Below are 56,516 nucleotides of genomic sequence, written 5' to 3'. Positions count from 1 at the left end.
CAGGAGTCGTGAAAGCTGGCACCGGCCAGTCGTTCTGCGATGCGGCTGCCGGGCGGAACGTCGGATTCAACGGGAAGATGGTTCATGGGGTCTGAGCAGGGGGGAGCGGGTTGCGGGGCGCAATGGTTGCAGGGGTGCGCTGTCAGCATAGCGAAGAATCCTCCGTCTGGCTCGCACAGGCAGGGCGCGCAGGTCAAGGCAGTCTGAAGGCGTGGCGCGAGCGCGAGGTCCCGAGAGCCGCAGGCAGGAGCGGCTTTGGCCTTCAGGTGTGACCCGCTTCTCGTCCGCGCAAGAAGGTCTGGCTCATCAGCGCCCGCAGCGCCGGCGGTCTGACCGGTTTGGCGAGAAAGCCCCAGCCGCGTTCGGCCGCCTGGCGGCGCAGGGTGCTGTCGCCTTCGGCGGTCAGCAGGATGACCGGAGGCTGCCGGCCCCAGCGCTCGCAGAGCTGGGCATAGACATCGGGGCCGTAGAGCGGGCCCAGATGCACATCGAGCAGCACCAGTTGCGGGGCGTTGCCGGGCGCGGCGTGGGCCAGGGCGTCGGGGGCACCGGCGGCCAGAGGCACATCGCAGCCCCAGCGCTCGAGCAGGGCGCAGGTGGCATCGCGGGTGGCGGGATCGTCCTCCACATACCAGACGGTGCCGCCCTGCAGCGGGCTGTCCACGCGAGCGCTGGGAGACGGCTGCAGGGAGACTGGAGTCAATGCCGCGGCCTGGCCCAGAGGGACCTTGACCCAGAAGACGCTGCCCTTGCCCAGGGTGGAGCGCAGGCCGATCTCATGGTCCAGCAATCTGCCCAGGCGCTCCACGATGGCCAGGCCCAGGCCCGTTCCCCGGTCGTCGGCATGGCCTTCGTCGAGACGGCGGAACTCCTCGAAAATTTCCTTCTGAAGGCTCTGGGGAATGCCCGGTCCCTGGTCGTGCACCTCGATACGCACCTGATCGCCCTGGCGGCGGCAGCCCACGACGATACGGCCCTTGCGCGTATAGCGGATGGCGTTGGAGACAAAGTTCTGCAGTATGCGGCGCAGCAAGGCCTCGTCGCTGCGCACGATCAGCCGGCTGGGCATGCAGTGCAGGCTCAGACCCTCGTTCTCGGCCTGCAATGCAAAATTGTTGTGCACCACTTCCAGCAGGGAACTGAGCGCGAAGTCGCGCACGCGGACTTCGAGCTGGCCCGATTCCATGCGCGAGATATCGAGCAGACTGGTGAGGATGGCGTCCTGCGAGGCCAGGGCCTTGTCCACCCTCTGGGCCAGCTGTCGGCCCGCATCATCGTGAAGATAGGTGGGCAGCAGGCTGGTGAAGATGCGTGCCGCGTTCAGCGGCTGCAGCAGGTCGTGCACGGCCGAGGCGACGAAGCGGGTCTTGTAGCGGTTGGCGCGCTCGGCTTCCTGCTTGGCCTGGGCCAGGTCACGGGTGCGATCTGCAATGCGCTTTTCCAGCGTGTCGGCCAGATTGCGCAGCTCGCGCGCCGTGTTCTTGTAGCTGGTGATGTCGGCATAGCTGGTGACAAAGCCGCCGTCGGGCAGGGGGTTGCCGCGGATTTCCAGCACCGTGCCGTCGCCCTTGGCGCTCTCGTGCAGGTGGGGGCTGCCACTGCGCAGGTGCTGGAGCCGGCGCTGGATCGCGGACTCCACATCGCCCTTGCCCAGCAGGCCGCGCCTGGCATTGTGGCGCATCAAGGCCTCGATGGGCTGGCCCACATGCATCAGCTCGGGCGGATAGCGGAACAGCTCTACATAGCGCGAGTTCCAGGCCACCAGCCGCAACTGCGGGTCCACCACCACCACGCCTTGCGGCAGATGCTGCAGGCTGCGCGAAAGCCCGGTGTCGGCCTGCTTGGCGGCCTGGACAATACCGTCCTGCGCAGTGCGCAGCTCCTGGGCATGCTGGTGCAGCACGGTCTCCAGTTCCTTGCGGCTGCGCTGGCGCAGGGCGGCCAGGCGCTGGCGCTGGCGAATGTAGAGCACCAGCAGCGATGCAGCCAGCCACAGGCCGCCGGCGGCCACTGCCGCCCAGTGGCTGGCCGTCTGGCTATGGGCGATGTCGTGCAGCAGGTGCAACTGCCATTGGCTCTCGGGAAGCTCCATGCGCAGCCAGAGCATGGGATCGACCAGCGGAGGCTGGCTGAAATGGGCCAGCATGCCGAGGCCCGCGGGCTGCCGGCTGGTGCGGTAGCCGAGCGGCACCAGGGCCTGGCCCGCGTATTGGTGGGTGTCCCGCACTTCCTGCTCGTCGCGGGCGGACAGCGGCTCCAGCAGGCGGTAGCGCCATTCGTCGCGGTTGGAGAGGAAGACCACGCCATGCTCGTCCGAGGCGAAGACGATGTCGGGCGACTGACTCCATTCGCCTTCGAGCTCCTGAAAAAGGATCTTGATGGCGATGAGTCCAAGCACCGAGCCGTCATCATCATGGATGGCCTGGGAGAGAAAGTAGCCAGGCAGCCCGGTGGTCAGGCCTATGCCGTAGAAGCGGCCGCTACCCCGGCTCAGCGCCTGGGTCACATAGGGGCGGAAGCTATAGTCCTCGCCCACGTTGCTGTGCGAGTCGCGCCAGTTGCTGGCGGCCAGGGCCTTGCCGCTTTTGTCGAGGAGGGTCAGCGTGGAGGCCTGGCTGGCACCGTTGGCCTGCTCCAGCTTGCGGTTGAGCCGGTCCACCTCGGCGGCACCGAGCGGGTGGCTGAGTGCCCTCTTGAGTTCGGCGTCGAGCGCCAGCACTTCGGGAAGGGTGCGGTAGCGGTCCACGCGTTGCACCATGGCCTGGGCATAAAGCGTGAGCTGGCGCTGCACGCTCTCGCTTTCATCGTGCAAAGAGGTTTGCAGTGCGACGCGACTGGCGGCCCACATACTCAGCATCATGCCGCTGAGCACGATGACAAGGGTCAAAAACAGTCGGTTTCGGGCAAGGTTTCGCGCTAGACGCATGGCGGGGGCGGATGATCAAGTGGCCCAGTGTGGCTCTGGTGCAGGTTCAGTGCGGATTCTGAGGCCTAGGGATTTCCCTAAGTTGGTGCATGCTCTCCCAGGGAGCGCGTCCCGACCTAATACCAATGGGTTATCGGCACAAAAAGGGCGCAGGAGTACAAACGGCTGCAATTCGGCGCACCACGGTGGTGCGCCCGCAATCTTGGAGACGCAGCGTGCACACTCTGCCCACAGAATCCGCTCCGCGCGAGCACTTGCCGTTTTACCGACAGCTCTACTTCCAGGTGGTGTTCGCCATCATCGTGGGCGTGCTGCTGGGGCACTTCGAGCCCGCGTACGGCGAGGCCATGAAGCCCTTTGGCGATGCCTTCATCAAGCTCATCAAGATGATCATCGCGCCGGTGATCTTCCTGACCATCGTCACCGGCATCGCCAGCATGACGCACCTGAGCGCCGTGGGCCGAGTGTTCGGCAAGGCCATGGCGTACTTCCTGACCTTCTCCACACTGGCACTGGTCGTGGGCCTGATCGTGGCCAATGTCATGCAGCCCGGTGCCGGCATGCACATCAACCCCGCCGATCTGGATCAGACGGCCGTCAAGGGTTATGTTGCCAAGTCGCACGAGATGACGCTGACCGGCTTCGTGATGGACATCATCCCCAAGACGCTGATCAGTCCGTTCGTGGGTGACAACATCCTGCAGGTGCTGCTGGTGGCCGTGCTGTTCGGCGTATCCCTGGCCATGGTCGGCGAGGCCGGCAAGCCCGTGCTGAACTTCTTTGAAAGCCTGACCAAGCCCGTGTTCAAGCTGGTCAACATCGTGATGAAGTTCGCCCCCATCGGCGCGTTTGGTGCCATGGCCTTCACCATCGGCAAGTTCGGCCTGGGCTCGCTGGTCAACCTGGCCGAGCTGGTGCTGACCTTCTACATCACCTCGGCCCTGTTCGTGCTGGTGATCCTGGGTGCAGTGGCGCGCTTTTGCGGCTTCTCCGTGCTCAAGCTGATCAAGTACCTCAAGGACGAGCTGCTGCTGGTGCTGGGTACATCGTCTTCCGAGTCGGCCCTGCCTTCGCTGATGCACAAGATGGAAAAAGCCGGCTGCAGCAAGTCCGTCGTCGGTCTGGTCGTGCCTACCGGTTACTCCTTCAACCTGGACGGCACCAATATCTACATGACGCTGGCTGCGCTGTTCATTGCCCAGGCGACCGACACGCACCTGACCCTGGGCCACCAGATCGCATTGCTGCTGGTCGCCATGTTGTCCTCCAAGGGCGCGGCGGGTGTGACGGGCGCTGGTTTCATCACCCTGGCTGCAACCCTGGCCGTGGTGCCCGAGGTGCCGGTGGCCGGTATGGCGCTGATTCTGGGCGTGGACCGCTTCATGTCCGAATGCCGTTCCCTGACCAATTTCATCGGTAACGCCGTCGCCACCGTGGTGGTCTCCAAGTGGGAAAACGCGCTCGACCACGGCAAGCTGGAAGCTGCTCTGGCAGGCAAGGATGAAGACGAGGCCTTGTCTGTCCACGCCTGACCGAGCCCAGGTCTCGGCCCCCAAAGCCCCGGCCTGATGGTCGGGGCTTTTTTGTGGGCTTCAGGTTTCCCCCCGATCAGGGCAAGGAATGGTCGCGACTGCTCTCATCGATTCACGCGGAGAGTGGGCTCGCCGTCAGCAAGTCATGGGCCGCCAGCACGCGAAGGGTGTCGCGGCCCAGGCTCTTGCTGCGGGGCAGGTAGCGCACCCAGGCCAGCTTGTCGACGGTGTTCTCCAGTACCTGCCGGGCCTCGGCGGGGAGCTGCTGCACAAACTGCTGCCAGACCGCACGGGCCGGCTCCAGTGCACCGGCCTGCTGCAGAAACAGCGCCGTGGACTGGGCGTAGTTGAGCGCATCTCGCGCCCTGCAGACGGCCTGCGGCAAATGGGCGGCCGGGTCATCCTCAAAGTCGATGAAGCCTATGACCCCGTCGGCGCAGACCACCATGTTGCGCGCCACGGCCTGACTCAGCACCTCGCCGCTGGCATGTGCCTGCCGGATGGCCTCCAGGCCTTTTTTCCAGAGCTCCAGAGTGGGCTGAGCGCCCCGGACAATCGCATCTTCGATGGCATTGCTCAGGGACGGCGCCTCCTCGCCCGGACGGCCCAGGTGTCGCATCACAAAGGCCTCATCGGTCGTGGCCAGCACCTGCGGCACGCGCAGGCCCTTGGCCTTGAAGCTGCGCAGGCGGCGTACTTCGGTTTGCAGGGATTCGGTTCCGCCGGGATTGGGCACGGGCTGCAGCACGGCGGCCCTGAACAGCCTGGCCAACGCGCGCAGCAGCCAGTAGTTGAGGGCCGGGTTGCCCTTGTTGGCTCGCTTGACCCAAAGGGTTTCATGCGCAAGTTCATAGCGCATGATGCTGTGGGGCTGGTTCAGATGTCCCAGCAGGAATGCCTGGTAATCGGTGGCGGCGGTCTGTGCAGAGGGCGTCTGCTCTGGGGCGGAAATATCCTGGGATGGCACGGCTTGGGCTCTGTCGGGGGCGAGGCTCCGGCTTCTCAGGTCCAGATGCCGGTGCGCTGGGGAAAAGCCTGCGATTGTGCCGCGTTGTCGGCACTGCCCGCAGCAGAGGGACGCAGCACGGGTTCGCGCAGGGGCTGAAAGCTCTGGGCCGTCGCCAGCGGCCAGTAGTTCTGGAAGACCTTGTGCTGGTCTTTCAGGCTCTTGAGCAGGCAGCCCGGCTCCACGCGCAAGATCAGGTTGGACAGCAGGCTGACCTGGGTGTCGTCCAGCCGCCGCACGATATGGTGGGCCGTGATCTCGTTGGGATGCCTGAGACCTGCGGCCTGAACCAGCTCCTGCAGCGCATGCAGGGTGTTCTTGTGGAAGTTGGCGACGCGCGTGGCCTTGTCGGGTACGACCAGGGCTTGCTGGCGCACGGCGTCCTGTGTGGTCACGCCCGTGGGGCAGGTGCCGGTGTGGCAGCTCTGGGCCTGGATGCAGCCCAGCGCCATCATGAAGCCGCGCCCCGAATTGCACCAGTCGGCCCCCAGTGCCATCATGCGCGCGATGTCGAAGGCCGTGATGACCTTGCCTGCCGCACCGATCTTGATGCGCTGGCGCAGGTTCACGCCCAGCAGGGTGTTGTGCACCAGCAGCAGGCCTTCCTGCAGCGGCACGCCCACATGGTCGACAAACTCCACAGGCGCAGCGCCCGTACCGCCCTCGGCCCCGTCGACGACAATGAAGTCGGGCGTGATATCGGTTTCCAGCATGGCCTTGACCATGGCAAACCATTCCCAGGGGTGGCCGACGCAGAACTTGAAGCCCGTGGGCTTGCCTCCGGACAGACGGCGCAGCCTGGCGATGAACTGCATCAGCTCCACAGGAGTGGAGAAAGCGCTGTGGCTGGACGGCGAGATGCAGTCCACGCCAATCGGTATGCCGCGTGCAGCGGCAATTTCGGGAGTGACCTTGGCACCGGGCAGCATGCCGCCATGGCCGGGCTTTGCGCCCTGGCTGAGCTTGATCTCGATCATCTTGACCTGCGGGTCGGTGGCGTTGGCGATGAATTTCTCTTCGCTGAACGTGCCGTCCGCATTGCGGCAGCCGAAGTAGCCCGAAGCCACCTCCCAGATCAGATCGCCGCCATGCATGCGGTGGTACTGGCTGATCGAGCCTTCGCCCGTGTCGTGGATGAAACCGCCAATCTTCGCGCCCTGGTTCAGCGCCTGGACGGCATTGCCCGATAGCGCGCCAAAGCTCATGGCAGAGATGTTGAAGACGCTGGCGTGATAGGGACGGGTACAGGGCTCCACCCCTTCGGCCGGTTGCTCCTGCGTGCCGCCAATCCAGAGGCGAAAGTCGTGCGAGCTGAGCTTGGTGGGCTGCAGGGAGTGGTTGACCCACTCATAGCCCTGCTGACTCACGTCGAGCTGGGTGCCGAACGGCCGGTTGTCGACCTGTCCCTTGGCACGCTGATAGACCAGCGAGCGCTGGGCGCGCGAGAAGGGCTGGGCCTCGGTATCGCCTTCGATGAAGTACTGGCGGATCTCGGGGCGGATGAATTCGAAGATGAACCGCAAGTGACCCATGATGGGGTAGTTGCGCAGGATGGCATGCTGCTTTTGCCGCAGATCCCAGATGCCAAGCAGTACCAGCAGGGTCGACGCCATCAGCCATCCGAGTCCCTTGCCTGCCGTTGCCAGCGTGTAGAGCGAGATACCCAGAGCGAGTGCGGAAACGAAGAGGGCGCCATAGCGCAGGGGCAGACTGTTGAAGAAGCGATGCACTGCAGATACTCCCATGGCAGGGGGTGTTGATGGCGGCCCGCTAAAATTCAGCCTGTACGGGGGCATCCGTCCCGGATGTTTTGTCCCCCTCGATCCATCGCCCGGCCCTGCACTTCGATAGTGATGAAATGGTTCGGGCCATCATAAAAGCCTTTCCCTATGCAAGAACAAGCACCTAACTCCGCTGCAGAAGATGCGGCCCTCGACGACATGCCCCAGGGCGCACTGAGCAACGATCAGCTCGAGGAGCTGGATGCTCTGCTCGACGAGCTGCGCACCCGTGGCGACGAGATTCCCCAGTGGGAATTCTGCGACGGTTTCCTGACCGCTCTGGTCTGCACGCGCCGTCCCATCTCCGCTGCCGAATACATGCCCATGCTGCTGGGTGATGGCGAAGCCCTGGAAGTGACCGAAGGCCAGCCTCTGCCCAAGCTGGAAGTCTTCAAGGACAAGGCCCAGCAGGCGCGTTTCATGGAGCTGTTCGAGCTGCGCATGGCCGAAGTGCGCGAGCAGCTGGATGCCGACATCAAGTCCCTGGCCGACGACGCGGCCTTCCAGCCCGAAGCGCTGGATACGCGTGGCGCCATCGCCATCCTGCCCGAAGCCGAAAAGGCCGAGCTGGCAGGCGAAGAAGTGCCGTCGTTCTCTCAGGTCTGGGCACTGGGCTTCATGTTCGTGGTGGAAAACTGGGCCGACGAATGGGCGGCACCCCGCGACAAGGAAGCGGCCCAGTTGCTGGACGCGGCCATGGAGTTCATCGTCAACCTGACTGAAGACGACACGGACGAGCCGGCCCTGAACCTGTATGACGAAGCAGGCCCAGCATCGACCAGCCAGGAGCGTGTGGATGCCTTTGGCGAAGCCATCTGGGCCGTGTACGACCTGTACCGCCTGTGGAAGAGCATGGGCCCTCGCCAGGAAACCATCGTCAAGGGCGAGCAGCCCGGCCGCAACGATCCTTGCCCCTGCGGTAGCGGCAAGAAGTTCAAGAAGTGCCACGGGGCCTGACAAGCGCCCTCCCCTGAGGCGCTTGTGCACGACGCTGCACCGCTGCGGGCCGGTCGGTGCTGCGGCGTTGCAAGCCCCTGCATCAGGTGTTTCGTATGCAGGGGCGCTCGGACCGCAAGCCGGGCGAAGCTGGCCCAGGCATTGGCGTGTAGTGTGAGTAGGTGGCATCGATGACGCATTTAGGTGAGCGCATACGCGCCCGGCGACAGGCGCTGGGCTTGAGCCAGGGGCGCCTGGCGCAGATGGCGGATGTCACGGCATCCGCTATCTCACAGATCGAGTCCGGAGCCATTCGCACGCTCAAGAACGACACCCTGGCAAGACTGGCTGTCGCCCTGCAGACCACGGCACTGGAATTGATGGCAGGTCTGCATTCCGAAACCCTGTCGCTTCCCAGCGATGAACAGCGTTTGCTCGACAGCTATCGCAAACTGCAGCCACCGCTGCAGGACATCGCTCTCAAACTGATAAAAGCACTGCAGTGAGTCCCGAGTCGCTGTATTGAGCGATCTCTTTTGTTTCAAAAAGGCCTGTTAACTACAGGCCTTTTTGTTTTTTCATTTGAGAGCAAGGGTTAACCCGATTATCAAATGTAGGATGAAATCCAATAGCCTGTAGGAAATGAATGAAGATTGCGTAGATTGAACCGGAAGCCACACGTGGGGGATTAGTCGGAAAAATTACAGATGATCTCTTTCTGGCTTTGAAGTGATTGTTTTTATTGGATTTTTTGGTGCGGGAGTGCTTGCTTACCCGAGGGTTGAAATTGCTGAGGGCTATGCTGCATATTTGTTGATAGCTATTTCAAATATTTCAAGATGTTTCTTGCTTCGTAAGATGGACTCCGCGGTGGTCGAAAACAGCCACAGCGATCTACAAACCTGATTGTTGAAGGAGCTAGTCATGAAAGACCAAATCATCAAATTCTGGCGTGATGAAGAAGGTGCAACGGCGATTGAGTACGGCCTGATCGCGGGATTGATTGCCGCTGTCATTGTGGGTGCTGTTACCGGCCTTGGAACTCAGATTAGAACGCTCTTGAATAATATTCTTACTGCGATTGGAGGAACAGCCGCAACATGAGCATGATATTTCTGGCATGGCTGTGCATTTCGGCAGTCTGTGATGCCAGATATAGAAAATGTTTCAATTATTTATCTGTTTCAGGATTAGGGTTGGCATTTATTACTGCTTTCCTTTTTCCTGAAGCAAGCCCTGTTAGGATTTCTGTTGAAGGTGCTTTTCTTGGTTGTTTTTTGGCATTTTCAGTTCTTTTAGTGTTTTATTTCTTTGGAATGATGGCTGCCGGAGATGTGAAGTTCGCGGTTGCACTTGGTGCCTGGCTGGGTTGGGAGTTGTTATTGCTTGTCTGGGCGTTGAGTTGCGGTTTTGCGGTGGCTCATGGATTCATTGTTCGAAGTCATTTGAAGTATTTTTTCTCTCCAGCTATAGATTGGGACGACGGTACTCAAAAAAACAAGAGAAGGTTCATTCCATATGTGACCTATCTCTCCATGGCAACGGTGATTGTTCTGATGCTGAATAAATAGCAAGAGGAAAGGAGGGGATCATGCAATTCAAAAGACAGCAAGGTGCAGCAGCCATTGAATTTGCCATTCTCTTTCCCATCTTCTTTCTGATCTTCTACGCCATCATCACCTATGGCCTGATTTTTGCTGCACAGCAGACCTTGACCTTGGCCGCCGCCGAAGGGGCAAGAGCCGCAGTGCGATATCCCTCCGTTCCAACGGGCTCCACGATGACCAAGCCCGCCCAGTTGCAGGCACGTTTGACTGCAGCCTGTGCCACTGCGGCCTTGGCAACAGATTGGCTTTCCAGAATGGGTGCAGGCTTGGGCTCTGCGGGCTGCAGCGCAGGTGTCAGCGATGCTGCGGGCTTGCATGCCACGCCTGGTCTCTGTGGTACAGGTTCAGCATCTTTCACTGCCTCCAACGATGCCAGCCTGGTGAACTGCGTGACCATGCAGGTGAACTACAACTATGCCTCTGCACCGCTGATCCCAAGGTTGCTGGGGCCTGTGTTGAGCTTGCCCACTCCCAATCTCTTGCGGGGGAGAGCAGTCGCACAAATAAGCTTGATTGACTGAAAACGATAAAGCCTTGCTCTTTGAGGCCCAGTAAAAAGAGGGAATTTATGGTGAATGTCGCAAAGATCGCGGTCGGGGTTTTGCTGGCAGTGGCATTGGCTCTGGGTGTTTATGGGTGGATGCTTGCCAGGGCTCCTCAGGCACCGGACCCTCAGGCTCAAGCTTCCGTCAGCAACAGCCAACCCAATGCCGGCCCGAGTGTGGTGGTGGCCGCACAGGCCATTCCCGCGGGCCAGGCACTCAAGGCCGAGGATCTGCAGCTCATGCAGTTGCCCGCCAAGCCCGATGGTGCTTTGGGCGAGATTCAGGCTGCCATTGGCTCCGTTCCTGCGGTGGACATTCCAAAGGGCGCACCCGTACTCCAAGGGCAAATGGTGACCGGCCTGGCGCTCAAGTTGTCGGAGGGTGAGCGTGCGGTGGCGGTCAAGGTCGATGAAAGCATTGGCGCTGGCAATCGCATCAGACCCGGTGACTTTGTCGATGTATTCTTTGCATTGCGCCGCGACGGCAATGAAATTGACCAGAGCCAGGCGCGTTTGCTGCTTTCGCGCAAGCGCGTGCTGGCCTATGGATCGGCATCGGTGGACGCTGTGACTGCGGCGGAGAAAACAGAGGGCAAGCAGGCCAATGGCCCCGACAACGCTAGAACTGCAGTGCTTGCGGTACCGGTGGCCGAGGTCAATCAGTTGCTGCTGGGAGGCTCCAATGGCAGTCTGCTGCTGGCATTGCGCAATCCCACGGACATGACCGAACCGGATCGCGAGAAGTTTTCTCCGCTGCCTGGTGTATTGACCGTCGCCATGACCAAGGGATCTGCCGCCGCTGCGCTGGAAGGTGCAGACGCAGCGCGGGCCGGTGTGGCCATGAGCAGCTTGGCCGGTTCCGCAGGCACCTCGGCAGCGCGCATGAGTGCGGCCAAGCCCATCACTGCGGGGATGAGCAAGCCTGCAGTGCCGCGCACGCGTACCGCGTCCGCGGACTCGTCCCTGCCCGTTGAATTCGTGCGTGGCGCCAACTCCCAAACCGTGCGGTACTGAGCTATGAATCACAAGACTATTTGGATCTCGCCCCGCACCCCGTCAATGAAGCCGCTGTATCTGCTCTGCGGCCTGTCCTTCAGTGCCGTCACTGTCCCGGCCCTTGCGCAGCAAGTGCCCAATGCGGGCGAAAGCAGAGCGCAGCAAGCAACAGCAGCCAGGGAAATCAAGCTGGTCATGGGGGCGCAGCATGAGATGGATCTGCCCGGCGGGGTGGACCGCATTGCCATCGGCGACGACACGATTGCCGCCGTGCATATCAAGCGCGCGGGCAAGGGGGCCGCCGCCAAGATCCTGCTGAGCCCGCTCAAGCCCGGCAGCACCTCGTTCATGGTCTGGCCGCGCGGTGAAGCGCAGGCGCAGACCCATATGCTCAATGTGCAGCAACGCGTGGAACTGCGCACGGCCAAGGCCTCCAGCCTGATAGAGCAGCAGTTTGCCGGCGAGCTGGCGAACGCGCAGTCCGCCGACAAGGCCAAGACCGTCGATCTCTCCAGCGTTCAGCTCAAAAGCAATGTGGTGCAGGTCGATGTCAAGGTGGTCGAGTTCAACAAGACCCAGATGAAAAAGGTCGGCCTCAATCTGTTCAGCACGTCCCCCAACAGCTCGGGCTTCAGCTTTGGCATTTTTGGACGTGGTTCTTATGGCATCAGCGGAGGGAGCTCCACGACGGGGGCAACCGCCAATCCCTTGACTCAGGCCTTCAACCTGCTGATGCAGTTCGACAAGGCGGGCATCGGTGTCAATATCGGCATGCTCGAAGGCAATAACCTGGCGCGGGTGCTGGCGGCACCGACCCTGGTGGCCTTGTCCGGTCAGAGCGCCAACTTTCTGTCGGGCGGCGAAGTGCCGGTTCCCGTGCCCGCCGGCACGGGCATGGTGGCAATTCAGTACAAGCCGTATGGCATCGGCTTGACGGTGTCTCCCACGGTGCTGTCCAACGATCGCATCGTGCTCAAGGTGGCGCCCGAAGCCAGCGAACTGGACTATGCCAACACCATTGTTCTGAACAGCGCGACCATTCCGTCCATCACCACACGGCGTGCCGACACGACGGTGGAACTGGGCGACGGCGAAAGCTTTGTGATTGGCGGCCTGGTCAGCCGCAACACCACATCGGGCTCCGACAAGGTTCCTTTGCTGGGCGATATCCCGATTCTGGGCGTGTTGTTCAAGCGTCAGGAGTTTCAGCAAAAGGAGAGCGAGCTTGCGATTGTGGTGACGCCACGTCTCGTCAAGCCGCTGGCCCGCGATGTGAATGTGGAGCCGCTGCTGCCCGGGCGCACCGAGCAGCGTGATCCTGCGGTGTGGGGGCCGTGGATGGCGGGTGGGGTGTCGTCCAGCGTGGCGCCGGGCTTCTCGCGCTGAGTGCCTGAGTCGAGACATGAATATGCGCATGGACTCATCCCAGCTCAATACCGCGCAGCCAGGGTCGGTGAGCGGCAATGCACGCGTGGTGCTGGTGACGCAGTCCTCATCGCACGCTTTCTGGCTGGCGAGTGCTCTGGGCAGCGATGCGGAAGTGATACCGGTGGCGGGCGATCTGGCAACGCTTCACACTGCGATTTCGGCGTCGGGGCTTGGCGTGGTGGTGGTGGATTTCTCGGCTCCCGTGACGGAGGCCGCCATCGCCCTGGTCGGCGATCTGCGCGCCAGTTTCCCCGGGGTGGTGATCATGGGATCCGGCTCGGCTTCCGAGCCTGCCTCCATGCGAGCGGCCCTGCGCTGTGGCGTGGCTGAATTCATTGACTGGGATGCGTCCGAAGCCGAGGCCAACGCGGCCATCCGGCATCAGATGCACGCTCGCAGCCAGCTGCCTGCGGCGGTGGCGCTAGAGCCGCAAGCCCAAGGTTTCTCCCTGCCTTTGCTGGGTGCCCGTGCAGGGATGGGGGTGACTACGCTGGCAACGCATCTGGCCGTGATGTTCCAGGAAATGCATGCCTATGACGTGCGAGGCAGCAAGAACAGAAAGCAGGTTGCCAGGCCTTTTGGCGCCAGTCAGTTGCCGCTGGAAGAGTCTGCACATGCGGCGTTGCTGGATCTGGGTTTGCCAGCGCGCGATGGTTTGCTGTACCTGGGCATTGCGGGTGACTTCAGCTTTGTGGATGCGGTTCAGAATACGCGCCGCCTGGACGCGACATTGATCGAATCGGCCTTTGCCAAGCACTCCACGGGCACGGTGACTCTGGCCTGGCCTTCCGATCTGGGCACGCTGCGCGAAGTCAGCCCCGCAGCTGCAGCGGGCGTGGTCAGCACGCTCAAGAGCCTGCTTGGAGTGCAGGTGATCGATCTGGGCGGCATGGTGCAGGCTGATTTTCTGGCGCCCTTGCTGCGCGAAAGCGGACAGGGATGGGTGGTTTGTGACCAGTCGCTGGGAGGCATCGTGTCTACGGCTCAGATGCTCAAGGAACTCGATGCCAAGGGCGTGAATCGCGGCACGCTCAAGCTGGTGCTCAACCGCTTCAATGCCCAAGCCGGCCTGCCCGCCAAAGAGGTCGCGCAGCGCCTTGGTCTGGAATTGCTGCATGTGGTTCCGGATCGATCCACGGTTTTGCTGAGCGCCGCCAGCTGCGGCCAGCTGTTGTCGCAGTCGCTGCGCGGTGATCCCTACGTGACCTGTGTCAGAAGCATGGCCAGAGCACTGCTGAGCGGAGCGGTTGCGGCCGACAAGGTCGCGGCGCCAGCGTCGGGCGTTTTGGGTCAATGGGCCAAGCGATGGAGGAGAGGCGAATGAGCATGGACATTGTTTTCGCCGAGAAGAGCAACAGCTTTTCGGACTCCAAGCAACTGTTGCTGATCAAGAACGTCGCGCACGAGCATTTGCTCACGCGTGTGGAGGAGCTGGGGGCGGTGTTTGCCAAATGGTCGACCAGCCGCGTGCGCCAGTTCGTGCACCAGGAGCTGGAGCAGTTTGTGCGCCAGCAGCGCTTTCCCGTCAACGACGAGGAGGTGCAGTGGATTGCGCAGGCCTTGAACAAGGAGCTGTCGGGGCTGGGGCCGCTGGACGATCTGATGGCCGACCCGGAGGTTGAGGACATTCTGATCAACGGCTATCAGCGCGTCTTTGTCTCGCGAAAGGGCATCTTGCAGCAGGAGGCCCTGCACTTTACCGACAACGCTCATGTGCTGCGCATCGTGCGCCGCATCATCTCGCCGCTGGGCCGCCGCCTTGATGAATCCACGCCCATGGTCGATGCGCGCTTGCCGGACGGCGGCCGCATCAATGTGGTCATAGAGCCGCTGTCGCTGGACGGGCCGGCGGTGTCCATACGCAAGTTTCGCAATGACCCGCTGCGGGTTCAGGATCTGGTCGATTTCGGCACCATGGACGAAGGCATGGCCCGCCTGCTGGAGCTGGCGGTGCGCGAGCGCTGCAACATCATTATCAGCGGCGGCACCAGCTGCGGCAAGACCTCCATGCTCAATGCGATTGCGGGCTTCATCCCCGGCAATGAGCGGGTGGTGACGATTGAAGACACGGCCGAGCTGACGCTGCCCCATCCGCATGTGGTGCGCATGGAAAGCCGTCCTGGCGGCTTTGAGGGGGCGGGAGTGGTTTCCATTCGGGACCTGCTGCGCAACAGCCTGCGCATGCGACCCGATCGCATTGTGGTGGGCGAGGTGCGCGGCGCGGAAGTGCTGGAGATGCTGCAGGCCATGAACACGGGTCACGACGGCTCCATGGCCACCATCCATGCCAGCTCTCCGCGCGAGTGCCTGCACCGCATGGAGATGCTTGCGGGCTTTGCGGGCTTTCAGGGCAGCGAGGTCAGCCTGCGTCGCCAGATTGCCAATGCGCTTGATTTCATCGTGCAGATCAGCCGCCTGCCCAATGGCAAGCGGCGCATCACCTCGATCACCGAAGTCACGGGCATCATCGACAGCGTGATTGCCACCCAGGAGCTCTATCGTCACGAGCTGCTGCCCCAGCCCGACGGCGAGGATCTGGAGCGCTGGACCACGCTGGGCATGGTGCCGCATACGCCAAAGCTGGCGCGCTATCGTGCGGTGCTGCAGCACGCGGGCGGCAACGGTGCAAACCACGCGGGACTGCGCCATGGCTAGTCATGTGTTTCTACTCCTGAGTCTGGCGCTGCTGATCGCTGCTGCTGCGATGGTGCTGTGGATGTTCGCCAGCCGCACGCAGAAGACGCGCCTCATGACTCGGCATCTGGAGCAGAGCCTGGAAAAGAGCGCGGCCGCTGCAGCCGGGTTTGCGGCCAGGGATGCCGCGGCATCGGCTTTTGACGGCTCGGTGGCGGATGCCTTGCTGGGCCATGAGAAAAGAGCGGGCTGGCCGGTTCCCGCCATTTTGCTGGGGACGGTCAGCGCCGGGCTTTTCTATGGCGGGCTGGTCTTGATTGCCGGGGCGTTTCTGGTCATCGGCCTTGTGGTCGGCTGGCTGGCTGGTAGTGCCGCGCTGGTGGTGCTGGGGATTGGCTTCTTCTTTTGGCTTTACGCGAGGGCGCAGAAGTACCGCGCCAGGCTCACGCAGCAACTGCCCGGCTTTCTTGACAACACGGTGCGTCTGGTGACGATTGGCAACTCCGTTCAGGCGGCTTTCCAGATGGCATCGGCCAGCACCAAGGACCCCTTGCAGTCGGTCATGGAAAAAGCCGCCAGTCTGGCCCGTGCGGGCATGGATCTGGAGAACGCGGTGGCCCACGTGGCCCGGCAGACCCGGCTGGACGAGCTGCACTTGCTGGCGGCCATCTTGCGCATCAGCGTGCGCTATGGCGGCAGGGTGGACCTGTTGCTGGAGCGTGTGGCCCACTTCATGCGCGACCGTGAGCAGGCCGAGCAGGATCTCTCCGCCATGACGGCCGAAACGCGCATGTCGGCCTGGGTGCTGAGCCTGCTGCCGGTAGCGGTGTGCTGCCTGATCATTTCCTTCAATGCGAGCTATTTTCTGAATATGTGGAATGACGGCGGTGGCCGCAACATCATCTGGGCGGCGGCCGCTCTGCAGGTCTTTGGCGTGGTGCTGCTCTACCGCATGGCCAAGCTCGACGAGGGGGTTGACTGATGGAGACATCCCGTCTTTTGCTGATGCTGAGCGTGGCGCTTGCGGCCCTGGCGGCGCTGATCGGAGCAGGCGTGATTGCCTATGCGCATCAGCGGCGTGAACGCAGCAGCCAGGTGGTCCAGGATGCGCTGCGCCGCAGCGGGGCGGCTGCGGAGAAAGGGGCACCTGCCAGACCCGCAGATCTGCTGCGCTCGCTCAATGGGGATGGCGAGCTGCCTGCGCACTGGCTCAATACCTCGTTTGGCAAGGCGCTGGTTGCACAGGAAGACCGCATTTTGCTGAGCAAATGCGGCTGGGGATCGACGCGTGCGCAGCTGCAATACCTGATAGCGCGCTGCGTGGTCTCGGTATTGCTTTCGCTGCTGGCTGCCTTTGTTTTTTCGGGCAGCAAGCAGTTTCTGCTCTATCTGTTCGCTGCTTTCACCATCGGTTTTCTGCTTCCCAAATGGGTGCTGCGCAGCGTGGCTCGCCGCCGCAGGGCCAGTGTGGCCCGCGAGCTGCCCTTGCTCGTCGACCTGCTGGGCTTGCTGCAAGGCACTGGCATGAGCCTGGACCAGACCCTGCAGGTGATCGGTTCTGACTTCGGCAATGTCATGCCCGTGCTCTCGCGCGAGATACAGCTGGCCAACCAGCAGTACAGCCGGGGCAGCACGCGCGAGCGTTCCTTTGCTCGCATGAGCGAGGTATATCAGAGCGACAACCTGACCAATCTGACATCACTGATGATTCAGATCGACAGATACGGTGGAGCCGTGCAGGAGCCTCTGCGCATTTTTGGCGAACGTCTGCGCGAGCAGCGCAAGGCCAAGATGAAGGAGTTGATAGGAAAGATCTCGGTCAAGATGACTGGTGTCATGGTGGTGACGTTGCTTCCGGCCCTGATTATTATTACCGCCGGACCGGGTTTTCTGGCCGTGATTCGGGCACTGGGAGGGATGAGCAAATGAAAAAAGAAAGCCGATATCTGATGCTGCCATTGGCGGCCGCAACCATGGCCCTGCTGTCGGGCTGCTCCAGCATGGGCAATCTGCTGGGGCAGAGCCAGCCCGTGCTGTCGCCCGCGGCCAAGGCTGCGGCAGACAGGCCGCTGGAGAAGGAGACAGTGGTCGACACGCAGGACACTTACCTCGCTCTGGTCAAGCAGATGCAGTCCAAGTCGCTCTGGTATGCCTCCATCGCGCACCTGGACGCACTGGACAAGCAATGGGGCGCTTCCAGCGATTCGCGGCTGCTGCGCGCCGATGCATTGCGTCAGGTGGGGCAGCTCAGCGCGGCCATCCCCATTTACCAGGGCCTGCTGGGCAGCGCCAAGGATGGTGCTGCACGCTACGGCCTGGGCCGTGTGGCCGCAGAGCAGGGCGACTTTCGCAGTGCCGCTCAGCAGATGGAGCAGGCGCGCATGAGCAACCCTGTGGACTCGCGCCTGTTGACCGATCTGGGCTATGCCTATCTGCGTGCGCATGATCTGAACGCGGCGGGCATTCCCTTGATGCAGGCGGCGCAGCTCAACCCCGAGGATGCACAGGTCAACGTCAATCTGAGCCTGTTCATGATGGTCAGCGGCCAGAGCGCGCAGGCTGAAGAATTCATGCGCCAGCGCAAGCTGGACGCACAGACCCAGCAGCTGGTCAAGGAGCAGGCCGGGGAGTGGCTGCAGGGAGCCCGGCAGGCAGCGAATCTGGCGGCTGCAGACCCTGCCTCGCAGGCAATCGGCAAGGTCGTCAACCTTTCCCGCCCTGCTGTGAAGACCGCGCCTGAGCCTGTTGCAAGATCCGGGAAATCCGCCGAAACGCCAGAGCCTGCTGCAGCGCAGGAGGTGCCCGTCGCAAAAAAGCCCGTACCGGAGCCTGAAGCCGCAAAGGCTCCGGTAGTGGTAGTCAAGGCAGCGGAGTCTCTGCCATCTCGTACCGCTACGTTGCCGCTGCCCCAGGCGCAGCCCATGGTGGCGCGGAATGTGGAGCGGACGCCCAGCGGTGGTCAGTGGATGGTCTCTGGCGGCAGCTTTGATGCAGGAAGGCCGCGTCACCCCGGTCAGGGGGCGAGCCAGTTTGTGCCGGCCGCTCCGCAGACCTATGCCTATGCGCCACCTATGCCTGTGCAGGCAAGAGCTGCTCCTATCGGTGTAGCGGCTACCGCTTCATTGGAAAGGATTTCAGTACCAAAGCAGTCTGAAGTGGCTGTAGATAAAGCGCAACAAGCTCCTGTATCGATAGCTAAAGTGGCGCCGCCGTTGGAGGCGCCCGTGGCGACGGCTTCTCAGCCCGCGAAGCAGCAGGCCCCCAAACCGGCACAGCCTGTGCCGACCGAGGCGCAGCCTGCACCGGCTTTGCGCGCCGAGCCTGCTGCGCAGCCCGTGATCGCGCGTCAGCCTGTGCGCCCGACAAGATCGATGCCGGAGGCTGCGGTGGTGATGGCTGCGGCACATCCTGTCGCCGTTCGCCAGGCCGGTGAAACCGGTGGCAAACAGGCGGTGCAAGCCATGCTGCCCCAGCGCGCGGCGGCGGGCGGCTTGTTCTTCGAGACGCCCGATGAAGATGCCGGCAGCAAGCCTGCGGCCTCTGCCAAGAAGAGCGCACCCGAGCGTGCCTGGCCCTGAACCTTCAAGGAGTCCCCATGAATACGCAGACAGCATTCACCCGACGGGCACGCGCATTCACCCTGGCGTTGATGGCGCTGGGCACGGCCTCGGTCGCCATGGCGCAGGCCGGCAGCAGTACCGGCTCCAGCACGGGCGTGACCAATATGAATGCGCCCCGAAGTGCGGCGGCGATGCCCGCAGCAACAGCTCAGGCAGCAGTGACGCAGAGTCCGGCTCCCGGCAATGCTTCCCTGACACCGCCCGCAAGCAATCGGGTGGGCGACGCCACCAGCTATCTGCTGGCATTGCAGGCCAGCGGCCAGTACGCATCGCGCAATGCCTATCCCGTGACAAGCGATGTGGCGCAGCGCAGCTATCAGCGCTATCTGGAGAGCTTTACCCACAAGATTCCGGAAAGCACGGAAACACAGGTGAGCAGTAAAACGGGCGGCAGCCGTTAGGCGGCCACAGAGGTTTTTTGCATGCAGTCATTTGCAACAGGCCTTGGCCGTGCTCGCATGCGTTGCCAATCGGGTTCAGTGGCGATGCTTGGGGCACTGTGGTTGATGATTGCCTTGATCTGCCTGGCAACCATCGATATCGGCAATGTGCTCTGGCAAAGGCGCGAGTTGCAGAAGATCGCGGATTTGGCAGCGCTGGCGGGGGCCAGTGGTGCTCTGGATCAGACCTCTTGTCGCACCAATGCAGAGAGAAATTTGCTGCTCAACGGTAGCGTGGTCTCCGAGCTTGTGACTGCGCAGGCTGGGCGTTGGGACAAAAGCACCAACCCCTTCTTTAGCAGCGTCAGCAAGGCCAGCGACATCAATGCATGCAGGGTGACTTTCCGCAGGACTGTGCCGTACTTGTTTGTCTTTGCGGCCGGAGCCGAAAGAGGACGCCAGATATCGGCCCAGGCAACAGCAATGCAGTCGGCCAGGATCGCCAGACTATCCGTGCGTTCGACCCTGTTGGCACTGGATACGGAAAAGTCTGCCCTCCTGGACGCCGTGGTGGGCGGATTGCTTGGAGGCAAGATCAATCTTGGCGTTGCCGGATGGCAGGGCATTGCCAATTCGAATATCAGCTTGTTGAGTTTTTTTGATGCCCTGGCAATCAGGGCTGGTTTGAATGTCGGTGATTACGACCAGGTGGTAAAGACCAAGGTCACGCTGGACAAGGTCATGCTGGCAATGCTGGATGCCTTGCCACAGCAAGGCAGTCTGGCGGCTGTCAATGCGCTCAATGCATTGGCGCTGGGGGTCGGCAATATACAGATTGCGCTGCAGGATATTCTCAAGCTGGGCACGGGCCTCGGATCGGATGCGCTGAGAACGGACGTGAATGTTCTGGACTTGGTGACCACGGTTGCGCAACTCGCCAACAGCCAGAATGCGGCCAAGGTGGGCGTCAATCTCAACCTTGGTCTGGTGGAGGTGGGTTTGAATCTGAAGGTGATCGAACCACCGCAAAGCGCAATAGGTGATCCGGTAAGAGACAGGATCGAAGCCAAGACATCCCAGATCGATCTGGTGACCGGGCTGAAGCTGAATCTGGCGCTGGTTGCTGCCAGTCTGTCTCTCGATGTGAAGTTGGCGCAAGGCAGTGCCTTGCTGACGGAGCATACGTGCTCGCCTCAGCAAAGCATGACCGTGAATGGTGTGACGGGAGTCGGAACGGTTGCGTTGAAAGGCGCGGTCGACATTCTTCCGCTGCCTCTGGTTCCCAAATTGACGATACCTGTAGAGATAAAAATACCGCTGGTTTCCAAGGCCCAGAGGTTGGACTATCAGAACCCTCCGAATCTGAGTGAGCCTCCCAAATGGGCAACCATATATCAGAGCAACTTGGTTGAGAGCTTGATCAAGTCCCTGACCGATCAGCTGGGCTTGCTTGGCGCTTTGTTGGCCGTGGTTCTTACCCCTCTGACTTTGGTGCTGGATGCAGTGTTGAATCTGGTGTTGAATCTGCTGGGATTGAATCTGGCCCAGACAGATATCGGTGCTCAGCTCAATTGCATTGGGCGCCATGTGGTGCTGGTGGAATGATGGCAGACAACAGGTGCTGAAGGCTGTGGCTGGTAGTCGCCAGGCGGATACTGGTGCGGCTGCCGCTCAGCTCCAGCAACTGGCAATGGATGGTGTTGTGAACGCCCCAACCCACCCACACCGTCCCCACAGGCTTTTCGACAGAGCCTCCGCTCGGGCCGGCAACCCCCGTCACGGCAATGCTGACCTGGGCGCGTGAGTGACGGAGGGCGCCCTCGGCCATGGCGCGCACGACTTCCTCGCTGACGGCACCGTGCTTTGCGATCAGCTCGGCAGGCACGCCCAGCATCTCTGTCTTGGCCTCGTTGGAGTAGGTCACGAAACCACGCTCGAACCACTGGCTGGAGCCCGCGAGATCGGTGCAGGCAGCGGCAATCATGCCGCCGGTGCAGCTTTCGGCGGTGGCCAGCATCCAGCCTTTTTCGGTCAGTCTGGCCGCCAGCTGCTGAACCAGTTCTTCGATATTGGCTTCTTGTTTGCTCATCGTCTCCTCCATGGCTTGCGCAGTCAGAAGAAATGCCGCCAGAGGGCCACGACCAGCAGGGTGCAGAAAGCGGCAACCAGGTCATCCCACATGATTCCCCAGCCGCCGCGCGGGCCGAAGCCTTTGAACAGGCGGTCGGCCCATTTGACGGGCTGGGGCTTGACGGCATCAAAAAATCGGAACAGCGCAAAGCAGATGAGCTGGCCCCAGAAGCCCATGGGCATGCACAGCCACAGAACAATCCACATGGCGACCACTTCGTCCCAGACGATATGGCCGGGGTCGGCCACGCGCATATGCTTTGCGGTGACGGTGCAGGCCCACCAGCCTACGGGAATGCTGGCGGCAATCAGCCAGCCGATCTGTGCCGGGCTCAGCCACAGTGCCAGCACCAGATAGGCCAGCCAGGCCCACAGGCTGCCCACCGTGCCGGGGGCGACGCGTGGGAGGCCGGAGCCAAAGCCCAGCGCAATCAGATGGGCCGGATGCTGCAGCATGAACTTCACGCTGGGGTGGGCGATTCCCGCCGCACTCATGCCGGGGCGTGCTTTGTTATTGATAGCTGCTTGCGCACTATCCACATGCGCTGCAGCGCTATCTGGTAGATCATCCGTCATGGCGTGATGATACGCGCTGCCTTATTGCAGACCGGTGATGGGCTGGTTTTCGGGGAAGCGGATCTGGTGCGTGGCCTGGAACTGTGCCGTGCTGCGGGCGGCCAGATTCTGCTCCCAGGCAACCATGCCGTTTTGCGCATTCCAGCTGGTGGTGGCGGGCTGCGGGCTGTACTGTGACTGCACCTTGATCTGCTCATTGCGCGAAACAGGGGCCGAGTCCAGCACCTGCAGCGCAATGGGCTGGTTGTGGCGGTTTTCCACGGCATAGTTGCGCACGATGCTGCGCTCGGTCTTGCTGCTGGCCCAACCACCGCTGCCGGTGTGGCTTTGCGCAGGCAGGCGGCGTATCACCACGTTGTCATCGCGACCAAAAGACAGTCCCTGTGCCAGCGCCTGGGCATTGCCGAAGTCCAGCCTGCCATTGCCAACCAGCGCGTCGTCGCGCAGCAGCGCCACCGGGCCTGCCGGCCAGATGCCTGGCGGAGCCTGCAGCGTGGCAATCAGATAGGCAGCCTCTTCCATGGCCGGCGCGGTGCGGGTCAGCAAGCTGGTCGCCAGATTTTCCTGACCTAGCGTCAGCGTGATCCGCTCGGCGCTGGAGGGCACGCTGATCTTGTACGGCACGATGAATTGCGTGCTGTAGGCCGTGTTGATGCTGGAGACATCGAGCACCGGCAAGTCCGGGGCTGCGGCCACTTCGCGCATGGTGCCGGCACTGCTGCGCGCCATCATGGCGACAGGGGCTGGTGCCGGAGCGGCGGGGGGCATCGGCTGGGCGATATCCACCGTCCAGGGGCGTGGCATGACACCCTGGGTGCTGCGGCCGGGCTGGCCGGTGGACAGGCGCAGGCGCACATTGCTCCAGTCCTCGCCACTGGCCTGCACGACCAGGGCCTGGCGCTCCAGCTGCACCTGCTGCTTGGTGGTGTTCAACTGCGCGCGGTAGCTGGGCTGCCAGCTGGGGCCACGCACCTGATAGCTCAGGCGCACATTGGCCGCGCGTGCGCTGGCCAGCTGCACGCTGACTTTCATGACCTGAGACTGCTCGGAGCCCGTGCGGTCGCGCTCCTGGCGCAGGGGCTGCAGCTGTGCCAGCAGGTCCTGCTTCTGACGCTGAATCTGGTGGGCACGCAGGCTGTTGTCGCGGCTGGTCTGGCGCAGGACCTGGCTGGTGCCGGCGATCTGAGCGGGGCTGATCCTGGCTTCGTCGCCAGGCTTGCTCATGCCCTGCAGAAAGTCGCCCACCAGCCTGGCGGCTCCTTCTTCGGCCTCGATGCTCGCAAGCTGATCCTCAAGGCTGCGAATCTGCTGATCCAGCGGGCTGTTGCATTCCTTGGCAGCCATCTGCCTGGACTGCATCAGGGTCTTGATCTCACCCACGCGCACGCCTTCGTCGCTGCTGATCTGCAGGCTTTGCGTATCCACACTGGCGGGCAGGCATTCAAAGCTGAGCAGGCGGGTCTGGGCTTCGATGCGTGCCTCGCGCTGTACGGCGGCGATGCCGGGATAGAGCGTGACTTCGGTGATAGGCGCGCGATTGCCCGAGACACTGAGGCTGCTGGCGTCGGCCAGGGCGAGCCCGGGCAGAGCAGCTGCGACACAGACCATGGACACAGGCAGAAGACGGCTTGAACGCATTGGCAGCTCTTGTGGGCAGTGAACAGAGCTTGAGCTTACCCCAGGCGGTTTCCTATCCCTTTCCTGGCGCCTCTTGCGTCCGGACCGCGTTTCTTGCGTTCATCCGCCGAAGTGGTCGAAGGACTTCCAGCGGTTTTGCAGCAGGGCGCCGTCCGCACCGATCACGCGCAGACCCGGCTCGGCATCGATGCGGCCTATGCGATGCACCGGCGTGCCGCTGGCAGCGCCTGCTGCCAGCACGTCGGCATGCCGGGCTGCGGTGGCAGTAAAGCACAGCTCGTAGTCATCGCCGCCGGCCAGCGTGCATTGCTGCTGCAGTTTTGAATCTAGTTGCCATATGGCGCTTTGAGGATAAGTGCTTGCAGCTATCAAAGGAGTAGTGCGTCGGCTGTCTACCGTGGCGCCAACCTGGGACAGTTCCAGGATATGGCCGAGATCGCCGAGCAGACCGTCGCTGACATCCAGCGCACTGCTGGCAAGGCCGCGCAGCGCAAGGCCCAGCGCCACGCGCGGCGTCGGTGCTTCCAGCCGCTGGCGGGCCTGCTGCAGCAGCTCGGCAGGCAAGGACACATGGCCCAGCATGGCCTCCAGTGCCAGGCGCGCGTCGCCCAGAGTGCCGCTGACCCAGATCTCATCGCCGGCCCTGGCGCCGCTGCGCAGCAAGGCCTGGCCGGCAGGGACTTCGCCGAACACGGTAATGCAGATATTGAGCGGGCCGCCCGTGGTGTCCCCGCCGATGAGTTCGCAGTCATGGGCATCGGCCAGGGTCAGCAGCCCGGCTGCAAACTCGCTGATCCAGGCTTCGTCGGCGCGGGGCAGGGAGAGGGCCAGCGTGAACGCCAGAGGCCGGGCGCCGCTGGCGGCCAGATCGCTGAGGTTGACGGCCAGAGCCTTGTGACCGAGCAGGCGCGGGTTCACATCGGCAAAGAAGTGGCGGCCCTCGACCAGCATGTCGCTGGAGATGGCCAGCTGCATGCCAGGGGCCGGGGCCAGCAGCGCGCAATCGTCGCCCACGCCCAGGGCTGCGCGACGCACGGGGCGCTGGAAATAGCGGCGGATCAGATCGAATTCACCCATGAGGTCTCCGGCCGCCCGCAATGCTGCGGCCTGGTGGGCCGCCGGACGGCGGCGGTTAAAGGTCAAGGCCAGAAAAAGCTCAGCGGCCTGCGCCAGAAGCGCTGGCGTATGGCCTTGTAGATGCGCGAGCGGTCCACACCGCTGACGTTGTGGGCACGCAGGGCGACACGGAAAGCCAGATAAAAGCTCACTCCCACATTCAGCGCCGCGTTGAAGGGCAGCATGGCCACGGCCCACCACAGCAGGTTGTCATGCAGCACCTCCCGGCCCAGCGATGCCACGGCCACGCCGATCTGCCCGGTGGACAAGGTGACGTGGCGCACTTCCAGGCCCAGACCGAAGAAGGCTGCAAATGCGGGCACCAGGCCCAGCATGAAGCCCAGCGAGATATTCGAGGCCAGGCTGGAGACGTTCTTGCGCAAGAAGCGCGCCCAGCGATCGGCGCGAGCCGTGCCCAGAAAGCGGGTGATGCCCGGGTTGTAGCGAATCACCGAATCGATATTGCGCAGCACGAACCAGTTTTCCGCACCGCCCGCAATCAGGCTGCTGACAAACAGCAGCACGCCGGTGAAGGCGGCGAAAAGCACGGATGGCCCCAGCAGACTCAGCGAATCCAGCACCTGGCGCGCATGCGGGGTGCTGAGTGCCTGGTGACCGACAAGGTAGGCATAGCCCAGCGACAGCAGCAGCGCCCCCGGGAAGACGATGAGCACGTTGCCCAGGATGGCGGCCACCTGGGAGCGCACCAGATGGGCGACTTCATCGACGAATTCCTGGATGGAGCCATCGCTTTGAATGTCCTTGAGCTTGGCCGCCATGGCCGGTGCCGTCATGGCCGGCTGCTTGGTGGCCACCGTGAAGTGCAGCATCTGGATCAGCACAAAGCTGATGGCGTAGTTCAGGCCCGCTGCCAGTCCGGACCAGAAGACGGACAGGCCCAGTGCGTACAGCGCAAACTTGGCCAGCGTGGTGAAGGCCATCACCAGGCCGCCGCCCGCAGCCTTGGCCACCATCTTGCGGTATTCGCTGCCGTCACGCGTGATGTAGTGCTCGCCGGTTTCGGCGCTGCGCTCGGCCACCTTGGCGGCCAGCAGGGAGGAATTGGTGGACATCAGTGCGCGCACGCTGCGCCGCTCTATGCCCACGGCCACCAGGTTGGAGAGCAGCTCGGACGTCTCGTAGGCACGGTCTTCGGCCAGCAGGCAATCGAGCAGGCGGCGAATGCGCAGAATGCGCGCACGCACCTGGCGCAGTCGGAAGATCAAGCCGACGGAAATGCCTTCGGCCTCGACATAGGAGTACACCGACGACACGGCAGTGCGGCAGGCCTCGAGCCGCTCGCGCAACTGCGCTGCAGCGGCGTCGCGCCTGTCGGTGGTGCGCAGCGGCAGCATGACTTCCACGCGTAGGTTTTCCACATCGTGGATCAGCGCATGAAACGGCTTGTCCTCGCGCGCCTGCTCGCTCATGCGCAGACGCAACTCGGGAGCAAACCCGGTGGAGAGAATCTGGCCCGCGCAATAGGTGATGGCATCCAGCAGGTTGCGCTCCCAGAAGCTCACGCCTTCTTCGAGCTGTTGCGGGGTCAGCAAGGTGGTGATGCGGGCCATGAGTTGGCTGTCCAGCGCATGCAGCCAGCGGGCGTCGAAACGGTCCGGAAAGACCAGCATGAACAGCTCGGAGGCGTCCTCGGTCTCGGGCGTGCTGGGCAGCAGCTTGTAGCGCAGGCGCTCGGCGACCTCGCTGGCCATGGCCGTGCGCGGGGCGAAGCCGAAATCGGCCAGCAAAGCGGTGATATCCACGGTCTCCATCAGCGTCTGGCTCCAGCGGCGCAGGCGGGACAGAGCCTCGGGGTCGGCCTCGAAGGCCTCCACGACCTGTTTCACACGCTGCACGGCGCCCTCGACTGAGGGCTGGGCCGCGCGAATCCACTCGGCCAGATGGATCAGCCACAGATGGCGTTGTGCAAGGCCGGCATCGGGGTCCAGTGTGGCCATCAGGCCGGGCAGATCAAGAGTGCTTTTCTTCATGCAAATGTGGGGCAGGCCTCAGTGCAGAATGCGTTTTTCCGGCATGGGCATGGGGTCGCCGGACCCGTTCATCTGCAATACGAAAAGCGGAACTTCGCATTCGAAGGTCTCGCCCTCGTGATTCACGCAGAGATAGCTTCCCCGCATGGTGCCCGTGGGCGTGCGCAGCTGGCAGCCGCTGCTGTACTCGAAGGATTCACCGGGCTGCAACAGCGGCTGTCGGCCCACCACGCCCAGGCCCCTGACCTCTTCGACATGGCCCAGCTCGTTGGTGATGATCCAGTGCCGCGCAATCAGCTGCGCCGGCACCTCACCCGTGTTGGTGACGGTAATGGTGTAGGAAAACACATAGACGCCGGCGGCCGGGGCGGATTGCTCGGGCAGGTAGGCGGGCTGGACTTGGACCAGAAACTCATTCATCGGCATGAGCTAATGGTAACTGCGACAATTGGCATCCATGAGCCCCACCTACCGTATTGCCCCCTCTATCCTGTCAGCCGACTTCGCCCGTCTGGGTGAAGAAGTGCGTAATGTCATTGCGGCCGGCGCCGACTGGATCCACTTTGACGTGATGGACAATCATTACGTGCCCAACCTGACCTTCGGCCCCATGATCTGTGAGGCCTTGAAGCCCCACGCGGTCACGCCCGATGGCAAGCCCGTGCCCATCGACGTGCATCTGATGGTGCAGCCCGTGGACGATCTCGCCACGGCCTTTGCCAAGGCAGGTGCGGACTACATCAGCTTTCACCCCGACGCGTCCCAGCATGTGCACCGCAGCATCCAGAACATCAAAAGCCATGGCTGCAAGGCCGGTCTGGTGTTCAATCCCGCCGCGTCGCTGGACGTGCTGGACTGGGTGATCGAAGACATCGACCTGATTCTCTTGATGAGCGTGAACCCCGGCTTCGGCGGCCAGAGCTTCATCGACAGCACGCTGCGCAAGGTGGAAGCCGCTCGCAAGCGTATTGAAGCCAGCGGCAAGGATATCCGCCTGGAAGTGGATGGCGGCATCAAGGAAGCCAATATCCGCGCCGTGGCCGACGCCGGTGCCGACACCTTTGTGGCCGGCAGCGCCATCTTCGGAAAGCCGGATTACAAGGCTGTCATCGACACCATGCGCAAGAACCTGGCCTGACTTCCGCGGCCCCAGCCCGAAGGGCAGCGCCCTCGCAGTGGCGTGGCAATGCCGCCGGTATCCCGTTCGCAGTCCCGGCTTGTCGAGGGCAGTGTATGGATGAGCGTGGCTTTGAGGGGCTGGGCATGAGTGCTTTAGTGTTTTTGGCTGCAAGCCCAATATTGAAAATCGGGAGCAGCGATTGAATCGAGAGTTGTATGAAGCTGAATCTGCCTGCTCCTGTCACCGCCCTGGTGGGGCAACTGAATAACGTTGAATATAAAATCTCCCGGCTCAGAGTCAAGGTGGAGTGCTTTTGATATCACTCCGTTGGTGATAGCTGGAAAATTTCGCAATTCACGTCCTGCCATGTGAAGAATGGCAGGAATAAATTTGAAAAATCCAATGGCCGGGGCTGAAGCCACGCTAAAAAGTGGAACGGGTCGCTAGACTGCACTGGTTCCTAGACATCGCTCTTCAAGCCGCCTTTCGAAAAGGGAAAAGTTGCAAGTTTCCTTATTTTTCCGAGCGGCTCAAATGTTCCTCTGTCAATGGGATGGAATGCTGGTTATGTTAGCCGGACATACTTTGGAGGAGCCCTCACACCTCCGGACCTGCTGCGCCAGCACACGCATTTTTGATGCCTGCATCTCGCACAGAACAAGGCTGATAGTCTCGAAAATTGTTGATTCCCGGCAGCGCTAACGATTCCATGGTCGGGGCTGGAAGTGTTCAGAATCTTCGTTGGTGTGAGTGCTGTGCGGATGAAGAGTCAGACGCGTATGGTTTCACAAGCTGGAAAATTGTTCATCGGATTTCCCAGGTTCGTGTCTGTCATATTCATGGCGATCCTTTGCTTTCGATGTGCAGGGTCTGTGGTACGGCAATAGGGTGAGTACACCTTTTCCGTCTTCCCGGTGACGCACGTCCGGAGTCCAACAGTTCTGATTTTTGTGGTGAAGATATCGTTGTGCGAGATGCATATCGAGCGCTCATTCAGAATATCGCAACAGCGTTTGAGACACAGGGAAATAATTTTCGGCAAATTTTATGGAGCAGTCAGGCATCAATGTTTATCTCGGGATTTTCGTCTTGGATGAGTGCTCAGAAGGGTTGCTGAATTTTCTGTGCCGCGAAAGAGAGCTTTCATCATCAAAGCAGATATGAAATTGAATAGATATGCCCTTGACAGCTAGGGAAACATTTTCGGAAGCGATGATCGATATCTTTTCGTAAGAATTTCTCTGCATCACGCAATGCGAGTTCTCTACCCGGAAATCTTCGTTGGGAAAAGATCGTCCGAGGTGATGCCAGGCGGCCATTCCAGTACCTTGGATTCTGCGTCTGTTGTTAAGCAGCATGCATTTAATCTATGGCTTGGAGGTCGAATTAAAGATGTATTGATCAAACCTTTGGGTATTAAAACGGCAGCTGCTGCACAGGTCTTGCGTAATCTACAGCCCACCTGGCATGGTATCAATTTCTCAATTCTATGAAGTCGGAGTTGGGTGAGGATGCGGTGAGAGCGTTGCTTCCAAAATACCGGTGTGTGAAAATATCGTTCTTTTGCCGGTTTAAATCGTAAACTGGATAGCACCAGGATTTCCTGGAGAATTTTGAGCCGTTGGGTGGATTGCGCGCTCATCCTCATCATTGCCTTTGAGTGTTGCAACGAGCAGCCCCCCGCTGTGCACCGAACTACCGCCTTCCGCGAGAGGTTCGATGCGCCATAGAGTGGTCACCCAGGTCGTGGCCACCTCATATAGGCCCATTCATTCGTCTGCGCATTTCGCCGTGCCGCTCGTCAGCCAATGACATTTGGCAGCCTTTGGGGGGCGGCTCTACCCCCCTATTTTCCTGATCGCGATTACTGCCTCCCGGAGTCCCGTCGCGCGTAATCGTCTGGTTAGTAGGCTATTGCGGCTTCGTCTGCGACTCCGAGCGAGTAAATGACCCGATCATCGGGCATTTTTAGTCCAATTCTTATATACCTTGTCTGAGCTATTGGTAAAAATACCATCTAAATATTGCATCGCAAAGCGTTGTGTCCCGATGGTTGTCTGGATTTATGGACCCTAAAGCGTGTTTTAGCACGCGGTGCCTATATAGATCGATTAACGCATGAGCGCCGCATATTTTCATTAAAAAGTTATGCAGATCATATTTGAAGATAAATACCATATTGCAGCGGCATTGATCACTGCGATCGGAATGTTGCTTGTTTCGCCGATCGTCAGGGCGAACATGCAGGTTTATCCGATGGCGGCGTCGATCGGGGTTGACAAGAAGCAGACTGCGGAGCTGCGAATCTATTCGAAATCTGACACGACGCAATACGTGAAAGTGATCGCGAAGCGCGTGATCGACCCGGCGACGGACCACGAGCGCGAGGAGGTCGGCATGAACTCCGGCAACGACGCGATCGTGATCTCGCCGGCGAAGTTCGCATTGCCGGCCGGTGGTACGCGGCTTGTGCGAGTGATTCCGCTGGGCGCGCCGCAGAAGGAGTTGCTGTATCGCGTCTACCTGCAGCCAGCGGCAGCGCCATCCGATGACGAGTCCGCAGCGAAGGACGATGTGTCCGGCAAGGTCAACTTCAGTCTCGTGTGGGCACCGCTCATTCGTGTGTTGCCCAAGACGCCTGTGCCCGATTTCGATGTGGCTAACGGCATTCTGACCAACACCGGCAACGTCCGGATCGGGTTGATTGACGCCGATGTGTGCCAGAGCGACCGAAAAGAAGCGTCATGCCAGCAAGTGAGATTTGAACGCAGCGTCTATCCAGACCAGCAGTTCAGGATGGACGGACTGAATTCCGCACCTTATGTGCGAATCCGATATCGAGTGGAGGGAGTGGCGGGTGTACAGCAGAAGGTTGTGCGTACGCATTCCGTCGACACGATGAACGCGCCGAGCGCGAACAACGAAACCCAAACGGGTCACACCAATGTTTCAACCAACCAGAAGGATTAACCAATGCTGAAATACGCTTCGATCACTGCCGCAACAGCTGCTGCCGCCCTGATGTCGATGTCGGCCCACGCCGTTCAAAAGGACATCACCGTCACTGCCAACATCGACACGACGCTCGAAATGCTGTCGGCGGACGGCTCGGCATTGCCGGCGACCATGCAGATGCAATATCTGCCGGGTACGGGTCTCCAGGCCGCTGTAGTCAACGCGAAGATCTTCACGAACGACAAGGCGAAGGATCTGCAGATCCGTCTCGCGGCCGAGCCGTCGCTGAAGAACCAGACAAGCCCCGGCGCAAAGGAAATTCCGCTGACGGTTTCGCTGGGCGACACGGCGCTGAGCACGACGGCGGTGACGCTGAAGACTGCGGAACTTTTCCCCGGTGAACTGGCGCAGGGCTCGAATGTGCTGCCGCTGTCCATCAGCCAGAAGGCTGCCGAAGCCGTCACAGCGTCCGGCAGCTATCAGGGCCTCGTCAGCGTGATCCTCACGCAGAGCGCGGCGTCGGCACCCTAAGTCTCTTCGCAGCATCAACGGGCGCGTCTGAGCTGCGCGCCCTGTTTCTCGACGGGCGCGTCTGAGCGACGCGCCCTTTTTTTGTCTTTTGAAACAATTTCCTGCTTCCGCATGGTTCCATTCGACCTCAAGAAAACCGTTGTCGCATGCCTGAGCGCTTTATGTGCGTTGGGCCTCGCGTCCTCCGTATATGCCGTTTCAGCTGTGCCGCCGGGTTTCGAGGACATCATGACGGGGCATGACGAGCGAATCAACGTCAATTTTCTCGGCAAGCCGCTTGGCTTGTTTCACGTCTTCGTGACGCCGGACACCGTGCGGTTCGAGCAACCCGGACTCTTATTGCAGGCGCTCGGCTCGCAGATCGATCCGGCGGTGGACGTATCGCTGATCGGCGATGCGTTGTCGATGGAGATGGCGCGCAACGGCAGCCGCGCTTGCGCAGGGCAGGCGGGCGTGAACGGCTGCGGGTATGTCGACACGGATAGCGCGGCCGTGATTTACGACGAAAGCGACGGAAACATCGAGTTGTTCCTGTCGCGCGACTGGGTGAGCACTGAAGAGCGCGACCAGCGCTTTCGCGAGCCTTCGCCGATGACGGAGAACGCGCTGATCCATCAGCAGACGATCAACCTGTCGGGCGGGCGTGGCTACAACAGCCTGTCCGTGTCCGGCACGGGGGCGCTTGGCCTCACGCCGGCGAGCTTCGTCGGAGGAAACTGGAGCTTTACCCATTCGGATTATTCGAGAGGATCGGACCGCCAGATCCTGCTTCGGGATCTCTACTATCGCCACGATCTTGGAACAGAGCACTACGCGCAGGCCGGCCGCATGGACAACCGTAATCTGGCGAGTGCGCTCGGCGGCAACTTCGGGTTCACCATGCTGCCGGTCGGCACGCTCGACGGCGTGCGCGTCGGTACGACGCTGGCCTATGTGAATCCGGAGGTTGCACAGCAGGGCACGCCGGTCACGCTGCTGCTGCCGCGCGACTCGCGCATCGATGCATACCGCGGGCAGGAGCTGCTCGGGACGGTCTATATGAAGGCCGGCGTCAATGCGCTCGATACGTCGCGTTTTCCGGATGGTACGTACCCGCTGACGCTGCGCGTGTTCGAGAATGGCGTGCAGGCGCGCACGCAGACGACCCCCTTCACAAAGACAGGCGGCGGTGTCAATTCGCGCACGCGGCAATGGTTTGCACAGGCCGGCCGCACGTCCGGCCGGGATGTGTCGGACAGCATGGCCACGGCTGCCGGCGTGCGGATTCCGCTATTGCGCGGGATGGCGCTGACGAGCGGCATCGCGAGCGTCGGCCGACACGTCTACAACGAAACGGCGCTGGAGTGGCGTCATGCATTTCCCCAGGGAGTGCTCTCAGCCGGTGGTTCGTTCTTCGCCGGGAACGACGGGTCGCGTGGCAACACGCAACAGATATCGTTCGTCGACGGCGTGTCATGGAGCGTTTATCGCTACCAGATGCGCGGCGCTGCGTGCAGCGGCCAGTCGGCATCGTATCGCGACATCGGTTGCTACGACATGTTGAACGCGAACGTGTCCTTGCCCCTCGGAAATTGGTCGGCGATGCTCGGCTACACATACAACAAAAGCGCGGGGCAATCGCCTTACCGCCTGGCCGACATGTCGGATCGCCCGTGGGCGACACCTGTTGCCCATCAGGGGAACCAGGTGTCGCGTGCGCTTCAGGTCGCGCTGTCGCGATCCCTGACATGGCGCAAGATCAGCGCAAACCTGCGGATTGGCGCGTACGCGAACCGCAACGCGGGCGCCCGCAACGACTATGGCGGCTACGTCGGCGTGACGCTGTCGATGGCCGAGCCCGCGATGCAGGCGCAGCGTGCGTCCGCCTATACCTCGGCGGGCGTCGACGTTCGCACGGATCGCAACAGCACGAAGACGCATTACACGCTAGACCGGAACTGGAACTGGCAGGGCGATACCTACCGGGAGCTCGCGCTCGGCCTGTCGGGTGACGGCGTCGACAACCTGACGGGCACCGTGCAGGGCCGCTGGAAGGGGCGCTACGGCGATTTCGCCGGGGCGGTTGCGAACAGCTACAGCCGCGACAGCGGCGGCAACAATCCGTCAGTGACGGCGAGCTATTCGTCGTCGTTCGCGGTGGCGCGGCAGGGCGTATTTCTCGGCGCATCCGCGTCGCAGTCGGATCCGCTGGCGGGCTTTGCCGTACGGGTCGCCAGGCACGACGATGCGAGCGGCATGGCGGCCGAGGTGCATAGCGATTCGAGCGCGCGGATCAAAGTGGGTTTCGGGCAACGCGCGCTGCTGCCGGTGTCGGCCTTCACGCCGGTGACTACCGAAGTGAGCGACGCGGGCGCGCAGGCGGCCGCAGGCTTAACGAGCGTGACCGAGGGGCTCGGCAAGCGCACGCTGTTCATGGTACCCGGACAGCTCGCGCTGCGCGACGTCAATGCAAAGGTGACATACACCTATGTTGGCCAGGCCTTCTCGAAGGGCGGCGCGCCGCTGTCGGACGGCGTGATTCTCAATGGTGCGATGCCTCTCATCGACAGCCAGGGTGGCTTCATTGCCGAAATGGATCAGAAGCAAAGCGAACTGTTCGTCGTCGACGGTTCGACGCTGATGCGCTGCCCGCTGCAGGTCAAGCGCCAGCAGGACGTGCTGATGATGGTGGGCGAGGTGCGCTGCGAAGTGGCCGGGCCGGACGTGTTGCCCGAGTCGCTGCGCAAGCAGGCTCGCGTGCGCAAGCTGCTGGAGCGTCGTTACGTGATGGCGATGCAGGCGCGGACCACGGATGTGACCAATTCTTCGCAATGACGCGCACGACGTGCGCCAGAAGGCACAGCATGTTGTTGCGTGCGACGCCGAAAAAACAAGGAAACAGCCATTCATATGCATCAGATCAATCGAACCCGTTGCCGGGCAATCGTCCTCGCGGTCGCGATGGGCGTGCTCTCGCTCGATGCATCGGCGGTCATGGAACAGCCGGCGGGGCGCGACGATACGACGCAGGCCATTCGCGATCGTGGTACGCCAGTGGGCGATGTCGTGATCTTCGACAAGGCATCGGGCGGCTACGATACGAGCGAGTTCAACAAATGGGGACGAAATTCCTGGACTTGCCAATCGTCGACCGATACGGCGAACGGCGCATGCCCGACCGAACCGGTATGGTCGAAGTCGGGCACGTCGACCGACATCAAGCTTTCGTTCAAGGAAGAGAATACCGGGGCGACGGCCGTACTGACTCTTGAAGGCGCAAACGCTTACCAACGTCACCGGGATTGCAGCGGCGGTGTCGTTTCCGGGGTCGTGTCGATTGCCCGAAAACCGATGGAAATGGCGCAGAGCGCCACCGTCGCCGGTTGCGACTCCATCGGCTGGGACGGGCGTGTACTCTTTGTGAAGATTCCCTCCGCAGAGCTGAAGAAGCTCCCATCCGGCGGAACCTGGAAAGCGAACCTGTGGTTGAACCTGAGGAAGTGGGCTGATTCCGGCGCGAACCCGACGCTGGGCATCTTCAAGGCGGCGATCACGCTGGATACCACTGACAAGAACAACATTCAGGTCTATCTGCCGGGTTTCACGAGCGCCATACCCACCGTCGACCTCGGGCTGCGCAAGCTGCCGAACGGCAGTCGGATGTCGGGCATGTCGAACGTCGACATGTGCCTGTACGACGGCTACAACTCGCAGAGTACCTGGTTCGACGTGTCGGCGAGCGATGGTCTTACGGTCGACCGCCGCGACAAAGGCCTGTATTCCGTGTTGCTCGACAAGGACAAGAGCGGTGCCTACGAATCGCGTGTCGACTACACCGCGAGCCTGACCTACGCAGGCAAGAAGATCGCGCTGCCGAACAACGAGACGGTGCGGCTTCAGGGTGTGAACAACAGCGGCGGCCGATCAGTCACGCTGCCGGGGATTTCGGTGCCGGTCGTCTGCACGCCGACGCCGTTGACGCTGGAGACGCCCGAATTCCAGTCGGTCTGGAAGCGTCCGGGCAAGTACAGCCACAAGCTGACGATCACGTTTACGCCGTCGTCCGCCAGTCTCTAGCACATTCGGCGCTCTTGAAGCGGGTGCCGAACGCCTTTATCCCAAACGAATCGATCATGGAAGCAAGGTCCTCCGCACATCGCCCGGTGTGGCGCATGCTTCGCCACGTGTTGGCGACGATGCTGCTGACCGTCTCGGTCGGTGCGGGCGCAGCGACCGGCTGCTGGAAGCCGCCCTTCACAGACGAAGAGCTTCGGTGGATCGGTGACCACCCGGTCGTCCATATCGCGGTCGAGGCGAACTGGCATCCGATCGAATACATGCGCAACGGCGGGCATGCAGGGCTCGTCGCCGGCTACCTGAACGCGATCTCGAAGATGACCGGCCTTGAGTTCCGTACGGTGCCGGGCACTGAATGGGGGCATGCATACGAGGCACTCGCGGCCGGCAAGGTTGATCTGCTCCCAGGTGTCTGGCGCGAGCTGATTCCGGACCGCGTCGGCTCCGATGCGCTGGTCAGTGCGCCGTATCTGGTCGGGCGGCTGACCGTCGTGACGCGCAACAACTCGGCGATGATTTTCGGGCTGCAACGGCTGATGGGCCGGCGCATCGCGATCAAGGGGCGTGGTGCGGTCGAATACTTCGTTCACCACAGCGCGGTGCCGCTCCACGTACTGACCTTCGACACCGAAGAACTCGCGTTAGCCGCAGTCGCCAACGGCGAAGCCGATGCCGCGCTCGGCATTGACGTCACGATCCTGCCTATCATGCGCCGACGATACACCGGTCAGCTCTATATGTCCGGCATGCTGGCCGACCGCCCGGTGTCGCTTGCGATGCTCTCGCGCGTCGACCTGCCGATCCTCGCATCGATCATCGACAAGTCGCTCGCAGCCATTCCTGTCAGCGAGACGGCCAGAATCACGCGAGACTCGATTGAGCTGGGCGACTACGGCAAGCCGACGATTCGCTCGATCGTGCATTACCGTGCGCCGGCAGTGCTGGCGATCATCCTGACCTTGCTGACGTTTGGGGTGCTCGCCTACCTGATGTGGAGATCCCGTGCGGCTGCCATCCGCAGCAAACGCGACAAGGCGAAGTTCCTCGCGTTCGTCAGTCACGAGATCCGCACTCCGATGCAGACGGTCCTGTCTTCGCTCGAATTCCTGCAGCGTTCGCAGCTTTCCGTGCAGCAGGCAGGCCGCGTGGACGCGGCTGCATCGGCATCGGAAACGCTGCTGACACTGCTCGACGACATCTTGGACTACTCGCGCCTCGAATCGCGCAAGGTCACGCTGTCGCCGCAAACGGTCGAGCTCGACGCCTGGGCCCGCAAGACCGTCGACATGGTGCGCTGGCGTGCGGACCGAAAGGCTCTTGCGTTGAAGCTCGATGTGTCGGGGCCGTCATCGATGCTGGTGTCGATTGATCCTGTGCGCGTGCGCCAGATCGTGCTGAATCTGCTCGTCAACGCAATCAATTTCACTTCTGTCGGTGCCGTTACGCTGCAAGTGGGATATCTGCCTGCCCGTCACAGCCGCAACGGTACGTTGTACCTCGAAGTGCGCGACACCGGAACCGGCATCGCCCCTGATCGCTTGGGCCACGTTTTCGAAACCTACTGGCAGGCCAATCGCGCGCCGCAATCAGGCAACGGGGGCAGTGGACTCGGGCTCGCGATCTGTCGGGAGCTCGTCGAGTTGATGCGCGGCTCGATCTCGGTAGAAAGCACACCGCATGTCGAAACGGTATTCACGGTGCAATTGCCGGTTCCTGCAGCGGAGGGCATTCCCCCGGCGCGATCGGCCAGTGCAGTGCTGGCACAGGGCGATACAACGGCCGAGCCGTTGCATCGCGGCACAGCGTACGTCCTGATCGTCGATGATCACGAGGCAGTGCGTGTCGCGCTGCAGGATCAGTGCGAGGCGCTCGGCTGCGTTGGCATCGCGGCCGGTTCAGGAGAGGAAGCGCTGCGGCACCTTGCAGGGGGCCGGATTGACATGGTGCTGCTCGATTGCAATCTGCCCGACATCGACGGCTATGCTCTCGCGCGGATGATCCGTCAGGAGGAAGCCGCGCGAAAGGCCTTGCGCGTTCCGATCATCGCGATCTCGGCGGAATCCTGTGATACCCACAGGATGCATTGTCTGGCAAGCGGGATGGACGGTGTGCTGGGCAAGCCGCTGCGGCTCGAAACACTTCGGCAGGCGATCGCGCGGTGGTGCTCCAGCGATGTGGATAACACACTGGTGGTGTCGACCCTGCCATAAGCGCGTGACCGGCAGCCGGGTTTCCAGCCATGCGGGACGTCTACGTATCGGGGCCGCCCGACTCGCACCCGGCGGCACCCTGCCCGGCCATATCGGCGCGATGCAGGCGTAGCAGCTCGTCACCGAGCGCATGGATGCTTGATGGCATGCTGCCGGATGCGAACTGTAACCGGCGCTCGAGTTCGGCTGCCAGCTCGCTTGTCGCCGCATGGCCGGCAACGGCGGCTGCACCCTTGATGCGGTGCGACGCATGAAGTGCACGATCCGCATCGCCATTCGACAACGCACTGCCGAGCTCAGCCAGATCGGTGTCGACGCTTTGCCTATAGATCTCCCGGAAATCGGTTTTCGCCGATTGCGAGCCTTCCTCCGTCGGCACGCTCCTGTTCATGACGCCATTCGGGCACCACAGGTCGATCATCTGACGCAGTGCTTCGAGCCGCAGCGGCTTGCCCAGCACGCCGTCCATGCCACTGTCGAAGCACCGTTCGCGATGTGTATCTCCGGTCGACGCTGAAATCGCGATGATGGGCGTGCGCGTGCGCTGTTGCAGGCGTTCGTCATCGCGCATGCGTTGCACGACCGTATAGCCGTCGATGTCGGGCAGGTCGCAGTCGAGCAGTACCATATCAAACGCTGTGCGGGCAAACTGCGCGAGCGCCTGCTCGCCAGTGTCTGCAACGGCCGAGCGGCACGCGAGCGCGTCGAGCTGATGCTGGATTGCGTGTTGAACCGCCTCGTGGTCGTCGACGACCAGGATCATCGGGCCATTGCGGGTCGGTGGCGGCGTGTCGACGTCCTCTGTCGCCTCGCGCGCATCTGCTGTGCCGGCCATTGGCGCGTGCGCGCTGCGTTGCACTGGCAGGATCACTGTGAAGATGGTCCCCAGATCAGGACTGCTGCTGACAGTAATCACACCCTTCATCAGGCCGACCAGTTCGCGGCAGATCGACAGCCCCAGCCCGCTGCCGCCGACGCGACGGTTACCCGATTGCTCGACTCGTCGGTAGGGCTCGAAGATTGCTCGCTGATGCTGGGGCGGAATGCCGATTCCGGTGTCGCGGACCTCGATCACAAGCGAGCCGGTACGGTCCTGTTTGCCTTCGAGATAGTCGACGCGCAGCGCAATCGATCCGGTGGATGTGAACTTGATCGCGTTGACGAGCAGATTCAGCACGATCTGCCGGGTGCGCACAGGGTCGATCAGTATGCACAGTCCGGGAGGACACGCGAGTTCGAGCGCGAGGCCCAGCTTCTTCTCATCGACCCGCCAGCGCACCATGTCTGCGCTACGCTGCACCCAGGGTTGGACGTACGTGGGCTCCGGTACGAGCGTCACGTTCCGAGATTCGAGGCGCGAGTAGTCGAGGATGTCGTCGAGCAGTGTCAGCAGCGACTCTGACGCAGCCAGTGCCGCGTCCGCGCGACCGGCCTGCTTCGGCGGCAGCTTCGCGCGTTGCAGCAATTCCAGCGAAGACAGGATCGTGTGCATCGGCGTGCGGATCTCATGGCTGATGAACGCGAGGAACATCGCCTTGTCGCGCTCGCTGCGTACTGCCGCGACACGCGAGCGCCAGGAAACGAGTGCGATTGCCGCCAACGCGAGCAGACCGCTCCCGACCGCCGCGACCTGCCAGCGCCGGTAGTAAAGGATCGAGTGCAGTGACGGCTTACCGTAGTCGGCCGACTCGATCCATTGACGTGCAATGAGCTCGGCGTCGCGCGCCGGAATTGCCGCGAGCGACTTGTCGAGAATCGACGCGAGTACCGGCATGTCGTGGCGCGTCGCGATCGCGAGTGCATATGGACTGTCCGGCAGGCCGCCCGACACGAACAGCTTGTTGCGGAATTGCCGCTGCAGCAGCGGCAGGATCGACATGTCGGGGCCGATGGCAACGTCCGCGTCTCCGTCGGAGACGGCCGCCAGCGCGTCACGTTCGTTGTCGTAGACCAACAGGCTCATGGGGATGTCACCTTGCCGGATCGCGGCTTCGAGTGCCCCCCCACCCTTGATCGCGACACGCTGGCCAGCGAGATTGCGGAAGTCGACGAACAGATTCAGGCGTTCGGACGCAACGACGAAAACCGTTCCGACGAAATAGGGGCGGCCGACGATGATGTTGCTGCGGAGCGATGTGGTGTCGCCACGCGCCGCTGCGCCGGAGGCAGCGCCAGGCTTGGGCGTCTTCAGGGCATCGGATGAGCTGCGCCACGTCACATCGGGAATGATGTCGATCCGGCCGGCGCGCAATGCGTCCGCCGAGTCGCGCCACTGGACATCTTCGACATACTCGAAGCGCAACCCGCTGATCCGCGCGATGGCATCGAGATATGACGGCACCACGCCGACGACCTTGCCGTTTTCGCGGAATTCGAACGGACGCCAGTTCAAATCGGCGCGGGTGCGCACTACGGGGTGCGCGACGATCCAGGCCCGCTCCTCCGCCGTAAACTGCGGCGCGCCAGCCGCCCTTCCTGGTATCGGCATCAACCCGATCATGATGCCGATGAGAGCGGCGCGACCCTTCAGACTCCCCATGCTCACGTCCTTCTTCGCGTTATTGGCTGGGGCGTGACCGAGTCGGCCACGTTGTCGCCGGCGGCGGTGCCGATCCGGCATCTTTGCACCCCTTTAAGGCAGTATCGCCCGCGCTGAAGGCGCCTAACGTCGAGAGACGAGCCAGCCTTTACAGGTCGTGCATTGTGAACGCAATGCGGCCTGGCGCGTGCCATCCCTTGTCTTGCCATCGCAAACACCGAATTGTGACGTTATCCGAACCTCCTCGGGTGCCATTGATGGAAGCGGCTCCCCCTGACAGGTTCATGCGGATGGGTTAAGAACTACCCAGAAAGGCAGTAGTCTGATCACGATAATCAACCGCATTGATAGCGGCTTGCGATGACTATAGACCAGCCAGCCATCCACAGCCATATCGCAAGAATGAAAGGGTTAGCAATGAGGCCAGAACACCAGTTGATCCGGGTCGTGATCCTGGACGACCATGCCGTAGTCCAGCATGGGATTTCCAGCTATCTGGCAGACAGGACTGATATTGCGGTGGTGGCGAGCTTCGCGAAATCGCGCGACTTGATCTGCTGGCTCGAGGAAAATCATGCAGACGTTGTGCTGCTCGACTACACGCTCGGTCCCGGCGAGATCGACGGCCTCAATCTGATCAAGCTGGTCAGTACGCGTTTCCCGGATTGCAAGATTCTGATGACGTCGAGCAGCGATACGCCAGCGACCGTCAACATGACGATGCGTGCGGGGGCGCTCGGCTTCTTCGGCAAGAGCGAGAATCTCAGTCAGCTCGCGCAAGCCATCTTCGTTGTCGCCAAAGGCCGTCCGTACATCAGCACCGAGTTGTCCGGCAAGCTTATGTCGAGCGGGATGCCCGATCCTCGCATAGAGAAAAAAAACGCGAGCAGTGAGAGCGCACCAGCACCCGATTCAGGTCTGTCCGCGGACTTACGTCTCAGCCCGCGCGAGCACGAAGTGCTGCGCTGCTATCTCGCGGGTATGTCTGTGTCCGACATCGCGGCGAAATTCTCCCGAAGCCGAAAGACGATCAGCACGCAAAAGCAAGCAGCATTTCGCAAGCTTGGCATCCGCAGCGACGTCGAGCTGTTTGCGTCCCGCAAGATGCTTGAGGGCAAGTGAGTGCTTTCTTTGGGGTGGCATTGAAACGTGGTTTTGAGCATGCATGACGCAACCTGTGCGATGTCCCGCGTGGCTTGCCTGGTTGAGCAGGGCGACTGCGGTTTCTAGATCTGAGAGTTAGCTTCTGGCGAAGTGCTTGAGACCAGTCCGAGCGGCCACTGCCACGGTGGGGGTGAATCCTTGCCCACACACAGACGTACGCACCTTTAAGAGTCGCAGTATGGGTTATGCAAACAGCCTGCAAGGCCAGAGCAGGCGGCGGACAGAAGGGCGTCTCTACAGCACATTGCACAATTTTTCGATCGGAACCATTGCGTGAGTAGCGGGAGGTGTTGCGGATGAAGCAATGCGGCGCAGCGATTCGTCGGTACGTAGTGCCGAGCGTAGGCATGGTTGAGGCCTTGCATAGCCATAGCCTTGGGCCATAACAGGCCTCTGCGTTTCAATCCAAGCGCGCTGGTCCGTTGACTCGATCCCCTCCACGACCGTGGCGAAACCGAGATCCGAAAGCAAACCGATCATGCCGCCAAGAATTAGCCACCTTCTCGCATCCAAAGGGGCTCGTTTTACCAGCTTGCCGCTGAGCTTGACGACATCGACCTTCAGGTTTGCCAGATCGCACAAGGTCCATGAGCCGCTACCGAAGTCGTCAATGGCCACGCGCACACCCAGCTTCCGGAGCCTTTCAATGTCCTGCTGCAGCTTGGCTTGGTCAGCTATTGACTCGCACTCGAGCAATTCGATCAGAATCAGCGACGGCCTGACACGATGCTTTGAAAGTGCCTCGCGAATCAGCGTTTCAAGTCTTGTGCCCTGCAGTTGGGAAGGCAAAACATTGAACGACACGAACTGCAGCCGGGCTCCACCTTCAGGAAAACTCGTTGAAGCAGTGGCCAGCGAAGCGTTCAGTTGTCTGCACACTTCGTCGATCACAAACGCCGTCGTTGCCCATGCGGCTTCAGGTGCAAGAAGTGCTTTGGCGAATGTCCCGGGCAAGAGTTGACCGAACTCCGGATGTTGCCAGCGCAATAGCGCTTCGGCGCCTACCGTACGACCAGAGTCCACGTCCACGATCGGTTGGAAGGCAACCGAGAACTCCCTGGCCAAGACTCCGTCGCAGATTCGATCAACGAGTCGGCTCGTGCAAGGCATTGTTGCAACCTCAACGCTCTTGGCGAAGACGTCCTTCATGATTTACTCCATTCCTAGCGAAGGCTGACATACTTTCTGCGCACACTCCGCTTTCACTGTGTGTTTCGTGTCGCAACTCGGCCTCTGCGCGCCACATGTAGCGAAGCGAGGTCTCGCAAGGGCGGTGAGGTCGGTCACCAGTGCCCCGGTGGCTCCGTCGGGAGCGGGCTGCGAGTGCTGCTGGCAAAAGTCAGGAAATATCGTTGTTGCGATGCACTTGACTGCTGTATCTCAGTATGCGTAAGAGATCGAGCTGGGTATATCGGATCAGTCCGAAAAACCTGGCGAGCTGTCGAAGGCCTCGGCGTCTGCGCTCTTCCTGTAGGCCGACGGACATGGCTGACCAGGGCGGCGTGGGCTACATCCGGGCACTGACCGACGACGCCAGCGTGTTGGAAGGCATATCGGTGTTTGTCATTTGGATGGGCCTTTCGGAGCCCCGCTATGTGCAGTTTTTTGCGCGCTGACACTCACCTTTGGGGCCCATCGCCGCCGCCTCGATAGTCGTTGCCTTCGCCGTCAAGGCGTTGCCGCCGTACTTGTTGGTGTGGTGGAAAAGGGCCCTGCTGGGCCCAGGGCTGCTGCCGGTCTCAAAGACACCTTGTCAAGGCGGAAGATGAAACCGGAGGTGGTTTATGGGGACGAGACGGCAGTTCAGCCCGAAATTCAAGGCTGAAGCGGTCAAGCTCGGTGACCGAGCGAGGCGTTGCAGTGGCGCAAGCTGCGCCTTCTTGGGTAGCGACCGAGCATACGGAGCACGGCGCATCTCGCATGACGTGCTGGCATTGGGGGGGGGCACTGCGGACTGACCCGCATTGAGCGACTGATGCGTGAACAGGCGCTACGCGCACGGCGGTGTCGCCGAGGCCTGCCCAAGGACCATGGCGAGTGCAGTGCCATCGCCGACAACTTGCTGGACCGCCAGTTCCAGGCTGATGCGCCGAACCGCAAGTGGGTGGACGACGTTACCTGCATCCGGACGGCTGAAGGCTGGCTGTATGTGGCGGTATTGGGGGAGCGGTACTCGCGACGCATCGTGGGTTGGTCGATGCATTCCAGCATGACCAGCCAACTCGCGGCTGGTGCGCTGATGATGGCTGTTTGGCGTCGTGGACGGCCGCAGGAATTGCTGCATCACTCTGCCCAGTGCAGCCAGAGCACCAGCGAGCACTTCCAGTGTCTGCTGAATGAGCAAGGCATCGTCTGCAATATGAGCCGTGCTGGCGAAGTCTGGGACAACTCGGCAATGGAAAGCTTCTTCAGGCGCCTGAAGACGGAGCGCACGGCTCGCAAGGTCTACCGCCCGCGCAAGCAAGATCAGATGTGTTCGGCTACGTCGGGCGGTTCTGCAACCCGACGCGTCGGCGCGCGACACTTGGGTACATCAGTCCGATAGAGTCGAGGATGCTCGAGAAGCTTAGGCTGGTGTCGACGAAACCGGCAGCAGCCCAAGATGAGGTGCTATCGGCTAAAAATCCACTGAGCAAGAGTTACCGATTTGCAACAGTCCTGAAGCCTTGGTGGGCTTGGGCGTGAGGCACGATCCAGGACATAGTGTTGGACCGTGCAAAGGAGTGCCGCCAGCGAAACTAGGTCAGACATGCCCTAGGTTTCCAGGTGTTTGTATGCCCGGAGAAGGCTGCCGCTTCTAAACTTTATTCTGCAGGGCGTACGATACGAGCCAGGAAAATTTCAAACTTTATTCCGTGATTCGACACTTTATTCCGTTGCTCCGCCTGGAGCTGGATGCCGTCATGGTCGACCTCGATGGCACCATGGTGAACACGCTGGGGGACTTTGCCGAGGCCCTCAACCGCATGCTGGCCGACCTGCAACTGCCGGGCATCGCGCCGCAGGTCATCGAGAACATGGTGGGCAAGGGCAGCGAGCACCTGATCCGCTCCGTGCTCGCGCATGTGCAGGCACCAAACATCGATGCCCTGTATCCCCGGGCCTGGCAGCGTTACGAGCACCATTACCTGGCCATCAACGGCCAGTTTGCCGATGTCTATCCGGGCGTGGCCGAGGGCCTGCAGGCCCTCCAGTCCCTGGGGCTGCGCATGGCCTGTCTGACCAACAAGCCTTTGTCCTTCGCCCAGCCCCTGCTGGCTGCCAAGGGACTGGACGGCTTTTTCGACTGCGTGTTCGGTGGTGACTCCTTCGCGCGCAAGAAGCCCGATCCGCTGCCGCTGGTCGAGACCTGCAAGGCCCTGGGCAGCGAGCCTGCGCGCACGCTGATGGTGGGTGACTCCAGCAACGATGCCCAGGCCGCCCATGCTGCAGGCTGTCCGGTGGTGTTGATGACCTATGGCTACAACCACGGCCAGCCCATCACGGCGGTCGAGGCCAGGGCCCACCTGGATTCCCTGGTGCAACTTGCGGTGTGATGCCGCCTGTTGGTTTGCATTTCTGGCAGGAATGAGTGCGGATAGGCTTGTTTGCTAGAGTCGTGAGCTTTGTTTCAACCCATGCCGGTTCATGTATTGCTTTGCAGCCGGCAGAGAACGAAGGGGGGCTCACGCCACATGCACGGACTGCACCTGACGGCCGACCTTTATCAATGTGCGGGCGCCGAACGCTACATGCTCGATGCCGATGCCATCGCCGGGCTTTGCCGCGAACAGACGGTGGCCTCGGGACTGACCCTGGTGGAGGACACCTGGGTGAAGTTTCCTCCCTATGAGGGCCAGCCCGGCGGGGTGACAGGTACGGTGCTGTTGGCGGAATCCCATCTGGCCATCCATACCTGGCCCGAGACGGGCAGTGTCACCATCGACGTCTATGTGTGCAATTTTTCCGCCGACAACTCGGACAAGGCCCGCCTTCTGATGGAGGGCGTGATCGACGCTTTCGCGCCCCGAAAGGTGCTGCGCCAGCAATTGATGCGCGGCGACATCGGCATGGCGCAACCGGAAGGCCAGGCCCCGCACCAGGCACCCGGCTCCGAATCCGGATGGGCCCTGGAGCAGCTCACGCCCCATGCGCGCTTTGGCTATCGTGCCACGTCGCTGCAGACGCAGCAGACCCCCTATCAGAAGCTGGAGTTGCTGCAGACGCCGCAGTTCGGCAAGGTGCTGCGTCTGGATGATTGCTTCATGACCTCCGAGGGGGAGGAGTTTTTCTATCACGAGGCGCTGGTGCATCCGGCGGCCATGGCCCACCCCGCGCCGAGCAAGGCCTTGATTCTGGGGGGAGGCGATGGCGGGGCTGCCGAGGAGTTGCTCAAGCATCCGAGCATCGAGCGTGTGGTGCTGGCCGAGCTGGACGAGGCCGTGGTGCAGTTCTCGCGCCAGCATCTGCATACCGTGCATCGCGGGGCGCTCGATGATGCCCGTGTCGAGGTCTGCATAGGCGACGGCCTGGCCCTGATGGAGGCCACGGATGAGCGCTTTGATCTGGCGCTGATGGATCTGACCGATCCCGACACTCCGGCCAGTGCCTTGTATGCGCCTGGCTCGCTGGCACGCATGAAGCGCGTGCTGGCGCCGGGCGGCGCGCTGGTGCTGCACCTGGGCAGCCCCGTCTTCCACGGCCCGCAGGTGGCCGGACTGGTGCGCAGCCTGCGCCAGCAGTTTGCCGTGGTCCGCTGCTACGGCCTCTACATTCCGCTTTACGGCGCTTACTGGGGGCTGGCCGTGGCCTCCGATGAGCTCGATCCGCTGGAGCTGAAGGCACCGCAGCTGGCCGAACGCCTCAGGCAGCGCAAGGTGCGGGATCTGCAGTATTACAACGAGCAGGTGCACGGCGCGCTGTTTGCGCTGCCCAACTATTACCGCGAGCTGCTCAAGTGAGTCAGCCGGCCTCGCCCAGCAGCGCTTTCTTGAGCTGCTGATCGGCGGGCCTGGGGCCCAGCCAGATGCCGAGCAGGGCGTTGAAGAATTCGGGCTCCTTGAAGGCCTCGCCCTGTGGCTGGCCCTTGACGGTCACGATGGTGCCCTGGCCGGGCAGCCAGTCCACCATGAAGGTCTCGCCTGCAAGCAGCTTTTTGTGCTGGGTGAAGATCTCGCTCATGCGCATCACCCCTGGAATCAGCTTGGAGAAGGCTGCCCGCTCCATATTGTCTTCCATGCCGCGTGAGAACAGCTTGCCCAGCTCGGCCGAGTCGATATCGCGCAGCATGGTCACGCTGATGCGCTTGGGACCGGGCAGGGCGGCGATTTCCTGCAGGCTGCGCGCCGGCTTTTCCAGATACAGGCCGGCGGTATAGACCTTGAAAACGGCCTTGTAACGTGTGCCTGCACCGTTGAGCTGCAGGGCCTGACCCTGCAACTGCAAGCTGGGTGCGTAGTTCACACCATGCAACTTGACGGGTTCAGTCGGGCGCTCCTGAGCATGGAGGGCAAAGCTGGCAAGCGCTGCAGCCAGCAGCAAAGCCTGTGGCCAACGTAAGCTGGGCATGAATGTCTCCTCGTGTTGGTTGTTCCTGGCCGCTCTGCAGGTGGCCTTGAATTGCGAACGGTCGTGCATATTTGTGTCTGCCAGATTTCATCGCAATAAGGACTGTCCCCAGCATGGAAGTCATTGCACGGCATAGAAGCGTCATTGTTTGCGCGTCGGCGCTATGCGCTACACTGTCCGCATCATGTTCATTCATCGCACGTTCAATGCAGGTTGTGGAGACCGGGGAGCCTGGCCCTGGCGTAAGCCTGCACATCTGAACTGCTGAAGCACCCGGCACGAGCCCGGCGTGCACCCCGCGGCCCCATGCGTTGCATACTTCGGGCCAATTGGAATGAACCGGCGCATCCTCTCTTCAAACGCGTCATCTGCTTCGCAATCAAACTTGTGCAGATGCACCATGCGCCATGACTCCCGGAGCTTCTCCCGTGATCACGGAACTGGAATTCAAATCGCTTGCGGCCCAAGGCTATAACCGCATCCCGCTGCTGATCGAGGCCTTTGCCGACCTCGAAACTCCGCTGTCCCTCTATCTCAAGCTGGCCCATGCCAATGGCGACGGCAAGTACAGCTTTCTGCTGGAATCCGTCGTCGGCGGCGAGCGCTTCGGCCGCTACAGCTTCATCGGCCTGCCGGCACGCAGCTTTGTGCGCGCCTCGGGCTTCGGTGACCAGGCCAGGACCGAGGTCGTGACCGATGGCAAGGTGGTGGAGACAGCCGGCGGCAATCCGCTGGACTTCATCGCGGCCTATCAGCAGCGCTTCAAGGTGGCCGTCACGCCGGGCATGCCGCGTTTTTGCGGCGGTCTGGCCGGCTATTTCGGCTATGACGCCGTGCGCTATATCGAGAAAAAGCTGGAGAACAGCTGTCCGCCCGACAGCCTGGGCACCCCCGACATCATGCTGCTGCAGTGCGAAGAGGTCGCCGTCATCGACAACCTCTCGGGCAAGCTCTACCTCATCGTCTACGCCAACCCCGGCGAGGCCGAAGCCTATACCCGCGCCAAGAAGCGCCTGCGCCAGCTCAAGGACCAGCTGCGCTATTCGGTCAGCGCGCCGCAGATCCGTGCCGGCGAGAGCTATCCCGCAGAGCGCAGCTTCGACAAGCAGGACTATCTGGACGCCGTGCAAAAAGCCAAGGAGCTGATTGCGGCGGGCGACTTCATGCAGGTGCAGGTAGGCCAGCGCATTCACAAGCGTTTCACGGCCTCGCCGCTGTCGCTGTACCGCGCGCTGCGCTCGCTCAACCCCAGCCCCTATATGTACTTCTACCATTTCGGAGATTTCCATGTGGTGGGGGCCAGCCCGGAGATTCTGGTGCGCCAGGAGCGCACGCCCGACGGCCAGAAGGTCACGATCCGCCCCCTGGCCGGCACCCGTCCGCGCGGCAATACGGTGGAGGCCGACAAGGCCACCGAGCAGGAACTGATCGCCGACCCCAAGGAGCGTGCCGAGCATGTGATGCTGATCGATCTGGCACGCAACGATATCGGCCGCATTGCCAGGACCGGCAGCGTCAAGGTGACCGAGGCCTTTGCCGTGGAGCGCTACAGCCATGTCATGCATATCGTGAGCAATGTGGAAGGCATCTTGCAGGACGGCATGGACAATATGGATGTCTTCAAGGCCACCTTCCCCGCCGGCACATTGACGGGGGCTCCCAAGGTGCATGCCATGGAAGTCATCGACCGGCTCGAACCCAGCAAGCGCGGCATCTACGGCGGTGCCTGCGGCTATCTGAGCTTTGCCGGCGACATGGATCTGGCGATTGCGATCCGTACCGGCGTCATCAAGGACAACGTGCTCTATGTGCAGGCCGCTGCCGGCGTGGTGGCCGACTCCGTGCCCGAGCTGGAATGGAGAGAGACCGAGCACAAGGCCCGCGCCCTGCTGCGCGCCGCAGAACTGGTTGAGGAAGGTCTGGAATGAAAAACGACTACTCCCTGAGGCGCTGCGCACCTTCTCCCTTGAAGGGGGACGACGGCCTTTGCTGGGGCAGCCCACGCTGCGGGGCGGCCCTTGCTGGCCCTCTCCTGCAAGGCGATGCAACAGCTTCAAGTGCAGTGACTGACCTGCCACGCGATGGAGAAATGCAATGAATCGTTCCATTGAGAAGGTGCAGCACTGCACCACCATGGAAGATGTGCGCCGCAACGTGAATGCGCTCGACGATGTGTTGGTGCCGCTGCTGGTCACCCGCATCGGCTATATGCAGCAGGCCGCGCGCATCAAGGGTGATGTGAGCCAGGTGCGCGATGAGGCGCGCATCGAAGCCATCGTCAGCCGCGTGCGTGAGCGCACGGCGCAGGAGGGCGGCCAGCCCGATGTGATGGAGACCGTCTATCGTGCGCTGATGGAGGCCTGCATCGACTACGAACACCAGGAATTTGCGCGTCTGCGTGAACCCAGGAAATCAGGGGAGTAAGACCATGAAACTGCTGATGGTCGATAACTACGACAGCTTTACCTACAACATCGTCCAGTACTTTGGCGAGCTGGGCGCGGAGGTGACCGTGGTGCGCAACGACGAAACCACGGTGGCCGAAGTCGAGGCGCTGATTGCGCGCGAAGGCATCGAGCGGCTGGTGATCTCGCCCGGCCCCTGCTCGCCCAACGAGGCGGGCATCTCGGTGGCGGCGATCAAGCATTTCGCAGGCAAGCTGCCGATTCTGGGCGTCTGCCTGGGTCACCAGAGCATTGGCGCGGCCTTTGGCGGCGACATCATCCGGGCGGGCCAGCAGATGCATGGCAAGACCAGCGTGATCAGCACCGACCAGAAGGGCGTGTTTGCCGACCTGCCCAGGCAGTTCACGGTCAACCGCTATCACTCTCTGGTCATAGACCGCAGCACGCTGCCCGAGTGCCTTGAAATCACGGCGACCAGCGAAGATGGTGAAATCCAGGGGGTGCGCCATCGCGAGCTGGCCATCGAGGGCGTGCAGTTCCACCCCGAGAGCATTCTGACCGAGCATGGCCATGCCATGCTGAAGAACTTTCTCGAGCAGAAATAAACGCTGATTTATTGATAGCTGCCAGCGCATGTCACTGCTTGATTTCAGAATAAAAACAATGGGAAATCAAGTATTGGTATGTGCAAGCAGCTCCCAAAAGCATAGAGAGATATTGCAATGATCACTCCCCAGGAAGCGCTGCAGCGAACCATCGAGCATCGTGAAATCTTCCATGACGAAATGCTGCATCTGATGCGCATGATCATGCGCGGCGAGCTCTCGCCGGTGATGACGGCCTCCATCATCACCGGCCTGCGCGTGAAGAAGGAAACCATTGGCGAGATCTCGGCTGCGGCCGAGGTGATGCGCGAGTTCTCCAACAAGGTGAACGTGCACGACAAGAGGAATCTGGTCGATATCGTCGGCACCGGCGGCGATGGCGCCAACACTTTCAACATCTCCACCTGCTCTATCTTTGTGATTGCGGCGGCGGGCGGCAAGGTGAGTAAGCATGGCGGGCGCAGCGTCAGCAGCAAGTCGGGCAGCGCCGATGCCATGGAGGCGCTGGGCGTCAACATCAACCTCAACCCGTCACGAATAGCCGATTGCATACGCGATGTGGGCATAGGCTTCATGTTTGCGCCCAACCATCATCCTGCCATGAAGAACGTGGCCCCCGTGCGCAAGGAACTGGGCGTGCGCACCATCTTCAACATCCTGGGCCCGCTTACCAACCCGGCATCCGCGCCCAATATCCTGATGGGCGTGTTCCACGAAGACCTGGTCGGCATTCAGGTGCGTGCCCTGCAGCGCCTGGGCGCCGAGCATGCGCTGGTCGTCTATGGTCGCGATGGCCTCGATGAAATCAGCCTGGGCGCGGGCACGCTGGTCGGCGAGCTCAAGGACGGCGTGGTGCGCGAGTATGAAGTCCATCCCGAGGACTTTGGCCTGCGCATGGCGGGTACGCGCTCGCTCAAGGTCGAGAATCCCGAGGAGTCCAGGGCCATGCTGATGGGCGTGCTGCAGGGGGACCAAGGCCCGGCGCGCGATATCGTCTGTCTCAACTCCGGCGCTGCCCTGTATGCGGCCAATGTGGCCAGCTCGATCGAAGAGGGCCTGGAGCGTGCGCAGAAGGCCATCGATAGCGGCGCGGCACTGGCCAAGCTACAGGAGCTGGTGGCCTATTCGCAAAAGCTCGGCGCAGCCGCATGAGCCTGCTGGATGCGCCCATCTGGAGCGATCCCGGCACCTGGATCGTGCTGGGCGTCTCCCTGCTGTTCATCGTGGTGGGCATAGCCATGCACCGCGTCATCATGAAGGTATTGCGCGGCCCGGCAGATGCTGCCGCCAACAAGGAAAACCATGTCTGACATTCTGAAGAAAATCTGCGACGTCAAGGTCCAGGAAGTTGCCGCCGCCAAGAAGGCCGTGCCGTTTGCCGAGATGCGCCGCGATGCAGAAAGCCGTGTCTCCACGCGCGACTTCGTGGGCGCCATCCGTGCCAAGATCGCCAAGGGGCAGGCCGGCGTGATCGCCGAAGTCAAGAAGGCCAGCCCCAGCAAGGGCGTGATTCGGGCCGATTTCGATCCTGCCGATATCGCCCAGAGCTATATGGTGGGCGACGGCAAGATCAGCGCGGCCTGTCTGTCGGTGCTGACCGATCGCCAGTTCTTCCAGGGGCAGCCTGACTATCTCAAGCAGGCCCGCGCGAGCACGCTGCTGCCGGTGCTGCGCAAGGACTTCATGGTGGATCCCTATCAGATCTACGAGTCCAGGGTGATGGGCGCCGACTGCGTGCTGTTGATCGCCGCCTGCCTGGACGATGCGCAGATGACCGAGATGGAACAGATTGCGCACAGCCTGGACATGGATGTGCTGGTGGAAGTGCATGATGCCGAGGAGCTGCAGCGCGCTCTCAAGCTCAGCACGCCGCTGGTGGGCATCAACAACCGCAATCTGCGCAGTTTCGAGGTCGATATCCAGACCACGATCGCGCTCAAGAAGGACGTGCCCGCCGATCGCCTGCTGGTGACCGAGTCCGGCATCCTGAGCCGGGACGATGTGAAGACCCTGCGTGAGGCCGGCATTGATGCCTTCCTGGTGGGGGAGGCATTCATGCGTGCCCGCGAACCGGGCGAGGCCCTGGCCCAGCTGTTTCAGTAGGCAGCGGGTGGCTGCCCCGGTTCAGCGCAGGACCTGTACGTCGGCATCCAGAAAGTAGCCGGCGCCACGCTTGGTCTTGAGCAGCGTGGGAGTACGGCTGGAGGTTTCGATCTTGCGGCGCAGGCGCAGCATCTGTACGTCGATGGCGCGGTCGAAGACGGTATCTTCGGCCTGTGTCATGTCCATGATCTGCTCACGGCTCATGATCTGCCTCGGACGCTTGAGCAGGGCCAGCAGCAGCGCGAATTCGCTTTTGGTGAGACCCACCTCATGCCCGGATGCACTGATGAGGCTGCGCGAGCGCAGGCGCAACTCCCAATCGGCAAACTTGAAACCCTGGGGATTCAGGCTGAAAGCAGGGCGGGTGCCGCAGAAGAAGGCATGTGCGGCTGAGACCTGCGAGTGACTGGCAGAAGAGGTGTGCATGAATAACTCCATGTGAGTCCGGGCAGCCAGGTGGTGAGCTGTGTTGGAGTCGATTTTTTGCAAAATGTCAGAATGTGTCACTCACTGAAATCAGGTATTTTGAGCCGCAACCCTTGAGAGAATCGTTCGGAACGGTTGTGGTCATAGAGAAAATCAAGGCATGAACTTCACCAGCCAGAGCATGAGTGCGAACACCGCCGCAGGGACCCAGTTGACGAGTGCAGACCCCCGGGACTGGCCGGTCTGTGCGGGTTGGCAAAGCCTTGCCGATGCTTTCTTTGCCGGAAGCACCGGCCAGAAATTGCTGCAGTTTCTGCAGCAAAGGCTGGAGGCCGGTGCGGTGATCTTTCCCCCGGCCCCCCTCAGGGCCCTGGAGCTGACGCCGCCGGAGGAAGTGCGTGTCGTGATCCTCGGGCAGGACCCCTATCACGGGCGAGGACAGGCAGAAGGGCTGGCATTCTCTGTCGCACCCGGCGTGCGCCTGCCGCCCTCGTTGCAGAACATCTTCAAGGAAATGCAGCGCGAACTGGGGACCCCGTTTCCAGCGTTTCCCCACCCCGGCGGCAGTCTGGTCAGCTGGGCGCAGCACGGTGTGCTGCTGCTCAACACCAGCCTCACGGTGGAAGAGGGGCAGGCCGCAAGCCATGCCAAAAAGGGCTGGGAAGAGCTGACCGATGCCGTGATCCGCCATGTGGCTGAGCAGGGGCGACCCACGGTCTTCATGCTCTGGGGCTCGCACGCACAGTCCAAGCGTGTGTTGATTCCACAGGATCGAGGCCATCTGGTGCTGATGAGCAACCACCCTTCGCCGCTATCGGCGCTGAGGCCGCCCGTGCCCTTTATCGGCAACGGACATTTCGGCAAGGCCCGGGCATTCAGGCTCCAACACGGCTACTGAGCCTGTCGGACAGGATCTAGCGCTTTTCCCGGATCCCGATCCAGACCCCCATCATGCCGCTGAGCGTCACCACGGCCATGCCGACCAGCGAGATGTGGTCGGGAAGCTGTCCGAAGAACAGCCAGCCCAGCAGCATGGCAAAGCCAATCTGGCTGTAAAGGAATGGGGCCACTGTCGCAGGCGTGGCGTGGGTGTATGCCTGCAACAGCATCAGGTGACCGATCCCGCTGCAGAGTCCCATCACGGCTGCCGCCGCGTAGATCTGCCATTGATCGATGGGCTGCCATACCAGGCCGACCAGCGGCGTAGTCAGCAGCAAGGGCAACCATGTGGAGTAAAGCTGAGTGGTTGGAGGCGAGTCCAGGCGGGAGAGGCGGCTACCCAGCACCTGGTAGGTGGTGCCGGAGACCAGCAGACCCGCCGGCCACAGAGCAGCCAGACCCAGGGCCTGGCCATCGTTCTCGGGCCGCACGATCGCAACCACGGCCAGCAGGCCGATCACCAGCAGCGCCCAGCGGGAAGGACTGACCTGTTCCTTGAAAAAGAGAGCCGATGCGACCACGATGAAGAGCGGTGCCGCTGACCAGATGGCCGTGAAATTGGCCAGGGGCATGTTCTGGATGCAGAAAAAGGCGCAGACCGTCGTCAACAGCCCGGAGATCGCTCGCAGCAGCTGAAACTTCAGGTTCCGGGTTTTCAGGGCCGGCAGGCCGAGCCGGGGCAGAACCAGCACGCTGGTGACCAAGGCCTGGGCCATGAAGCGCAGCCACAGCACCATGAGCACCGGAAGCAGTTTGCCGGTGAATTTGGTGGCGCTGTCCAGAACCGCAAACAACGCGCAGGCGAGGATGGTGAGCAGAACACCGCGGATGGCAGACTGCGCTGACGGGGAGAGCGTGGGAGAGAGCCAGCGAAGGGGCATGTCCGTAGTGATTGGCGTCCATGGACGTGAGGCATTCCAGGGGGCGAAGCGTCTGGCTTGCTGTGGGCGCCCATAAAAATGCCCGCACTGCGGGGCGCGGGCACGGGAGGGAGTGTGAAGGCTTACCAGGGCATGGCGTTACGAATACGCGCAATTTTCCCGGCCCGCTCCGGCGAGGACTCCTTGGCGGTATGCAGCGCTTGGCGGATGAAGACGAACAGCAGCAGGATCAGGCCAGTGGCTGCAGCCGCACCAATGGCCAGCATGGGCTTTTTGGGCTTGATGGAGCGTTCGGGCAGGGTCGGCATCTGGATCACATCGTCGTTGTCCAGGCCTACGAGGCGACGTTCCATGTCCAGAATCCCCTTTTGGCGATTGCTGTTGGCGGCCAGCAGCTCGCCATAGAGGCGGCTGGTGGCTTCGGTGAAGCTTTTGCCGGAGGAGAGATTGGCGGCGGTGTCATGCTCCAGCTTGAGGGCCTCTTCCAGGCGCGCCTTCTCGGAGGCCAGCTGCACTTCCAGCTGCTTTTTTTCCAGTCCGCGTGGCTTGCTCAGAGGAAACAAGGTATCGAGCAAGGCCTGGTTGAGCGTCTGAGCCGCTTCGGGCGATTTGGCCTGGGTGGAGATGTTCAGCAGCTTGTCCTGCTTGCCGACACTGACCGTGATGCGCTTGCTGAGCTTTTGATAGATTTCTTCCTTGGTCAGGCCCTCATCCAGGCCCGCAACGGGGGCAATCTGTTGCAGCACGTCCGCCGACATCGCCAGGCTGGCGGCCATGGGAGCGGTAAAGCTGGAGCCGGAACGCTCCACCTGAACCGATGAGCTGCTTTCGTAGGTCCTGGGAATCACCAGGGCGATTCCATAGGCCACGATGCCTGCCAGCAGTGGGCCGAAGATCAGAATCTTCCAGTTTTCCGCGAGAGTGACCAGCAGGTCCAGCAGATCCAACTCTTCGTCTTGTGGGGTTTGAACTTCCATTGATTTTTCTGAATGAATATGCACTTTGACAAAACAGTGAAATCTACCACCAAGAAAAGATTGGACCCAGTGTTTCTGTAACGCCTTATGCCGGGAGCCGGCAGGGCGGCCCCCATCTGTTGCAGATCAGCGCTTGCGTTCCAGCAGCATGGAGTCCCCGTAGCTGAAGAAGCGGTAGTGCTGTGCAATCGCGTGCCGGTACATGTCCATGATGTGCTCGTAGCCCGCAAAGGCGCTGACCAGCATCATCAGGGTGCTCTTGGGCAGATGGAAGTTGGTGATCAGCATGTCGACCACCTGGTACTGAAAGCCCGGGGTGATGAAGATGCTGGTGTCGCCGGTGATGTTGCCGTACTTGGCCCAGGACTCCAGCGTGCGCACCGTGGTGGTGCCCACGGCGATGATGCGGCCGCCCCGCTGGCGGCAGCGCTCCATGGCGGCCAATGTGGCCAGGGGAATGTCGTACCACTCGCTGTGCATGGTGTGGTCCGCAAGGTTCTCGGTCTTGACGGGCTGGAAGGTTCCGGCACCCACATGCAGGGTGACGCTGGCCCGCTCCACGCCCTTGGCTTGCAGGGCGGCAAGCACCGACTCGTCGAAATGCAGGGCTGCCGTGGGTGCGGCCACGGCGCCGGGGTGGGCTGCGAACACGGTCTGGTAGCGCTCGCTGTCTTCCTTTGCATCCGGATCGTGCTCGGCGTTTTGCTGACGCTCGATATAGGGCGGCAGCGGCAGGTGACCGAACTGCTCCAGCAATTCATAGGGCGACTCGCCCTGGTTGCCCTTGAAGGAAAGATGGAACAGGGGGCCGTTCTCGTCGGGCCAGCGGCCCAGCAGCGTGGCTTCGAAGCCGCCGTTGCCGAGGCCGCCGCAAAGATGGATCTTGGCGCCGGGCAAGGGCTTCTTGCTGACGCGCATATGGGCCACGACTTCATTGTTCTGCAGCACGCGCTCGACCAGCAGCTCGATCTTGCCGCCGCTGGCCTTTTCACCGAAGACACGCGCCTTGATGACCTTGGTGTCGTTGAAGACCAGCAGGTCGCCGGGCTGCAGCAGATCGGGCAGTTCGCGGAAGATGCGGTCGGTGGCTGGGAGGCTGCGGCCGTCAAGCAGGCGCGATGCGCTGCGAACGGCGGTGGGATGCTGGGCAATCAGGGATTCGGGCAGGTCGAAGTCGAAATCGCTGAGTGTGAATTCACGGGTGCTGGAAGACATGC

General features: G+C 61.8%; 50 protein-coding genes and 1 pseudogene (1 of these 51 running past the window's edge). 34 read left to right on the top strand and 17 right to left on the bottom strand.

Features of this window, described 5'->3' with window-relative positions; translation table 11 throughout:
* Positions 1-86, bottom strand: partial view of a DUF2867 domain-containing protein gene (locus tag E2583_RS00250; RefSeq protein WP_291592066.1) — the 5' end (the start) only. Its footprint begins 451 nt before the window's first position; 86 of the gene's 537 nt are visible here — the first part of the coding sequence; its start codon is at positions 84-86; its stop codon lies off the left edge, out of view.
* A gap of 176 nt (positions 87-262) precedes the next feature.
* Positions 263-2,926, bottom strand: a complete 2,664-nt coding sequence (locus E2583_RS00245) for a PAS-domain containing protein (protein ID WP_291592064.1) — start codon at positions 2,924-2,926, stop codon at positions 263-265.
* 215 nt (positions 2,927-3,141) lie between these two features.
* Between E2583_RS00245 and E2583_RS00240 the strand changes: the two genes are divergently transcribed.
* Positions 3,142-4,458 (top strand): dicarboxylate/amino acid:cation symporter, encoded by a 1,317-nt coding sequence (locus tag E2583_RS00240; protein ID WP_291592062.1) that lies wholly within the window; start codon positions 3,142-3,144, stop codon positions 4,456-4,458.
* Positions 4,459-4,570: 112 nt separating this feature from the next.
* Here E2583_RS00240 and E2583_RS00235 read toward each other — a convergent pair whose 3' ends face one another.
* Both E2583_RS00235 and E2583_RS00230 read right to left on the bottom strand, forming a co-directional pair.
* Complete coding sequence (locus E2583_RS00235; protein ID WP_291592060.1) at positions 4,571-5,425, bottom strand: RIO1 family regulatory kinase/ATPase; 855 nt, start codon at positions 5,423-5,425, stop codon at positions 4,571-4,573.
* Positions 5,426-5,460: 35 nt separating this feature from the next.
* Positions 5,461-7,209, bottom strand: a complete 1,749-nt coding sequence (locus E2583_RS00230; protein ID WP_291592058.1) for an FMN-binding glutamate synthase family protein — start codon at positions 7,207-7,209, stop codon at positions 5,461-5,463.
* Between the two features lie 195 nt (positions 7,210-7,404).
* Here E2583_RS00230 and E2583_RS00225 point away from each other — a divergent pair, with 195 nt between their 5' ends.
* From E2583_RS00225 to E2583_RS00160, 14 genes are all read left to right on the top strand, one after another.
* Entirely contained in the window at positions 7,405-8,202 is a 798-nt protein-coding gene (locus E2583_RS00225) for a UPF0149 family protein (RefSeq protein WP_291592108.1), read from the top strand.
* Between the two features lie 170 nt (positions 8,203-8,372).
* Positions 8,373-8,687 (top strand): helix-turn-helix transcriptional regulator, encoded by a 315-nt coding sequence (locus E2583_RS00220; RefSeq protein WP_291592055.1) that lies wholly within the window; start codon positions 8,373-8,375, stop codon positions 8,685-8,687.
* Positions 8,688-9,105: 418 nt separating this feature from the next.
* Positions 9,106-9,285 (top strand): Flp family type IVb pilin, encoded by a 180-nt coding sequence (locus tag E2583_RS00215; protein WP_167003638.1) that lies wholly within the window; start codon positions 9,106-9,108, stop codon positions 9,283-9,285.
* On the top strand, positions 9,282-9,752 hold the full coding sequence (locus E2583_RS00210; RefSeq protein WP_291592052.1) for a prepilin peptidase: 471 nt from the start codon (positions 9,282-9,284) through the stop codon (positions 9,750-9,752). The genes E2583_RS00215 and E2583_RS00210 overlap by 4 nt, the downstream gene beginning before the upstream one ends.
* Before the next feature lie 20 nt (positions 9,753-9,772).
* Positions 9,773-10,309 (top strand): TadE/TadG family type IV pilus assembly protein, encoded by a 537-nt coding sequence (locus tag E2583_RS00205; protein WP_291592050.1) that lies wholly within the window; start codon positions 9,773-9,775, stop codon positions 10,307-10,309.
* 47 nt (positions 10,310-10,356) lie between these two features.
* On the top strand, positions 10,357-11,346 hold the full coding sequence (gene cpaB, locus E2583_RS00200; protein WP_291592048.1) for a Flp pilus assembly protein CpaB: 990 nt from the start codon (positions 10,357-10,359) through the stop codon (positions 11,344-11,346).
* A 45-nt stretch (positions 11,347-11,391) separates the two neighbouring features.
* A complete protein-coding gene (locus E2583_RS00195; protein ID WP_291592047.1) occupies positions 11,392-12,714 on the top strand; it encodes a pilus assembly protein N-terminal domain-containing protein in 1,323 nt (440 codons plus the stop codon).
* 28 nt (positions 12,715-12,742) lie between these two features.
* On the top strand, positions 12,743-14,080 hold the full coding sequence (locus tag E2583_RS00190) for a histidine kinase (RefSeq protein ID WP_291592045.1): 1,338 nt from the start codon (positions 12,743-12,745) through the stop codon (positions 14,078-14,080).
* On the top strand, positions 14,077-15,411 hold the full coding sequence (locus E2583_RS00185) for a CpaF family protein (RefSeq protein WP_291592043.1): 1,335 nt from the start codon (positions 14,077-14,079) through the stop codon (positions 15,409-15,411). The genes E2583_RS00190 and E2583_RS00185 overlap by 4 nt, the downstream gene beginning before the upstream one ends.
* Positions 15,404-16,372 (top strand): type II secretion system F family protein, encoded by a 969-nt coding sequence (locus E2583_RS00180; protein WP_291592041.1) that lies wholly within the window; start codon positions 15,404-15,406, stop codon positions 16,370-16,372. The genes E2583_RS00185 and E2583_RS00180 overlap by 8 nt, the downstream gene beginning before the upstream one ends.
* On the top strand, positions 16,372-17,319 hold the full coding sequence (locus E2583_RS00175; protein ID WP_291592040.1) for a type II secretion system F family protein: 948 nt from the start codon (positions 16,372-16,374) through the stop codon (positions 17,317-17,319). Before E2583_RS00180 ends, E2583_RS00175 begins: the two co-directional genes overlap by 1 nt.
* Positions 17,316-18,968 carry a hypothetical protein gene (locus E2583_RS00170; RefSeq protein ID WP_291592039.1) on the top strand — a complete coding sequence of 551 codons (1,653 nt, stop codon included), beginning with the start codon at positions 17,316-17,318 and terminating at the stop codon, positions 18,966-18,968. The genes E2583_RS00175 and E2583_RS00170 overlap by 4 nt, the downstream gene beginning before the upstream one ends.
* 17 nt (positions 18,969-18,985) lie before the next feature.
* Positions 18,986-19,411: a DUF3613 domain-containing protein gene (locus tag E2583_RS00165; RefSeq protein WP_291592038.1), complete on the top strand. Its 426-nt coding sequence runs from the start codon at positions 18,986-18,988 to the stop codon at positions 19,409-19,411.
* Between the two features lie 21 nt (positions 19,412-19,432).
* Positions 19,433-20,995, top strand: coding sequence for a pilus assembly protein TadG-related protein (locus tag E2583_RS00160; RefSeq protein WP_291592036.1), 1,563 nt, complete (start codon positions 19,433-19,435; stop codon positions 20,993-20,995).
* Here the strand turns inward: E2583_RS00160 and E2583_RS00155 are convergent.
* From E2583_RS00155 to apaG, 6 genes are all read right to left on the bottom strand, one after another.
* The gene (locus E2583_RS00155; RefSeq protein WP_291592033.1) at positions 20,958-21,479 is read right to left on the bottom strand and encodes a CinA family protein; all 522 of its coding nucleotides are present in this window, start codon (positions 21,477-21,479) and stop codon (positions 20,958-20,960) included. The genes E2583_RS00160 and E2583_RS00155 overlap by 38 nt on opposite strands.
* Before the next feature lie 23 nt (positions 21,480-21,502).
* A complete protein-coding gene (locus E2583_RS00150; protein ID WP_291592031.1) occupies positions 21,503-22,096 on the bottom strand; it encodes a phosphatidylglycerophosphatase A in 594 nt (197 codons plus the stop codon).
* Positions 22,097-22,117: 21 nt separating this feature from the next.
* Positions 22,118-23,734, bottom strand: a complete 1,617-nt coding sequence (locus E2583_RS00145; RefSeq protein ID WP_291592029.1) for a mucoidy inhibitor MuiA family protein — start codon at positions 23,732-23,734, stop codon at positions 22,118-22,120.
* A gap of 99 nt (positions 23,735-23,833) precedes the next feature.
* Entirely contained in the window at positions 23,834-24,811 is a 978-nt protein-coding gene (gene thiL, locus E2583_RS00140; RefSeq protein WP_291592027.1) for a thiamine-phosphate kinase, read from the bottom strand.
* Between the two features lie 62 nt (positions 24,812-24,873).
* Positions 24,874-26,841 (bottom strand): site-specific recombinase, encoded by a 1,968-nt coding sequence (locus E2583_RS00135; protein WP_291592025.1) that lies wholly within the window; start codon positions 26,839-26,841, stop codon positions 24,874-24,876.
* A gap of 18 nt (positions 26,842-26,859) precedes the next feature.
* Entirely contained in the window at positions 26,860-27,267 is a 408-nt protein-coding gene (apaG, locus tag E2583_RS00130; protein ID WP_291592023.1) for a Co2+/Mg2+ efflux protein ApaG, read from the bottom strand.
* Positions 27,268-27,298: 31 nt separating this feature from the next.
* Here apaG and rpe point away from each other — a divergent pair, with 31 nt between their 5' ends.
* The 7 genes from rpe (at position 27,299) to E2583_RS00100 (ending at position 37,713) form a co-directional block, all read left to right on the top strand.
* Positions 27,299-27,979, top strand: coding sequence for a ribulose-phosphate 3-epimerase (gene rpe / locus E2583_RS00125; protein WP_291592021.1), 681 nt, complete (start codon positions 27,299-27,301; stop codon positions 27,977-27,979).
* 691 nt (positions 27,980-28,670) lie between these two features.
* Positions 28,671-28,853 carry a TniQ family protein gene (locus E2583_RS24635; RefSeq protein WP_367158575.1) on the top strand — a complete coding sequence of 61 codons (183 nt, stop codon included), beginning with the start codon at positions 28,671-28,673 and terminating at the stop codon, positions 28,851-28,853.
* Between the two features lie 1,256 nt (positions 28,854-30,109).
* The gene (locus E2583_RS00120; RefSeq protein WP_291592020.1) at positions 30,110-30,931 is read left to right on the top strand and encodes a fimbrial protein; all 822 of its coding nucleotides are present in this window, start codon (positions 30,110-30,112) and stop codon (positions 30,929-30,931) included.
* Positions 30,932-30,934: 3 nt separating this feature from the next.
* Positions 30,935-31,447, top strand: coding sequence for a cable pilus major pilin CblA (gene cblA / locus E2583_RS00115; protein WP_291592018.1), 513 nt, complete (start codon positions 30,935-30,937; stop codon positions 31,445-31,447).
* Between the two features lie 111 nt (positions 31,448-31,558).
* On the top strand, positions 31,559-34,261 hold the full coding sequence (gene cblC / locus E2583_RS00110; protein WP_291592017.1) for a cable pilus usher protein CblC: 2,703 nt from the start codon (positions 31,559-31,561) through the stop codon (positions 34,259-34,261).
* A 75-nt stretch (positions 34,262-34,336) separates the two neighbouring features.
* Positions 34,337-35,503: a CfaE/CblD family pilus tip adhesin gene (locus E2583_RS00105; RefSeq protein WP_291592016.1), complete on the top strand. Its 1,167-nt coding sequence runs from the start codon at positions 34,337-34,339 to the stop codon at positions 35,501-35,503.
* A 56-nt stretch (positions 35,504-35,559) separates the two neighbouring features.
* Positions 35,560-37,713 carry an ATP-binding protein gene (locus E2583_RS00100; protein WP_291592015.1) on the top strand — a complete coding sequence of 718 codons (2,154 nt, stop codon included), beginning with the start codon at positions 35,560-35,562 and terminating at the stop codon, positions 37,711-37,713.
* 40 nt (positions 37,714-37,753) lie between these two features.
* On the opposite strand, the gene E2583_RS00095 is transcribed toward E2583_RS00100, so the two are convergent.
* Complete coding sequence (locus E2583_RS00095; protein WP_291592014.1) at positions 37,754-40,252, bottom strand: ATP-binding protein; 2,499 nt, start codon at positions 40,250-40,252, stop codon at positions 37,754-37,756.
* A 360-nt stretch (positions 40,253-40,612) separates the two neighbouring features.
* Between E2583_RS00095 and E2583_RS00090 the strand changes: the two genes are divergently transcribed.
* Positions 40,613-41,374, top strand: coding sequence for a response regulator transcription factor (locus E2583_RS00090; RefSeq protein WP_366007697.1), 762 nt, complete (start codon positions 40,613-40,615; stop codon positions 41,372-41,374).
* Positions 41,375-41,650: 276 nt separating this feature from the next.
* Here the strand turns inward: E2583_RS00090 and E2583_RS00085 are convergent, their stop codons facing one another.
* Positions 41,651-42,565, bottom strand: a complete 915-nt coding sequence (locus E2583_RS00085; RefSeq protein WP_291592013.1) for an EAL domain-containing protein — start codon at positions 42,563-42,565, stop codon at positions 41,651-41,653.
* Between the two features lie 335 nt (positions 42,566-42,900).
* On the opposite strand from E2583_RS00085, the gene E2583_RS00080 reads away from it, so the two are divergent.
* From E2583_RS00080 to speE, 4 genes and pseudogenes are all read left to right on the top strand, one after another.
* Positions 42,901-43,032, top strand: coding sequence for a hypothetical protein (locus tag E2583_RS00080; RefSeq protein WP_291592011.1), 132 nt, complete (start codon positions 42,901-42,903; stop codon positions 43,030-43,032).
* Positions 43,033-43,290: 258 nt separating this feature from the next.
* Positions 43,291-43,963: pseudogene (locus E2583_RS00075) on the top strand (IS3 family transposase); the annotation flags it as partial.
* Positions 43,964-44,319: 356 nt separating this feature from the next.
* Positions 44,320-44,952 carry a phosphoglycolate phosphatase gene (gph, locus tag E2583_RS00070; RefSeq protein ID WP_291592104.1) on the top strand — a complete coding sequence of 211 codons (633 nt, stop codon included), beginning with the start codon at positions 44,320-44,322 and terminating at the stop codon, positions 44,950-44,952.
* 138 nt (positions 44,953-45,090) lie between these two features.
* A complete protein-coding gene (gene speE / locus E2583_RS00065; RefSeq protein ID WP_291592010.1) occupies positions 45,091-46,356 on the top strand; it encodes a polyamine aminopropyltransferase in 1,266 nt (421 codons plus the stop codon).
* Position 46,357: 1 nt separating this feature from the next.
* On the opposite strand, the gene E2583_RS00060 is transcribed toward speE, so the two are convergent.
* The gene (locus E2583_RS00060; RefSeq protein ID WP_043377001.1) at positions 46,358-46,963 is read right to left on the bottom strand and encodes a chalcone isomerase family protein; all 606 of its coding nucleotides are present in this window, start codon (positions 46,961-46,963) and stop codon (positions 46,358-46,360) included.
* Positions 46,964-47,391: 428 nt separating this feature from the next.
* Between E2583_RS00060 and trpE the strand changes: the two genes are divergently transcribed.
* From trpE to trpC, 6 genes are all read left to right on the top strand, one after another.
* Positions 47,392-48,891, top strand: a complete 1,500-nt coding sequence (gene trpE, locus E2583_RS00055) for an anthranilate synthase component I (RefSeq protein ID WP_012840114.1) — start codon at positions 47,392-47,394, stop codon at positions 48,889-48,891.
* Between the two features lie 166 nt (positions 48,892-49,057).
* Positions 49,058-49,387 (top strand): chorismate mutase, encoded by a 330-nt coding sequence (locus E2583_RS00050; RefSeq protein WP_291592008.1) that lies wholly within the window; start codon positions 49,058-49,060, stop codon positions 49,385-49,387.
* A gap of 4 nt (positions 49,388-49,391) precedes the next feature.
* Positions 49,392-49,973 carry an aminodeoxychorismate/anthranilate synthase component II gene (locus E2583_RS00045; RefSeq protein WP_043003915.1) on the top strand — a complete coding sequence of 194 codons (582 nt, stop codon included), beginning with the start codon at positions 49,392-49,394 and terminating at the stop codon, positions 49,971-49,973.
* Positions 49,974-50,084: 111 nt separating this feature from the next.
* Positions 50,085-51,125, top strand: a complete 1,041-nt coding sequence (gene trpD, locus E2583_RS00040) for an anthranilate phosphoribosyltransferase (RefSeq protein WP_291592101.1) — start codon at positions 50,085-50,087, stop codon at positions 51,123-51,125.
* Positions 51,122-51,283, top strand: coding sequence for a hypothetical protein (locus tag E2583_RS00035; protein ID WP_291592006.1), 162 nt, complete (start codon positions 51,122-51,124; stop codon positions 51,281-51,283). The genes trpD and E2583_RS00035 overlap by 4 nt, the downstream gene beginning before the upstream one ends.
* Positions 51,276-52,076: an indole-3-glycerol phosphate synthase TrpC gene (trpC, locus tag E2583_RS00030; protein WP_291592004.1), complete on the top strand. Its 801-nt coding sequence runs from the start codon at positions 51,276-51,278 to the stop codon at positions 52,074-52,076. Before E2583_RS00035 ends, trpC begins: the two co-directional genes overlap by 8 nt.
* Positions 52,077-52,097: 21 nt before the next feature.
* On the opposite strand, the gene E2583_RS00025 is transcribed toward trpC, so the two are convergent.
* Positions 52,098-52,502: a winged helix-turn-helix domain-containing protein gene (locus E2583_RS00025; protein ID WP_291592002.1), complete on the bottom strand. Its 405-nt coding sequence runs from the start codon at positions 52,500-52,502 to the stop codon at positions 52,098-52,100.
* Between the two features lie 160 nt (positions 52,503-52,662).
* On the opposite strand from E2583_RS00025, the gene E2583_RS00020 reads away from it, so the two are divergent.
* The gene (locus tag E2583_RS00020; RefSeq protein ID WP_291592001.1) at positions 52,663-53,400 is read left to right on the top strand and encodes a uracil-DNA glycosylase; all 738 of its coding nucleotides are present in this window, start codon (positions 52,663-52,665) and stop codon (positions 53,398-53,400) included.
* A 16-nt stretch (positions 53,401-53,416) separates the two neighbouring features.
* Here the strand turns inward: E2583_RS00020 and E2583_RS00015 are convergent, their stop codons facing one another.
* From E2583_RS00015 to queA, 3 genes are all read right to left on the bottom strand, one after another.
* Positions 53,417-54,322 carry a DMT family transporter gene (locus E2583_RS00015; RefSeq protein WP_291592000.1) on the bottom strand — a complete coding sequence of 302 codons (906 nt, stop codon included), beginning with the start codon at positions 54,320-54,322 and terminating at the stop codon, positions 53,417-53,419.
* 122 nt (positions 54,323-54,444) lie between these two features.
* Positions 54,445-55,299 carry a Wzz/FepE/Etk N-terminal domain-containing protein gene (locus E2583_RS00010; RefSeq protein ID WP_291591999.1) on the bottom strand — a complete coding sequence of 285 codons (855 nt, stop codon included), beginning with the start codon at positions 55,297-55,299 and terminating at the stop codon, positions 54,445-54,447.
* Between the two features lie 126 nt (positions 55,300-55,425).
* The gene (gene queA, locus E2583_RS00005; RefSeq protein WP_291591998.1) at positions 55,426-56,514 is read right to left on the bottom strand and encodes a tRNA preQ1(34) S-adenosylmethionine ribosyltransferase-isomerase QueA; all 1,089 of its coding nucleotides are present in this window, start codon (positions 56,512-56,514) and stop codon (positions 55,426-55,428) included.
* Positions 56,515-56,516 lie beyond the last annotated feature (2 nt).

The sequence above is a fragment of the Comamonas sp. genome (assembly GCF_009360615.1).
In the GTDB taxonomy this organism is placed as follows: Bacteria; Pseudomonadota; Gammaproteobacteria; order Burkholderiales; family Burkholderiaceae_C; genus Comamonas.
This window is presented reverse-complemented; position numbering and strand designations above follow the sequence as displayed.

What these genes read in the sequence shown, in the direction of transcription:
- E2583_RS00245 (WP_291592064.1), bottom strand. Translation starts at nt 2,926, where the DNA reads ATGCGTCTAGCGCGAAACCTTGCCCGAAACCGACTGTTTTTGACCCTT.
- E2583_RS00060 (WP_043377001.1), bottom strand. Translation starts at nt 46,963, where the DNA reads ATGCCCAGCTTACGTTGGCCACAGGCTTTGCTGCTGGCTGCAGCGCTT.
- E2583_RS00165 (WP_291592038.1), top strand. Translation starts at nt 18,986, where the DNA reads ATGAATACGCAGACAGCATTCACCCGACGGGCACGCGCATTCACCCTG.
- E2583_RS00085 (WP_291592013.1), bottom strand. Translation starts at nt 42,565, where the DNA reads ATGAAGGACGTCTTCGCCAAGAGCGTTGAGGTTGCAACAATGCCTTGC.
- E2583_RS00220 (WP_291592055.1), top strand. Translation starts at nt 8,373, where the DNA reads ATGACGCATTTAGGTGAGCGCATACGCGCCCGGCGACAGGCGCTGGGC.
- E2583_RS00095 (WP_291592014.1), bottom strand. Translation starts at nt 40,252, where the DNA reads ATGGGGAGTCTGAAGGGTCGCGCCGCTCTCATCGGCATCATGATCGGG.
- E2583_RS00225 (WP_291592108.1), top strand. Translation starts at nt 7,405, where the DNA reads ATGCCCCAGGGCGCACTGAGCAACGATCAGCTCGAGGAGCTGGATGCT.
- trpC (WP_291592004.1), top strand. Translation starts at nt 51,276, where the DNA reads ATGTCTGACATTCTGAAGAAAATCTGCGACGTCAAGGTCCAGGAAGTT.
- E2583_RS00190 (WP_291592045.1), top strand. Translation starts at nt 12,743, where the DNA reads ATGGACTCATCCCAGCTCAATACCGCGCAGCCAGGGTCGGTGAGCGGC.
- E2583_RS00185 (WP_291592043.1), top strand. Translation starts at nt 14,077, where the DNA reads ATGAGCATGGACATTGTTTTCGCCGAGAAGAGCAACAGCTTTTCGGAC.
- E2583_RS00120 (WP_291592020.1), top strand. Translation starts at nt 30,110, where the DNA reads ATGCAGATCATATTTGAAGATAAATACCATATTGCAGCGGCATTGATC.
- E2583_RS00025 (WP_291592002.1), bottom strand. Translation starts at nt 52,502, where the DNA reads ATGCACACCTCTTCTGCCAGTCACTCGCAGGTCTCAGCCGCACATGCC.
- cblC (WP_291592017.1), top strand. Translation starts at nt 31,559, where the DNA reads ATGGTTCCATTCGACCTCAAGAAAACCGTTGTCGCATGCCTGAGCGCT.
- E2583_RS00180 (WP_291592041.1), top strand. Translation starts at nt 15,404, where the DNA reads ATGGCTAGTCATGTGTTTCTACTCCTGAGTCTGGCGCTGCTGATCGCT.
- cblA (WP_291592018.1), top strand. Translation starts at nt 30,935, where the DNA reads ATGCTGAAATACGCTTCGATCACTGCCGCAACAGCTGCTGCCGCCCTG.
- rpe (WP_291592021.1), top strand. Translation starts at nt 27,299, where the DNA reads ATGAGCCCCACCTACCGTATTGCCCCCTCTATCCTGTCAGCCGACTTC.
- queA (WP_291591998.1), bottom strand. Translation starts at nt 56,514, where the DNA reads ATGTCTTCCAGCACCCGTGAATTCACACTCAGCGATTTCGACTTCGAC.
- cpaB (WP_291592048.1), top strand. Translation starts at nt 10,357, where the DNA reads ATGGTGAATGTCGCAAAGATCGCGGTCGGGGTTTTGCTGGCAGTGGCA.
- E2583_RS00155 (WP_291592033.1), bottom strand. Translation starts at nt 21,479, where the DNA reads ATGAGCAAACAAGAAGCCAATATCGAAGAACTGGTTCAGCAGCTGGCG.
- speE (WP_291592010.1), top strand. Translation starts at nt 45,091, where the DNA reads ATGCACGGACTGCACCTGACGGCCGACCTTTATCAATGTGCGGGCGCC.
- E2583_RS00020 (WP_291592001.1), top strand. Translation starts at nt 52,663, where the DNA reads ATGAACTTCACCAGCCAGAGCATGAGTGCGAACACCGCCGCAGGGACC.
- E2583_RS00090 (WP_366007697.1), top strand. Translation starts at nt 40,613, where the DNA reads ATGACTATAGACCAGCCAGCCATCCACAGCCATATCGCAAGAATGAAA.
- thiL (WP_291592027.1), bottom strand. Translation starts at nt 24,811, where the DNA reads ATGGGTGAATTCGATCTGATCCGCCGCTATTTCCAGCGCCCCGTGCGT.
- E2583_RS00230 (WP_291592058.1), bottom strand. Translation starts at nt 7,209, where the DNA reads ATGGGAGTATCTGCAGTGCATCGCTTCTTCAACAGTCTGCCCCTGCGC.
- gph (WP_291592104.1), top strand. Translation starts at nt 44,320, where the DNA reads ATGGTCGACCTCGATGGCACCATGGTGAACACGCTGGGGGACTTTGCC.
- apaG (WP_291592023.1), bottom strand. Translation starts at nt 27,267, where the DNA reads ATGCCGATGAATGAGTTTCTGGTCCAAGTCCAGCCCGCCTACCTGCCC.
- E2583_RS00015 (WP_291592000.1), bottom strand. Translation starts at nt 54,322, where the DNA reads ATGCCCCTTCGCTGGCTCTCTCCCACGCTCTCCCCGTCAGCGCAGTCT.
- E2583_RS00105 (WP_291592016.1), top strand. Translation starts at nt 34,337, where the DNA reads ATGCATCAGATCAATCGAACCCGTTGCCGGGCAATCGTCCTCGCGGTC.
- E2583_RS00175 (WP_291592040.1), top strand. Translation starts at nt 16,372, where the DNA reads ATGGAGACATCCCGTCTTTTGCTGATGCTGAGCGTGGCGCTTGCGGCC.
- E2583_RS00010 (WP_291591999.1), bottom strand. Translation starts at nt 55,299, where the DNA reads ATGGAAGTTCAAACCCCACAAGACGAAGAGTTGGATCTGCTGGACCTG.
- E2583_RS00050 (WP_291592008.1), top strand. Translation starts at nt 49,058, where the DNA reads ATGAATCGTTCCATTGAGAAGGTGCAGCACTGCACCACCATGGAAGAT.
- E2583_RS24635 (WP_367158575.1), top strand. Translation starts at nt 28,671, where the DNA reads ATGGTCGGGGCTGGAAGTGTTCAGAATCTTCGTTGGTGTGAGTGCTGT.
- E2583_RS00210 (WP_291592052.1), top strand. Translation starts at nt 9,282, where the DNA reads ATGAGCATGATATTTCTGGCATGGCTGTGCATTTCGGCAGTCTGTGAT.
- E2583_RS00045 (WP_043003915.1), top strand. Translation starts at nt 49,392, where the DNA reads ATGAAACTGCTGATGGTCGATAACTACGACAGCTTTACCTACAACATC.
- E2583_RS00035 (WP_291592006.1), top strand. Translation starts at nt 51,122, where the DNA reads ATGAGCCTGCTGGATGCGCCCATCTGGAGCGATCCCGGCACCTGGATC.
- E2583_RS00150 (WP_291592031.1), bottom strand. Translation starts at nt 22,096, where the DNA reads ATGACGGATGATCTACCAGATAGCGCTGCAGCGCATGTGGATAGTGCG.
- E2583_RS00170 (WP_291592039.1), top strand. Translation starts at nt 17,316, where the DNA reads ATGAAAAAAGAAAGCCGATATCTGATGCTGCCATTGGCGGCCGCAACC.
- E2583_RS00160 (WP_291592036.1), top strand. Translation starts at nt 19,433, where the DNA reads ATGCAGTCATTTGCAACAGGCCTTGGCCGTGCTCGCATGCGTTGCCAA.
- E2583_RS00145 (WP_291592029.1), bottom strand. Translation starts at nt 23,734, where the DNA reads ATGCGTTCAAGCCGTCTTCTGCCTGTGTCCATGGTCTGTGTCGCAGCT.
- E2583_RS00100 (WP_291592015.1), top strand. Translation starts at nt 35,560, where the DNA reads ATGGAAGCAAGGTCCTCCGCACATCGCCCGGTGTGGCGCATGCTTCGC.
- E2583_RS00205 (WP_291592050.1), top strand. Translation starts at nt 9,773, where the DNA reads ATGCAATTCAAAAGACAGCAAGGTGCAGCAGCCATTGAATTTGCCATT.
- E2583_RS00215 (WP_167003638.1), top strand. Translation starts at nt 9,106, where the DNA reads ATGAAAGACCAAATCATCAAATTCTGGCGTGATGAAGAAGGTGCAACG.
- E2583_RS00195 (WP_291592047.1), top strand. Translation starts at nt 11,392, where the DNA reads ATGAAGCCGCTGTATCTGCTCTGCGGCCTGTCCTTCAGTGCCGTCACT.
- E2583_RS00135 (WP_291592025.1), bottom strand. Translation starts at nt 26,841, where the DNA reads ATGAAGAAAAGCACTCTTGATCTGCCCGGCCTGATGGCCACACTGGAC.
- E2583_RS00080 (WP_291592011.1), top strand. Translation starts at nt 42,901, where the DNA reads ATGGCTGACCAGGGCGGCGTGGGCTACATCCGGGCACTGACCGACGAC.